Source organism: Lactobacillus leichmannii (assembly GCF_024701915.1).
Classification (GTDB): Bacteria; Bacillota; Bacilli; order Lactobacillales; family Lactobacillaceae; genus Lactobacillus; species Lactobacillus delbrueckii.
Genome location: NZ_QOCY01000057.1, coordinates 1 through 57,300 on the forward strand (window position 1 = coordinate 1; position 57,300 = coordinate 57,300).

Below are 57,300 nucleotides of genomic sequence, written 5' to 3' on the forward strand. Positions count from 1 at the left end.
GCAGGCTCTGCGCAACCAAGTTCGCAAGTGGGACAAGCCGGTTAAAGGCTCAAAAGGCAAGCTAGAAACAGTCTACAACTTTTAGGCCAAGCACTGGGTAGGCGCTCTCCGTGAAGCATGTGCCAACATAAAAAGCATGTGGTCGAATCTGGCTAACCGTTTGAAGAAGCTGATTCAAGGAAATGAAAATTTTTCTGCAGATCAGCGCCACCTTCTGTTCTTTATCTTGAAATTTAAAAGCGCATGGCAAGCCGTTCTTCTTCACAAGCCAATTGAGCTGCCAGAAGAATACACTGAAGCTTTGACTGAAATAGAAGCTAAACTGACGGATAAGCAAATCAAGCAAGCGCACAGCTACCTGCGCCGGATTACGTACCACTACCACTACCGGGCACGGAAGTCGGGCAAGCTTGGCTCTAGCATGAAGTGTGACTTGAATTGGGCATTTGAAGGAAATACTTTTTCATTCAGTTCAGACGTGCCTAGAAAGCAGTTTTCTGTGGAGATGACCAGCCCGTGGAGTTATCCACGCACCGGCGATATCACAGTGGTGCTTGACCGCATCAAGCAGCGCCTTGAAGTTCATAAGCTGATCTCTAGCAAGCGTTACAGCAATGATTCAAAGAAGGCAATCGGCATTGACAAGGGGCTTGCCACCCTGCTTTCCTGCAGCAGCGGCAATGAATATGGTGAAAACTTCAGTAAGCTTGCCAATGCCATCGTTCACAAATACGGCAAGCAAAACGCAAATCGCCAGCCATATATGAGTTTGCGCTGGCAGCTCAATCAGCAGCTTGAGCAACTGGAGAAGGCAAACCAACCTTTCTCTAAGACTGCTTTGAGGAAGAAAATAAAACTGCTTGGCAAGCTCAAGAATCTGGAGCAGAACAATATCGGCAGAAAGTCGTATGACAAGAGCTACCGGTCAGCGCAAGAAACTGTCAGAAGCTTTATCAACCATGCGATAAACAGAATGATCGAGACAGAGCATCCGGCGGTCATTGCCAAGGAAGACTTGACGTTCGTAAAAGAAAAAGGCGTCAAATCAGATAACAGCAGATTCGCAAGAAAGATGCGCAAACGCTTGAATTCATGGACTAAGGGCCAACTGGATGAGCGCATTGTATATCTTTCAAGCAAGAATTCGATTGAAACTCATGATGTCAATCCGGCATATACTTCTCAGTACTGTTCAATCTGCGGGCAGCATTTTGAGGAAAGATACGGCAGTCATCATGAACTGACTAGATGCAAGAAATGCGGCGAGATGAATGCGAACATCGCCGCAGCCAAAAACATATTGAGTAGATTAACTGACGAAGAAATCACGCTTTACACGCCTTACAAGCGAGTTAAGGAGATTCTTGCCAGTCGGATAAAAGAAGCATAAGCCAAGCAATACTACAAAGTTGAAGGCTCTAGCATGTAAGAGCAGTCAGCTTTAACGAGCTCAGTTCGGGGTATTAAAATCGCGGCTTGACTGCTTCGAGATGCATCACGATATGCTTGACTGCTTCGAGATGCATCACGATATGCTTGCCTGCTTTTTGCGGGCAAGATGCCTTTCCGACTGCCAGGCTAAAAGTTTCCAGTGGGGCAGATAAAAAGCTATTGGATAATGCCATTTGGCGTTATTTGACAGCCAACCGTACTCACTGACCTTAACTTCAAAAGGTTAAAAATCTGATTTCTTTTGCCAAGTTGAATCTACCCATAGATTTAACTAGAAAGGAATATCAGAAAAACTTACCAATACTGATGTGATTATCAAGATTTAGTAAGTTTTATGATTCGGAAGGAGAGACTAACAGGATACTTGCTTATCTTCTTTGGCCACACTAAAAGCCTGTCTCCAGCTGGAAACAGGCTTCTTTAATTCATAATTTAAGAGAGCAGGATAAGGCTTAAGCCACTTTTTCCTGCTTCCACTTCAGGCCGATGCCGGTAAAGCCGCTGAGGATAGAGAAGACAGGTGACAGGAGGCTGAACATGGTGAAAGGGAGGAAGTCCAGAACTGGTACGCCTAAGGCTGAAGCCACAAAGGAACCAGCCACCCCCCAAGGGATCAAGTAGTTGATGACGCTGCCCCCGTCTTCCAGGGCCCGGCTGAGGGCCAGGGGGTCAAGGCCGATCCGCTTGTAAGCAGGCTTAAAGGCGTTGGCCGGCAGGATAACAGACAGGTATTGTTCACCGACGAAGAGGTTGATCCCAATCCCGGCCATGATTGTCGTCAAGATCAGCCGGCCCGGCTTCTTAAGGCGTTCAACCAGAGGCTTCATGGCGCTGTCGATAATGCCCAGGTGCATCAAGATTCCGCCCAGGGCCAGGGTCATGATGATCAAGGAAACAGTCCCCATCATGCTGGAGATCCCGCCCCGGGTCAAGAGGGCGTCAACGGTCTTGTTGCCGGAATTTGAAACGTAGCCGGATTCAATCAGCGTTGCCAGCTTTTGCATCTTGAAGCCCGGATTTTGGACAAAAATCATGACAACGGACAAGAAGATGTTGGCAAAAAGCGTTTGAATGGCTGGCACCTTTTTCCAGGCGCAGGCGAACATCAAGATGATCGGCAAGGCTGCCCAGAAGGAAACTGAGAAGTGCTGGCGGAGGCTGCTTTCTACGGTCGCGATGCCAGCTAAGGAAGTTGCCTTATTGCTCTGGCCCAGGAAGAAGAAAAAGAGCAAAGAGCCGATAAAGGCGGGAATAGTTGACCACATCATATTCTTGATATGGTCAAAGAGGTCAGCTTCAGCTACCGCGGAGGCCAGGTTGGTTGAGTCAGACAGTGGAGACATCTTGTCGCCAAAGACGGCGCCGGAGATAATGGCCCCAGCCGTCAAAGCCGGGTTGATGCCTAAAGTGCTCCCCATCCCAAAGAGGGCGATCCCGACGGTGGACACGGTCGTAAAGCCGGACCCGATGGCCAGGCCGACCAAAGAGCAGACCAGGAAGACCGAGGGAACGAAGAAGTGGCTGCTGATCATATGAAAGCCCAGGACCATCAAGAATGGAATAATCCCGGCCTGGATCCAGACAGCAATCAAGGTCCCAATTAAAAGGAAGAGAAAGATCGGGACAATGGCCGTGGAAATCCCCTGGCTGATCCCCTTCATGACTTCTTCCCACTCAAAGCCGCGGATCTGCAGCCAGAAGATGAGCAAGGCGATGACAGTCAAGACCGGGATCTGCGGGGACATGCCAAAGCCGATGACGCCCCAGCCCAGCATGACCAGCATCAAAATAAGAATAGTTACTGCTTCTTTAAAACTGATTTGTTTGTTCATGTGTTTGTTCCTTAGTTAAATCTGTATTTGCTTTTGCCAGTTTAAACCAAGGTTTGATATCGCTTCATATTTCTCCTTTCTACAAACAAAAAGCCCCAGCCGAGTCGGTTGACTCAGGCTGGGGCGCTTATAGGCACGGTACCACCCAACTTTGCAGCATGCTGCACTTGCTTTAGCCGTAACGGGGCTGGACCGGCCGAGCTGCTTGATCCCGTAATTCGCTGCTCCAGGCCTGTCCGGTTCGCATCAACCACCGGTTTTCTGAGCGCTGAGCCTGGCTGCTACTAAAAGATCACTCGAATTTTTATGTTTCCTACTATAACATTATGAGCTTTGTTAAGCAACGCTTTTGCTAATTATTTTTTAAGCAGGCGGGAAGACAATAGCCAAAAACGATGAAAAGTGAGACCGGCTTTCAATTGATTTGCAGATATCGTCTGTTTTGGAGGAAAAAAGACGCAAAAAAGCGAAAAAGTAGAAAAAATCTCTCAAAAGGGTTTGACGGACCTGGAAAAGTTTGCTAATATTAATATACATGAATTGGAGTAGTACTCAAGTGGCTGAAGAGGCGCCCTTGCTAAGGGTGTAGGTCGGGAAACCGGCGCCAGAGTTCGAATCTCTGCTACTCCGTTATAACCACAAATATATAAGACAAGCGACTGATTTGACAGAATCAGCCGCTTTTTTTCATCTAATAAGTATTTTTCTTTTCTTAATTAAAACTGGTATTTTTTGAAAAAATGCAATTTTTGGGCCTCTTTTTGCGTTATTGTAATGCATTTTCAGTCATAGAGATAAAATTAACAAAAAGTTGAAAAAGGTTTCAAGAAAGTTCTTCACGTAAGCGCTTTTTATTGTATAATAGGAATGTACCGAAGTTTTTGAGGAGGAAATATCATGGTAGGAATTGTTTTAGCTAGCCATGGCGGTTTCGCGGACGGTATTGCCGAATCCGCGCAAATGCTCTTTGGCCCACAAGACAATTTTGCCCATGTCATTCTGAAGCCTTCTGAAGGCCCAGATGATATTAAGGGTAAGATGAATGAAGCGATTGCTTCTTTTGCAGACCAGGAAGAAGTTTTGTTCCTGGTTGACCTGTGGGGTGGCACGCCTTTCAACCAGGCAAACGGTTTGCTCGACGGTCACGACAAGTGGGCAATCGTTTCCGGTTTGAACTTGCCAATGGTAGTTGAAGCCTTGACTCAAAGAATGATCAATGACAAGGCTACCGCGCAAGACATCGCGACTGCGATCATTAAGCCGGCTAAGGATGGTATCAAGACCAAGCCTGAAAGCTTAATGCCTGCAGAGCAAAAGGCAGCTGCACCTGCAGCCGCAGCTGGCGCTCCTAAGGAAGCAATCCCAGAAGGGACTGTTTTGGGCGACGGTCACATTAAGATCGTTGGTGCCAGAATTGACTCACGTTTGTTGCACGGTCAAGTTGCAACTGGTTGGATTCCATCACTTCACCCAGACCGGGTTATCGTGGTTTCTGACAAGGTTGCCAAGGACGACCTTCGCAAGAGCATGATCCGTGAAGCTGCTCCAGCTGGTACGGTAGCACACACCGTTCCATTGGAGAAGATGAAGGAAATCTCTGAAGACCCGCGTTTTGGTAATACGCGCGCCTTCTTGTTGTTTGAAAACCCAGAAGATGCTTTGCAAACGATCAAGAACGGCGTAGACATCAAGACTTTGAACGTCGGCTCCATGTCATACAGCAAGGGCAAGGTTAACGCCAACAACGTTCTGTCCATGGATCAGACTGACGTCGACACTTTCCGTGAACTCGAAAAGATGGGCATCAAGTTCGACGTCCGCAAGGTTCCTTCAGACACCCCTGAAAACATGGATTCAATTCTGAAGAAGGCACAAAGCCTGCTCGATGAACAAAAGTAGTGGGAAAAGGAGTTAAAAATGGACTTAAATGCTATTCAAGTCATCCTGGTGATTGTGGTAGCTTTCCTGGCCGGGATGGAAGGTATCCTGGATGAATGGGAATTCCACCAACCATTGGTTGCATGTACTTTAATCGGTTTAGTTACTGGCAATCTTACCTTGGGTATTATGCTCGGTGGTTCTTTGCAAATGATCGCTTTGGGTTGGGCCAACATCGGTGCCGCTGTCGCACCTGACGCAGCTTTGGCCGCTGTTGCCTCAGCCATCATTTTGATCAAGGGTGGTCAAGGTACCAAGGGTATCGGGACTGCCACTGGCTTGGCCATCACTTTGGCCGTTGCCGGTCTATTCTTGACCATGTTGGTCCGGACTATTTCAACTGCCATCGTTCATATCATGGACAAGTACGCCGAAAAAGGTAACTGGCGCATGATCAACGTATGGCAATGGATCGCTGTCTGCTTGCAGGGTCTGCGCATTGCTATCCCAGCTGGCTTGTTGCTTGCTATTCCAACTGAAACTGTTAGAAGCGCACTGGCTGTTATGCCAGCCTGGCTGTCAGCTGGTATGACCATCGGTGGTGGTATGGTTGTTGCTGTAGGTTACGCTATGGTTATCAACATGATGGCCAGCCGTGAAGTATGGCCATTCTTCGCCATTGGTTTCGCTTTGGCCGGCGTTAAGGACTTGACTTTGATTGCCTTGGGTGCGATTGGTTTATCTATGGCCTTGATGTACCTCGCTTTGGAAGAAAAGGTAAGCAAGGGCTCTGGCGATGCTGCTGCAGCTGGTACTGGTGACCCGCTGGGCGACATCATTGATGACTATTAGAAATCAAGCCAGAAAGGAGAGATAAATCATGACTGAAAAGAAAGTAACTTTATCAAAGCGTGATCGTTGGGACGTTATGTGGCACTCACAATTTCTGCAAGGTTCATGGAACCACGAAAGAATGCAGAACGGTGGTTGGGCCTACAGTATGATCCCAGCTTTAAGAAAGCTGTACCCAAACAAGGAAGACATGGCTGCTGCTTTGCAACGTCACCTAGTCTTCTTTAACACTCACCCTTACTTGGCTTCACCAATCATTGGTGTTACCCTGGCTTTGGAAGAAGACAAGGCTAATGGCGTTGAAGTTGACGACGAAGCTATCCAAGGTGTTAAGGTTGGTATGATGGGGCCTTTGGCCGGTGTCGGTGACCCAGTCTTCTGGTACACTGTTCGTCCAATCCTCGGTGCCCTTGGTGCCTCAATGGCCATCAACGGTAACATCCTCGGGCCAATCCTCTTCTTCATTCTTTGGAACCTGATCCGTATCGCCTTCTTGTGGTACACTCAAGAATTGGGTTACAAGGCTGGTGCCGCTATCAGCTCCGACCTTTCAGGTGGTTTGCTGAAGAAGGTTACCCGTGGGGCTGCCATGATGGGTATGTTCGTCCTGGGTGCCTTGATCGAACGTTGGGTAAGCATCAACTTTACTCTGAAGGTTTCAGAAGTGCCAATCCAAAAGGGTGGTTACATCGACTGGACCAAGCTGCCAAGCGGTACTGCTGGTATCAAGGAAGCCTTGACCCAACAAGCTGCTGGTCTGTCCTTGACTAATACCAAGGTTACTACTCTGCAAGACAACTTGAACATGCTGGTTCCAGGTTTGGCAGGTCTGCTGCTTACCTTCCTTTGCATGTGGCTCTTGAAGAAGAAAGTTTCTCCAATCGTTATCATCTTGGGGATCTTCGTTGTTGGTATCCTCTTCCACGTATGGGGCTTGATGTAAGATTAACAAATGGCTCAATCAATGAATAAGACCGTTGATCTGGCTGTATCCGGAACTTGGTTCCGGGCCATGTCTACCTACGGCAAAGTTATGATCGGCGATGAAGCTTTTGAATTCTATAACGAGAAGAATGTTGAAGACTATATCCAGATTCCTTGGGATCAGATAACTTATGTAGTCGCGGACGTTTACTTCAAAGGGAAGTACATTCCCCGCTTTGAGATCCGGACTAAGAAGGATGGGAAGTTCATCTTTATTACCAAGGATCCGAAGAAGACTCTGCGGGCGATCCGTAAGTATGTCCCGGCCGACCACATGCGGCAGGCTTTGGGAGTTTGGGATACGATCAAGCTCTTCTTTACTCGCAAAAAGAAATAGAATGGAAATAAGCTCGGACCAAGTCCGGGCTTATTTTTGTGCGGTAATGTTAAAAATCTCCGTGTTATACTGAAAAGAGAGTTTTGCCAATGGAGGATCGACATGAAAGCAAAGCAGGCGTATAAGCTGGTGGACCAGCTCCGCAATCCAGGACCAAGAAATTACTACATCGATTGCTTTCCAAAAATGGAGCCGCCAGACAATTATGATGAGATATTTGAATACCTGAGGTCGCATACGATTGGCGAAGCCTACGCGGACAAAATGCTCCTGTTGCTGTTAATGCTGGTCAGCCAGTATGAGACACACATTTTTTGGATCATGATCTGGCTAAAGAAACTTATCCTGACTTGCTTGACCGGGATTTGACCGAGCTGCCTGTGGCTGATCTGCTGGAGATCAGCAAGAAGTTGATTGTGACAGATCACTACCTTGGGGTAAATGTCCTTTTTAAGGACAAGAAGCACTATTCCTTGCTCCGGATCGAAAGCGGCATTGATGCTGATCTGTATAAGCTTTCTAAGAAGTCGAAGAAGCTGGTTAATAAGCTGCTTAAGCGTAACGGCCTCTTCTTGGTGAAATACTAAAGTACATAAAAAAGCTGACCTTGCGGTCAGCTTTTGTTGTATCTCATTAATTATTTTGCTGCTTCTTTTTTCTTATTGAAGGCCTTGCTGAAACCATAGAGGACAGCGAAGGTAATCAAAGCCGTGATCATTGGGACCCGGTAGCTCTCAAGGAAGAGGAGCAGGATAACAATGGCACCGAAGAAGGCCAAGAGCAGGTAGTCAAGGTATGGGTAAGCTGGCAGTTGGAATTCATGTAGCTGGTCCTTTGGCGTAACCTGCCGGTAGCGCAGGTGGGTCAAGGTCATGATGATCCAGATCAGAAGGAACATGCTGGTTGCCATTGATGAGATGAAGCTGAAGGCTTCGTCCCCCATAATCATGGTGATCAAAGGCGCGCAGATGATGATTAAGGCTGAGAGGACCAGGCCTCTCATTGGCAATTGCCGGCGGTTGAGCTGGCCGAAGAACTTGCTCCACTTGCTTTCCCCGCCTAAAGTAACGGAGAAGAGCAGGCGGCCGGCACTGTAGAGGAAGCTGTTGGTTGCTGAAATAGCTGCCGTGATGACCACGAAGTTGATCAAGTTGCCGGCACCCTTAAAGCCTGCCCCCATCAAAGCTTGGACGAATGGTGAGCTGAAAGTTGAAACCTTGTTCCATGGCAGGATCACCAAAATCCCGATAATCGCCAAAACGTAGAAGAGAATGATTCGCAGTGGCAATTCATTGATCGCGCTCCGGATAGTCTTGTGCGGATCCTTGGCTTCAGCGGCCGTCAGCCCGATCAGTTCCACCCCGATGAAGGAAAAGATAACCATCTGGAAGCCTTGCAAGAAGCCGCCTGCCCCGTTGTTGAAAAAGCCGTTAGCGTACAGGTTGCTGAAGCTGGCCTGGCCGTACTTGGTTGAACCGGAGCTCAGCAGCATGAAGGCCGCAAAGATAACGAAGCCGACGATCATCAAAATCTTGATGATAGCGAAGGCAAACTCCAGGTTCCCGAAGAAGCGGGCAGAGATCAAGTTGATCAAGAGCAGGACCGCGACTGAGAGCACCCCGGGTAGCCAGGTCGGCAGGTTGGGCAGCCAGGACTTGAAGTAGATGCCTAAGGCCGTCGTTTCCGCCATGGCCAGGATCAGCCAGCTGAGCCAGTAAAGATAGCCAGTCACCTTGCCGATGTCCTTGCCGAGATATTTTTCAATAAACTCGATATAGGTGTGCTTCTTTAAGTCAGATAAGATCAGTTCACCCAGGGCCCGCATCAAGATAAAGAGGAAGAGGCCGACGATGATGTAGATCAAGATGACTGCCGGCCCTGCCTTCTGGATGCTGTTGCCGACCCCAAGAAAGAGGCCGGTCCCGATCGTCCCGCCTAGGGCAATCAGCTGAATGTGGGCATTGGTTAGTGTCCGTTTGTATGTACTTTGTGTTTTCTTTTCTTCCATAAGACCTCCATTGAGTTACATGAAACATTTTAACATAAGCTGTCAGAAAGTGAAATTAATTTAAGAAAATAGTCTATAAGGCAAAGGAATCTTAAGAAATAGGGAACGTTGCCCTCTTGCAAAAATGACTGGGATTATCTACGATTAGGATAAAGAAGGAAAAATAAGCGATTAAAGTTAGGAGGAAGGCAAATGTACGGCTTGATCAATCAACCAGCGGTCTTCATGACGGAAGACGACCTCAAATCCAGAAGCGATGAACTTTTATACGGCTGGGCTGTCAAGGCAACCGGGAAAAAGGAAGACTTTTGGTACGTAACCAGTCATTACGGCTATAAGGGCTACGTGCCAAAGGCCGCGGTAACTCCAGTTAGCCTGGAAGAAATCAAGGCGCGGGAGGTCAAACTCATCCGGCGGCCAGTCATTGACGTCCTGGCTGAATCCAAGGTTTCAGCCGACATTCTGTTGACGGTTTATAAGGGCAGCCTGCTTAACGTGACGGATGAGCTTGCGGACGGCTATTACAAGGTTAAGCTCTTGGACGGACGAAGCGGCTGGGTTTCCAAGACGGCCTTGGCAAAGCGGCTGGATGAAGATGACGTCTTGTGGTCAGCAGATCCGGAATACTTTTTGCTCCAAGCCAAGCCGGATGAAGAAAGCTTCAGAAAGCAGGTAACGGAGACCGCCAAGGAGTACTTGGGCTGCCAGTACCGGTGGGCGGGCAAGAGCCCCTTGGGGATCGACTGCTCGGGCCTGGTCTTCATGAGCTATATGCTAAACGGGGTCCTGCTCTGGCGGGATGCGGAAATCAAAGAAGCCTGGCCGGTGCATGAGATTGAGTTTGAAGACCTGCGGCCAGGGGACTTGATTTATTTCCCAGGACATATTGCCATGTACCTGGGCCACGGCAAGTACATCAACTCAACTGGCTATAAGGAGCACTTCGGGGTAGCCATCAGCAGCCTCCGTAAGGAAGACCCAGACTACCGGGCCGACCTCTTCCAGATGATCGAGAAGTGCGGCTCCCTGTTTTAAGAGGAATGAACTGGTCCCAATTGCTTATGCTATAATCGAGTAAATGAAGTACTTGGCCGGGATTGGGGCAGGCCTGGTCAGCATCAGTATTTTTGACTATTTAGCGCCAAAAAAGACTTAGCGTTGATGACAAATAAGCGCAAAAAAATAGTGGACCTTCCATCTGAGGAAGTTCCACTATTTTTCTTTGTCTTACTTGCTAAAGCCGTTAGGATGCTCTTGGTGCCAGTTCCAAGCGCTGGCGATGATGTCGTCGACATTTTCGTACTTCGGACTCCAGCCCAGCACCTTCCGGGCCTTGCTTGAGTCAGCAACGAGTGAGTCCGGGTCACCGCCGCGGCGTGGCCCGATAGTATAAGGAATGTCAACGCCGGTAACCTTGATGGCGGCCTTCAGGATTTCCAAGTTGGAGAAGCCGTTGGCCGTACCCAGGTTGAAGACGTCGCTTTGGTTAGTTTTCATCAAGTGCTTCAAAGCCAGGACGTGGGCGTCGATCAAGTCAACCACGTGCACGTAGTCGCGGACGTTAGTACCATCCTTGGTGTCGTAGTCGTCGCCAAAAATAGTAAAGTCACCGCCGCCAGCCAGGGCAGCCTTCATGATGTTAGGAATCAAGTGGGTTTCTGGATGGTGGTCTTCACCAATTGATCCGTCCAGGGAAGCACCCGCCACGTTGAAGTAACGCAGGGCGATAGACTTGATCCCGTTAGCCTTGTCAGCCCAGTGCATGATCTTTTCCATCATCATCTTGGTTTCCCCGTAAGGGTTGATTGGGTTAAGCGGAGTTTCTTCAGTGATTGGCAGCTTTTCAGGGATGCCGTAAGTCGCAGCGCTGGATGAGAAGACCAGGTACTTAACCCCGGTTTCTTCCATGGCTTCCAGCAGGCTGATCATGCCGGATACATTGTTCTTGTAGTACTTCAGCGGCTTCTTGACTGATTCGCCGACCAAAGAGTAAGCAGCAAAGTGCATTACGGCTTCGATCTTTTCCTTCTTCAAGACGTCAGTTACCGCATCCTTGTCCAAAAGGTCAACTTGGTAAAACTTGGCCTTTGGGTCAATAGCTTCCTTGTGACCAGTGAACAGTGAGTCCAAAACGACTACGTCATTGCCATCGGCAACCAGCCGTCTTACAGCGTGGGAGCCGATGTAGCCAGCACCACCTACAACTAAAATTTTCATGTTTACTCCTTTTTTATACTTTTTTGCAAAACCTAACTGATACCTAGTATAACAGAAAATGCTTTCCCCGGCTGAAGCAATTACAGGGCAATCGCCTTGTTGGCCTTGGCCAAAAGACTGGCCGGAATCGCCTGGTGCAGGTGCCATACAAAGGAAACCGGCCGCTCGCCTGCACTTGAAACATAATCCGCGTTGCCTAAGAAAGTGTAAGCTGCTGTATAATTTCCCTGCTTTTTAAACTCTCTGACAAAAAGAGAAATCAGATTGCCGGTCTCACCCTGGTGGATATAGCGCTGGATCTTCGGACTGGCTGGCCGGTCCTGGCTCTGGCTCTGCCAGTGGAAAAGCTGGGCATTGATGGCATAGTCCTCATACATGGTTGACGGGGAGAAGTCTTTTTCACTCTTGTTCAGATTAATAAGGAAGATATCCGTCTTTTTATCAGCGAAGTACTTGACCCCCTCCCGGAATTCCGGGGACTGGTCCTGGTTGAAGTAGTCAAAGGCCGCCATGATCTGGTTGACATTGTAGTGGCAGTGGACTTCCAAGGGACAGGTGAAGGGGTATTCGTTAGCTTCCGGCAAAACGGTCAACTGGCTCAGCCGGTAGCGGAGGACTTCCATTAATTCCTCTTTGACGAAGTCTTCTTTTAAAAAGTCCCTAATCCCTTCATGCAGGTCCTTAAAGCCCAGTTGGGCCGGCTTTTTCTTGTAGAAGCTGTAGTAGAGCATCCCCAGCATCAAGCGTTCAGTCTCATTACTTGTCTCTTTTGGCGTCTTTAGGTAAGCCAGCCAGTAGTCCAGGAGCCTTTTGGAATCGATGTGGAAAAAGCTGCTGAACTTCTGGTAGACCTTGTTTTCCACATCCCGGTCGTCAGTAATCAGTCCGGCCCATTTTTTCAAACGGAAAAGTGAACGTGACCCGCTGGCGTGGTAGAAGTCATAAAGACTCATGTCATAAGCCTTGAGGAAGTTGGCCAAGTTTAATTCCAGGCCCGTGTCTTCGCTAAAAGTCTTCACGCGCTGGGTCAAGCCATTTTTGTTAGCCGCGTTCTGGCCAAGGTTGGCCAGGATGTACTTTTTGGCAACGGGCTCAAGCTCCAGATAGCAGGCTGCCGGCAGGTGCGGGAAGCCATCTCTGATTTCATATGGCAGGGCATGGCCTGGTCCGGTCAGGGCCTTGAACTTGGCCTGGCCGATGAAGTCCAGGACTGTCAAGCAATCCTTGCCCGGGCTGAGGCGGAGGCCCCGGCCCAGTTGCTGGAGGAAGATGGTCGGGCTCTGGGTTGGCCGCAGGAAGAGGATGGTGTTGGCGGCTGGGATGTCGACCCCTTCGTTATAGAGGTCAACGACAAAAATAAACTTAAGCTTGCCGGAGGTCAAATCTTCTTTAGCCTGCTGGCGGTCAGCCTGGGTAGTCTGGCCAGACAAAGCAGCGGAAGGGATGCCGGCCTGATTGAAGGCAGCGGCCATGAACTCGGCGTGCTTGACGCTGACGCAGAAGCCTAAGCCCTTGATGTCTTCCAAATTGTTGCTGTACTTGTCCAGGCTGCGCAAAATCAACTTGGCCCGGGCGTCGTTAGCCGTATAGACATTTTCCAGTTCGCTGACCTCGTATTGGCCTCGGCTCCATTTCATGCCGGAGTAGTCAACATTGTCGGTGACCCCGAAATACTGGAAGGGGCAGAGGAGCTGGCGGTCGATAGCCTCGCCTAACAGCATTTCGGCGGCAATATTGCCGTCAAAGTACTGCAAGATATCCTGTCCGTCCATCCGGTCAGGGGTCGCGGTCAGGCCCAGAAGGATCTTGGGCTTGAAGTGGCTGAGCAGCTTTTGGTAGGACTTGGCCGCGGCGTGGTGGAATTCGTCGATGATGATGAAGTCGTAGTAGTCGCTGGGCAAGAGGTCAGCCATTTTTTCTGAGTTAAAGGACTGGATGGAGACGAAAAGCTGGCTGACATCATCAGTCTTGTACTGGCCGACCAGTAATTGCCCGAAGTTGAAGTCGTTGAGGACCTCGCGGAACTTCTGCAGGCTCTGCTCCAGGATTTCCTGCCGGTGGGCGACGAAGAGGAGGCGGGCATGGGGATGCTCTGCCAAGTAGCGCTTGAAGTCAAAGGCGGCGATAACGGTTTTCCCCACCCCGGTGGCGGCGACGAGGAGATTTTTATAATGGCCGTAAACTTCCCGCTCAGCCTGCAGCCGGTCCAGGATCTCCTGCTGGTAGTTGTAGGGGCGGATGCTGGTTTCCAAGTGGAAAGTATTTGCCTTATGCCGGTTCAGTTCTATCTGCAGTTTCTTCCGGCAGTCTTCTTGATCCGGGTCAAAAGTTTCAAAAGAGGGGTCGTTCCAGTAGCTTTCAAAGGAAACGGCAAATTTGTTGACGATGTCAAAAGACTCCTGCTCAGTGACCTTGACATTCCATTCCAGGCCCGTGGTCAAGGCAGCGCTGGAGAGGTTGGAGGAACCGATGTAGGCGGTGGAGAAGCCAGTCTCTCTTTTAAAAAGATAGGATTTGGCATGCAGGCGGGCGTGGTCGGTCTCGTAGTTGATCTTGACTGTAGTGTTGGGCAGCTGGCTCAAGGTCAGGATAGCCTTGTAGTCAGTTGACTGGGTATAGGTTGTCGCGATCACCCGCAGCTGGTGGCCGGCTTTTTGGCAAAAAGCTTCCAAATCTCCTAAAAGGGGGCGGATGGCTGACCACTTAATGAAGGAAACGAGCAAGTCGACCTGGTCGGAAGAGGCGATTTCCTTCTTGATTTCACTGAGCATGCTGGGCTCATTTTTACTGCCGGTAAAAAGGGCATTCTCCACTATGGAAGTCTGGGGCCGGATGGGGGTAATCTGCTGGGACTGGGTCAGCTTGTGGTAGATGGAGGTCAGGACTTCGCCTTGTTCCAGGATCTGCAGGTCCTCGTAGTCGGCTTCGCCGGTATGCTGGGCGACCTGGTCGACGATGGAGTTGACCAGGCGGATCTGGGCGATGAGGGCAGCCTTGTCTTCACCGGACTTGAAGCTGTCGCGGAGGTAGTGCAGGCCCGACCGGATGACCTGGGAGAGGTAGATGGTCAAGAGCTGTCGGGAGTCATCAGCGTTTAGCTGTTCCAGTTGATAATTCCTGGTTTTTGGGTCGATTTTTTCCAGCTGGTCCAGGATTTCTTGGTTAAGGATTTGTTCATAAATACCGTCTTTCAGCATGCTTTTCCTGCTTTCTGAAGTGTTTTGCCTTAATTGTATCAGGTTCGGGGAAATTTACTAAATCATGGCTTTTTATTACCATTCTCACAAAAAAGACTATAGTATGCTTATAGCAGGATTTTTTACTAAGGGGGAAAAATGATGAAGAATTACATGCAACATCTTAGAGAGCGGGCCATTAGCGCTTATCCGCCTAAGACCAGCCGGTGGTGGAGTATCTGTATTGCAGCCGCGGTCATCATTGGCCTGCTGCTGAGCCATTTTGGCCAGGCCAAGTTTGGTGCTTCGCTTGCTGATTTCGCCCTGCTTTGTGGGATTGACTTGTTAGGAGTGACTTTTGCCAAGCACGGGGTCAATATTTTTCTGGCCTACTTACTGGCGGCAGCCTTGTGTTTTGCGGTTTCTGTCTTATTGACTTTTTACATCATGTCATCCAACAATTTATAAGAAAGCAAAAGCAGCTGACTTCTAGTTAAGAAGCAGCTCCTTTCTTATTTAGTCGAATTGATCCAGTGAAAACCAGCCCCGATGAGCCAGATGGCGCCTCCTAAAATAAAGAGGACCCAGCTGGTGGACCAGCGGCCGGTCGCGATGCTGGCCAGCAGGTAGACAGCGATGACGATAGTCCAGTAGATGCTGTTGATCCTGCCCAGGCGCTTAGTGTTCGGCCGGTCCATCTCTTCGCCTGGTTCGTGCCCTTCTTGCTTGTCGTCTTTCAGCAGGTAGTCAGCTGACACGTCGTATAAAACCGCCAGTTTGGCGATGTATGATATGTCGGGCACGCTGTCGCCGTTTTCCCAGCTGGCCACCTTGGCTTGTGTGGTCATTAATTTTTCCGCTAATTCTTTTTGGCTTAAGCCATGCTTCTTGCGCAGGTCGCGCAGCTTGCTTGGAAGCATCATGTTTTTCCCCCTCATCAATCTCTCTTCGATAATATTATAGCCTTTAGCCAGCTTAAAAGCTCGCGGGGAAAGAAAAAGTTCCCGCGTCAGCAGGAACTTGAAAAGTCATTAATCTAATTCATCAGTCAGGTCGGTCAGCTTGGCAAATTCGCGCTGAACCAGGAAGGAGACGCAGAGGGCCAGGCCGGCCAGGATGATGAAGGCGGCCAAGGTCACGTAGTAGCTCTTCAAAACTTCGTGGGTGAAGGAGAGCAGGAGCGGGCCAACCATGCCGGCTGCCGCCCAGGCAGTCAAGATGGAGCCGTGGATGGCGCCGAGTTCTTTAGTGCCAAAGACGTCGCCCAGGTAAGCCGGAATAACTGAGAAGCCGGCTCCGTAGCAGGACATCAAAAGGCTGAGGGCTACAGCGAAGATGAATGGTGAGTGGGTGAAGATCAAGATCACGAACATGGCCATGTCAACGACAAAAATCAAGCTGTAGGTCAAAGGCCGGCCAATGTAGTCGGACAAGGTTGCCCAAACCAGCCGGCCAAAGCCGTTGAAGAGGCCGATGATGCCGACCATGACAGCGGCAGTAGCCGCGCTCATCCCAGTCAGTTCCTGGGCCATTGGTGAGGCAGCGGAGACCAGGGAGATACCGCAGGTGATGCTGATAAAGAACATGAACCAGAGCAGGTAGAAGGCCTTGGCCTTCAGTGCTTGGTTGGCCGTCATTTGCAGGCCGCCAGTCAAGGAAACAGCTTCCTTGTCTTCACTCTTGAAGTTGGCCAGGTCGTCAGCAGTTGGCCGCTTAATAAACTGGGCAGATACGATCATAATCAAGAAGTAGCCGGCACCCAAGATGTAGAAGGTATTGGACAAGCCAACGCTTGACATCAGGAATTGGGCGATCGGGCTGGTTAAAAGAGCGGCAAATCCGAAGCCCATGATGGCCAGGCCAGTAGCCAAACCCCGTCTATCCGGGAACCACTTGATGATGGTTGAGATCGGGGTGACGTAGCCGGCACCCAGGCCCAGACCAGCGATGACGCCGTATGAAGCGTACAAGAGCCAGAGCTGCTGGCTTTGAACAGCCAGGCCAGTCAAGGCGATCCCGCTCCCGTAAAGGATGGCGGAAACAGTCCCAGTCAAGGTCGGGCCGAATTTTTCAACCAGGCGGCCCATGAAAGCCGCGGACATCCCCAGGAAGAAGATGGCCAAACTAAATGCAAATGCAACTGATGATTCGCTCCAGCCGGTCTGTGCCGCGATTGGCTTAGTGTAGACGCTCCAAGCGTATACTGAGCCGATCATCAGATGCAGCATGACCCCCGCCAAAGCAACAATGTAACGATTAGTCTTCATTGTTCAGATATTCTCCTTATAAATCTTTGGACTTTATAACAATACACGAACAATATTCTTAAATAGGGTCAATATCATTCGATGTGTTAAGGATACCATGTCAGCAATGTAAGGGCAAGGCAAAAATTTTAAGATCTTGAGTTGGAACCGCTAACCATACTACTAGATCTAGGGTAATTTTTTGCAAAAGAGTTACCGGTAACATGACCGGAAGATGTGAAAGCGCTTAGGAAAACGGCTAAGATAGAAGGGTGAGAAAAAACGGCCACAGGCCAAGGAGGAAAAAATGGCTAGCGATACCAAGATTGACTTGCGCAAGCAAATGATTTACAGCATTTTTGTCAGAAACTATTCAAAAGAAGGAAACTTTGAAGGGGTTAGACGCGACCTGGACCGGATCAAGGACTTGGGGACGGACATCATCTGGCTTTTGCCGATCCAGCCGTCAGGCAAGGAGAACCGGAAGGGGAGCCTGGGTTCACCCTACGCGATTTCCGACTACCGGGCGATCAACCCGGAATACGGGACCATGGAAGATTTCAAGCGCCTGTGTGACGACATTCACGCCAAGGGGATGAAGATCATCATCGACTGCGTCTACAACCACACTTCACCAGACTCAGTCCTGGCTAAGGAACATCCGGAATGGTTCTACCACAAGAAAGACGGCAGCTTTGGCAACAAGGTAGGCGACTGGAGTGACGTCATCGACTTAGACTACAGTCACCAAGAGCTTTGGGACTACCAAATCGAGACCCTCTGCATGTGGGCCAAGTACGTCGACGGCTTCCGCTGCGACGTTGCCCCGATGGTGCCAGTAGCATTTTGGCAAAAAGCTCGAGAAGCCGTTGCCAAGGTGCGGCCAGGGGCTATTTGGCTGGCTGAGTCCGGGGCCCCGGACTTTATCCGCTTCTTGAGAAGCAAGGGGGCAGTCGGCGGGTCAGATTCTGAGCTCTACCAGGCTTTTGACATGACCTATGATTATGACATCTACCCAGATTTGCGGGCAGCGCTGCTGGGGCAAAAGGATCTGACTGACTACCTGGCTGGCCTGAACCGGCAAGAAGGGGTCTACCCGGAAAACTATGTCAAGGCGCACTTTTTGGAAAACCATGACGTGGTCCGGGCGCACGGGATGATCGATGCTCCGGCGGCCTTGCGGGCAATGACGGCCTTCATCTACTTCATGAAGGGGGCCATGCTGGTCTACAATGGGGAAGAAAAGGGGGATGCCCACCACGTGACCCTGTTTGACAAGGACCCGGTTGACTGGAACGGCGATATTGATTTGACGGACCTCTTAAAGAAGATGCATGAAATCAAGCAGCTGCCAATCATGGCTGAGGGCAGCTATGAGGCTAAAGAGGTCAGAAAGGGTGTCTTGGAAGCTGTCCACAGCCTGGGTGAAGGCGAAGAAGAAGAGCAGTTGATCGGCTTGTTTAATACGACCGGCAAGAAGCAGGCGATTCCGACCCAGCTGCCAGAGGGGATCTACAAGAACCTTTATGATGGCAGCAGCGTCCAGGTTTACGAAGGAGTCATGCGGATCGGCGAGATTACCATTATTGAGAAATAAGGGCTGAGAAAGCGGTCTGAGGGAGACAGATTTTTTGCGAAAATTGGCGAAAACTTTTTTGACAAAAGCAGATTGTTTGCTATAATGAAAGAGTTGATAAATTGCCAATTTAGCTCAGTTGGTAGAGCATCTCCCTCGTAAAGAGAAGGTCGTTGGTTCGATTCCAATAATTGGCACTCAGAGTATCAAAGAAGTCCGCTACAAGAACGCAGCGGACTTCTTTCACGCCAAAATTTGGCACGAAATGATTTTACCCTGGCATTTAGTGATGTTCTGATTTTTGCCCTTGTTGCTGGTTGATGACTGCTACTACTCAACTAATACTTGGCTGACCACCTGGCAGAATCTGCTAAAGGCGGGGCTTATGAGGAAACAGTCACCAAGGTTGCGGCAGGGATGCACAAGCAGTATAAATTCAAAGCTTGTGACCCGGGCAATTAGCAAGGCAGTAGATGCTTAAGCTAAATTGTCTCAGACCGGTGAAGCAAATGACAAGTTCCGTGCTCTGTCAGTCCTCGGCCTCGGCGTAATAGCCCTGACCGCCCTGCTTGGTCTCGCAATCGACAAGAAGCGCAAGAACTAGCCTCTTTCTTTAAAAAGCTAACCGCTTTTTAAGACATGATTCTTTTAACAAAGGATCATGTCTTTTTTTCGCCTTTTTCCTGTTTTTTCGCGGACTTTACACATTTAGGATTGACAAAAAGCCTTTAAAGCATAACTATGTAATTTAAGAAAGGGCAGGGTGATAAAAATGACCGACTACAACAATGAATACGACAACGACTACCTGGAAGATCTGGAGATTGACCCCAGTGAAATCCTGGACTATAGCATCTCTGAAAAACTTGCTGGCTTATGCGGGGAGGAAAAAGCTGCCTTCTGGCGCTCCTTCTACCAGCAGGCCCGGCAGCTGCACCGCCTCTTTATCACTAGTGCTGACCTCCGGGAAAACTTTGACGTCGATGTAATCTATAACCGCCGCAACCAAGACGCGGTCTACCAGGCCATCCCTGCTGGCTGTAAAAAAGAGGAAAGCAGCCTGCTTCTGCAAGGGGTGATCGATGACTACGCTTTCTCAGAAGACGACACCCTGGAAAGCCGCCAGTCCCTCTTTATCCCCGAGAACGAATCTACCTTCGTCTACGAGCTGAACACTGACGACGGCCTAATCAACCTCTTCGCCTTGACCTACCAGCAGAATAGCCACGCCCTGGATGCCCTCGGCTTTAACTTGAGGCACCGCCAGCAGATTCACCATGCCGGTGAACTTGATTACTAATTTATAGGAGGGAAAAATGCGTAAGGATCTAAAACTTTTCCAGCACGGCACCCTAGTCATGCTGGTCGCTGGCCTCTTTGACGGGACCATCGAAGCCTTATTCGGTGACGTCAAAACGCCCTTTGCCTGAGTCCACTTTGACCCAAAAAGTCCTGGCCAAAAGGTAAGCGGCTTCTCTTTGCCGGAACTTGAAGCCTATCTGAAAGGGCAGGGGATGGGGAATATTTTCTACGCCGTCAAACTCACCGGCCGCTTTGCCAAAATGAAGACCACTCCTACCACCCACGTGACCTCTATGAAAGCGACCCAGTCATGAAGAAGACGGTTGACGCCTTGATTGACGGGACGATTCCTGGCTGCGTCAGCGAAGGCCGGGCCTTGTACGACGACTTCCTGAAGGACAATGAAGAATTCCTGGTTCTGGCCGACTTTGAAGCCTACTTGAAGGCCCAGAAGCTGGTTGAAAAGGTTTGGGCAAACAAACGGCAATGGGCCCAGATGATCCTGGTCAACATCGCTCACTCTGAACGCTTTGACGCTGACAAGACCATTGAACGCTACGCCAGTGAAATCTGGCACCTGGACAAGGTGGAAGTGGACGCTGGAAAAGCGTAAGAGTGACTGATGAGAGCTATATTTAATTCTTGGGACACTAAATACAAGCAGCCCTTTGGCGCCACGCAGGCCAATACCAGCGTCAAGTGGGCGGTTGAAGTCGATGAAGAGATCCAGGAGATTACCCTCTGGCTGACTAAAAACAATGAGTCGCCGGTGGCTTACCCCATGACTTTCAACGATGAAAGCAAGATGTATGAGACCAGCGTCAAGATTAGCAGCTCCGGGCTCTACTATTACTACTTCAACATCAAGCAAAACGACCAGTTTTACTTCCTGGAAAGAAGCCAGGACGGTTTTGGCGACGGGGAGATCACCCAGGACGGCCGGGATATCCGGACCTTCCAGCTGACTTGCTATGACCGGGCGGTCCCGCAGGCTCCCTGGTACACCCAGGGGGTGGTCTACCAGATCTTCCCGGACCGCTTCAACAACGGCAACCCGCATGGGGAGATCCAGGGCCGCAAGAAGGACAGTTTCATCTACGCGACCAAGGAAGACAGTCCTTACTATATTAAGGATGGGCATGGCGATATAGCCCGCTGGGACTTTTTTGGCGGCAACCTCGAAGGTATCCGGCAAAAGATTCCCTATTTAAAGGATTTGGGAGTGACGGCCATCTACTTGAACCCGATCTTCCAGGCTTCCAGCAACCACCGCTATGACACCCAGGACTTCATGAAGATCGATCCCATGCTGGGGACCGAGGAGGACTTCAAGAACCTGATCAAGGACCTGCACAAAAACAGGATTGCCTTGATCTTAGACGGGGTCTTCAACCATGTCGGAGCCGACAGCAAGTACTTCTTGAGCGCGGTCACGGACAAGACGGGCTCTTACTACTCCTGGTTCAACTTCATCAACTATCCGACCAAGTACCAGTCCTGGTGGGGGGTAACCACGCTTCCTGAAGTCAACAAGAATAATGCTGACTACCAGAACTTCATCTGCGGGCCCGACGGCGTTTTAGCCAAGTGGACCCGGATGCATGTCGACGGCTGGCGCTTGGACGTGGCAGACGAACTCCCAATGCCGTTCTTGCGGGAAATCCGCGAGCGCCTGCAGAATGAAGACTGCCATGTCCTGATCGGGGAAGTATGGGAAGACGCCTCCCACAAGTTCGTCAACAGTGAATTCCGGACTTATATGGCCGGGGACAACTTAACCGGAACCATGAACTATCCGGTCCGCAACTTTATCGTTTCGCTCTTGCAGGCCAATAACGAAACGGAAGAAGTGGCCGCCATGAATGACCTGGAAAAGCTGGTTGAGAACTACCCTAAGGCCTTTCTGGAAAACTGCCTGAACAATATCGGCACCCACGATACGGCCAGAATCAAGACCGTCTTGGGGGGAGACGTGCAGCTGGTCGCTCTTGCCTTTGGCCTCTTGTTTTCTGTTCCCGGCGTTCCCTGCATCTATTATGGGGATGAAGCAGGCCTAGAAGGGGACAAGGACCCGGACAACCGCCGCTACTTCCCATGGGGCAAGGAAAGCGACTTTTTGGAAAAAGAAGTCAAGGAACTGGCCCACTAGCGGCGGGAAAACCGGGCACTAGTCGACGGGAAAGTTGGTTATGTCAAGATTGCTTATGGCATCAACGCCCTGGTCCGCTACAACCAAAGGGAACTGGTCATTTACTGCTACAACAAGACCGACCAGGATATGATCCTGGACGCGGGAAAATTTCAAACATATTGCCTGCCAGAGAAGATTGGAGAGCTGGTAAGTGATATACTGGATCAAGAAAGCGTAGCTCAGAAGGCTTATCTGTTGAAGACATTTAAGCTAGACAGGAATGAAAAAGAATAAAAAGGAATAAAAAGGAATATATCTAATATGGACGCAAAAGAAATTTTTGAACAATGGAAACAAGCTGCCCTGCCGGAAGACCTGGCTGAACAAATGGCTGAATTAGGCGGCGACGAAAAGTGGATCGAAGACGCCTTTGGCCAGGACATCAACTTTGGGACTGCCGGGATGCGGGGGCTCCTGGAACCAGGGACCAACCGGATCAACGTCTTCACGGTCGGCCGGGTAACTGAAGGTTTGGCCCGCTTGATCGACGAAAACGGCGAAGAAGCCAAGAAGCGGGGCGTGGTAATTTCCTTTGACTCTCGCTACAACTCACGCGAACTGGCTACTCATGCTGCCCGCGTTTTGGGGGCTCACGGCATTCACGTCTACCTCTTTGACGACCTACGTCCAACGCCGGAACTGTCCTTCGCTGTCCGCTACCTGCACACCTTTGCCGGGATCAACATCACTGCTTCCCACAACGCCAAGCAGTACAACGGCTACAAGGCTTACGGCGAAGACGGTGCCCAAATGGGGCCGGAAAACGCTGACCGCCTCTTTGTCTACGCGCAAAAGGTTGAAGATATCTTCAGCGTTAAGGCAGCTCCAGTCAAGAAGCTGCGCGCTGAAGGCACTTTGCAGCTGATCGGCGAAGATGTCGACGAAGCCTACCTGGCCAAGCTGGAAACGGTCAACGTCAACAAGGACATGATCAAGGAAAACGCCGACAAGCTGAAGATTGTTTACACTCCGCTGCACGGGACGGGTAAGATGCTTTACGACCGCGCCTTCAGACGGGGCGGCTTCAGCAACGTTGTTCCAGTGCCAAGCCAGGCGATTGTGGACCCAGAATTCCCGACTTGCAAGAAGCCTAACCCGGAATTCCGTGACGTCTTCAACCCAGGCGTGGAACTGGCCAACGAAATCGGCGCTGACATGATCGTGGCTACCGACCCGGACGCTGACCGGATGGGAGCCTGCGTAAGAACTGACAAGGGCGACTTCCAAGTTTTGACTGGGAACCAAATCGCTACTTTGATGTCTTACTACCTCCTGCAAAATTTGAAGGACTCAGGCAAGCTGACTCCGGACTACGAAATCGTTACTTCAATCGTATCCAGTGCCTTGCCATTCAAGATTGCCAAGGACTTCGGCATCAAGACCAAGTCAGTTCTGACTGGCTTCAAGTACATCGGTGAAGAAGTCGACCGGATGAACAGGGAAGGGGACGGCAAGTTCCTTATGGGGTTTGAAGAAAGCTACGGCTACCTCTTCCAAGCCTTCGCCCGCGACAAGGACGCCATGCAAGGGGCCTTGATGTTCGCCGAAGTTGCCAGCTACTACGCTTCCAAGGGCATGACTGTCTTTGACGGCCTGCAAGAAATCTGGAAGAAGTACGGCGTTGCCTACGAAATCACCCGGGCTATCGAAATGCCAGGGATCGGCGGGCAAAAGAAGATGGCTGAATTGATGAGCAAGCTGAGAGAAGAACACCTCAGTGAAATCAACGGGGCCAAGGTCTTGAAGATCGAAGACTACCAAGAACAAGTTACTGTCGAAAACGGCGAAGAAACTCCATTGACTGGCTTCCCGAAGTCAAACGTCTTGAAGTACTTCCTGGATGACGAAACTTGGGTAGCCCTGCGGCCATCTGGTACTGAACCAGTAATCAAGGCTTATGTCGGCGTTAACAAGGCTGACATCGCAACTGCTGAAAAGGCCGCTGAAAGCTACCAAGACGCTATCAGCGAATTGCTGAAGTAATTTTAAAACAACAAAGAAAGAAGCACCGCGAACGCGATGCTTCTTTTTTGTGCTTGTGTGCTGTTAAGAATTATAGGCTCTTACTTGTCCCCGAAGGTGACGCCCATGAGGCGGGCGTTGCTTACGGCCTTGCCGTTCGGGTCAACGTACTTGAGCTTGCCGGCCGTGTCTTCCAGGGCGATAGAGTCGACTTCACTGTGCTTCAAGACAACCAGGCGGCCGAAGGACCGGTTCATGATCAGGCGGGCGCCTTCAATCCCGAAGCGGGTTGAGATTTGCCGGTCGTAGGCATCTGGCCGGCCGCCCCGTTGAGCGTGGCCGATGACCGCCGTTCTGATTTCAGCGTCTGGCAAAACTTCCTGCAATTGGGCAGCGATTTCGTTAACCACGCTGGCCCCGTTTCTAGCGGCAACCTTAGCCTTGTACTTCTTCTTGGACAGGGTGGCGTCTTCCTTGGAAATTGCCCCTTCAGCGGCGGCAATGACCGTGAAGCCCTTGCCAGACTTTTGTCTTTTCTTGACCTTCTTGGCCACGACATTGATGTCGTAAGGAATTTCCGGCAAAAGGATAATGTCGCTGCCGGCAGCCAGGCCAGCGGCCAGGGTGATGTGGCCAACCTTGTGGCCCATGACTTCGACGACGAAGACCCGGGAGTGGCTTCGAGCAGTAGTGTGGATTTCATCCAGGTATCTGGTGGCAATATCAACGGCGCTTTGGAAACCGAAGGTGTAGTCAGTTCCCCAAGTGTCGTTGTCGATGGTCTTTGGCAGGCCGATCACGTTCAAGCCTTCTTGGGCCAGCATGTTGGCTGACTTAAGTGACCCGTTGCCGCCCAAAACAGCCAAAGCGTCCAGGTTGAGCTTCTTGTAGGTCTTCTTCATGGCAGCTACCTTGTCAAAGCCGTCAACGATGACCCGCATTTCCTTGAATGGCTGGCGGGAAGTGCCCAGAATCGTCCCGCCTTCGTTGATGATGCCGGAGAAGTCCCGCGGCTTCATCTTGACGTAGTCTTCATGCATCAAGCCGTAGTAGCCCCGCTTGAAACCGATGATTTCCACGTCATCGACACAGTTGTAAAGGGTCTTGGCCAATCCCCGCATGGTCGCGTTGAGCGCCTGGCAGTCGCCGCCGCTCGTCAAAATACCAACTCGTAAAGTCATGCTTAAATTCCTCCCCGTGCTAAACAGTTCTCTAAAATTCGTCTTAATTTAAATCTTAGTCGTGTACCTGCCAAGATGCAAGCAGATTTTTAAATCTAATTGAAAAAAACATGAATATATTGTCAAATGAAAATTAGTAAAGGAAAAGCAGCCCGGGCAGGGCTGCTTCATGGTAGTAGTTTTGATTAGTAAGCAGTTAAAGCAATCAAGTTGTCGCCGTGCTTGACGTCAGTTGCTTCAACCCGGGCCACTTCATTGTATGAAGGGGTGTTGGTGATGACAACCATGACAGTGGTATCGTAGCCGGCAGCCTTGACGGCATCCAGGTCGACTTCGCCGATCTTGTCGCCCTTTTCAATGTGCTGGCCTTGAGTGACCAGGGACTTGAAGTGCTGGCCGTTCAAGTTGACCGTGTCCAGACCGATGTGGATCAGGACTTCGGCACCGTCGTCAGACTTAAGCCCGTAAGCGTGGCCAGTCTTGTAAGCAACGGAAACAGTACCGGTAACTGGAGCGTAGACATTGCCGTCACTAGGAATGATGGCTGCCCCGTTACCCATGAGTTTTTGGGAGAAGACTTCGTCATTTACGGCTGATAGGTCTTCAGAAATGCCGTCTACAGGTGCCAGAACTACTTCGTCTTCCAAACCAGCAGTCTTGGCAGCTTCAACTTGTTGTTCATCTTCAACTTCAGTTGAAGCGCTGAAGCCAGTTTCGCCTTCAACGCTGGCAACTTCTTCCTTCAAGTGGCCCTTGCCCCAGAAGAAAGTCAAGGCGAAGGCAATAGCGAAGGAAACAAGTTCACAGACAACGTACATTGGGATGGTCTTCGGGTAGATGGACAGGAAGCCCAGGAAACCGGCAGAACCAAGGGATGCGGCTTCAACGTGCAGGAGACCTGCAAGGGCTGAAGCAACACCGGACCCGATCAGGGCGCAGAAGAATGGGAAGCGGTACTTCAAGTTAACCCCGAAGAGAGCTGGTTCGGTGATCCCCAGGAGGGCAGAAACACCGGCTGATGAAGACAGACCCTTCATCTTTTCGTTCTTAGTCAAGAACCAGATAGCGAAGGTTGCGGCACCTTGAGCAACGTTGGCCATGGAAGCAACAACGAAGATAAAGTCGCCCGCACCCTTGCCGGCAGCGAAGGCAGCCAGCAATTGGGTTTCGATGGCCGGGAAGCTTTGGTGCAAACCAGTCATAACGATGGCTGAGTAGCAAAGACCGAACAGACCCATGCCGATGAAGCCAGCAGTGTCGTACAGCCATACGAAGCCGTTGGTGATCCAGTTAGAAACGGTCTGCATCACTGGCCCGACGATGGCGAAAGTCAGGAAGCCAGTGATCATGATTGACAGAAGCGGGGTGAAAGTAAAGTCAACCGCGCTTGGCAGGGCCTTGTGCAGCTTCTTTTCCAAGAAGGCTAAGATCCAGATAGCTGCCAGGACTGCAATAACTTGGTATTGGTAGTTGGTTTGCGCTACGTGCAAGCCGAAGATGTTCCAGTAGTGAGTTGCACCAGCCAGCTGCGGGGTGGTCATGATCAAGCCCATTGCAGCCCCGAGGAATTGGTTGGCGCCGAACCGCTTAGCGGCGGAAATACCGACCAGAACCGGCAGGAACATGAATGGGGCAGCTGACATCAGTTGGATCATGTCAGACAGGCCCTTGATGGCTGGGTTGATTTGGACCAGGGACTTAGGCCCGAACAGGCCAGGACTGGTAAAGAAGTTGTTCAAGGCCATCAGCAAACCACCCGCAACCAGGGCTGGGATGATTGGCACGAAGATGTCACTCAAAAGCTTGATGAAGGCCATGACAGGGTTAACCTTCTTGCCGCTGGCGGCGATCTTCTTCAAGTCGTCGGTAGAAACTTCGGACAGGCCGGTTTGCTTGATCAATTCGTTGTAGACGTTGTCAACGTCACCAGGCCCGATGATAACTTGGTATTGGCCGTCAGTCTTGAAGGTACCCTTAACGTCGGGATCCTTGTCCAAGGCTGCTTGGTCGATCTTGGTATCGTCTTTTAAGACTAAACGCAGACGAGTCGCACAGTGGGCAGCGGCTACCAGGTTGTCTTCACCTACGGCAGCGATCACCCGCTTGGCAACTGCATTGTAATTCATTGCCACGAGAAACACTCTCCTTATTTTCTGAAAACGCTTTTCTTTAATTCACTTAACAATAATATCGGTTTCTGGCAAATGTGTCAATCGTTTTACAGAGAATATTTTATAAAAGTTCTGTTAACTCAAAAAGAGCCTGTTAACCGTTTGACATGTTAGCGCTTCAACCCTAAAATAGAAGATGATAAAAGCTTAATTATCCAGATGTTTTTTTGCCTGGGAACAATCTGGCAAATAAAGATAAAAGGTTACTAAAGAAGAGATTAGTGATTAAGCGGAGGTTGCTTAATATGGAATGGACAAGAGAAAAAAGATATCTTCCTTATGAGAAATGGGATGTCAAGACTTTGCTTGAGCTGCAGAGCCAGGCAGCCCGGTCAGACTACCAATTGCACTACCACATCCGGCCAACTTCTGGTTTATTGAACGACCCTAACGGCTTTTCCTACTATAATGGCCGCTGGCAGGTCTTCTACCAGGCTTACCCATTTGGGGCAGTGCATGGTTTGAAGTCCTGGGTGCACTTGACCAGTTCCGACCTGGTTCACTGGGAAAACCTGGGCGAAGCTGTTTATCCTGACACCCCGCTGGACAGCCATGGGGCCTATTCCGGTTCAGCCAAGGCAATTGGCGACAAGCTTTTTCTGATGTACACGGGCAATGTCCGCGACGAAAACTGGGTTCGCCATTCTTACCAGGTTGGGGCCTGGATGGACGAAGAGGGAAAGGTGACTAAGCTGGAGACGCCTCTGATCAACTCACCAGAGCATGTGACTGAGCACTTCCGTGACCCGCAGATTTTAGAGCACGATGGCAAGTACTACGCTATTCTGGGTGCCCAGGACAAGGAGACCAAGGCCGGCAAGATCAGCCTTTACAAGGCAGATGCTGTAACGGGTCCATGGCAGGACCTGGGCTATGTTGACCTGCCAGACATGGGCTACATGGTTGAATGCCCGAACCTGGTCTTTGTTGACGGCAAGCCGGTCTTCATCTTCTGCCCGCAGGGTTTGGACAAGAACGTGACCGACTACCAGAATGTCTACCCGAACATGTACTGGGTTGGGGAAAGCTTTGACTTTGAAACCGGCCACTTCGAGACCAAGCAGAAGGCCCCGATCAACCTGGACGGGGGCTTTGACGTCTACGCTACTCAGGCCTTCAACGCGCCAGATGGCTATGCTTACGCCATCAGCTGGGTTGGCCTGCCGGATATGACTTACCCAAGTGATAAGGAAGGCTGGGCTAACTGCTTGAGCCAGGTCAAGCGCTTGTCTTTAAAGCACGGCCGCTTGCTTCAAAAGCCGGTCAAGGCCATGAAGAGCCTGAGAGGAGTCGAAGAAGACTTCACAGGTGACCTGGCCTTTGATGTTGGCGCGCAAAGCGAACTGAAGCTGACTATTAAGCAGGGGCAGAAGGGCAAGCTGCTTTTGGCGGCAGACAGTGAAGGTAAGAACTGCATCAAGCTCAGCTTCAAGACCGGCAAGCACGCCCGCTTAATGGTTGACCGGGGTGAATGCGGCCAGGCCGTGAACCCGGACTACGGGACTAGCCGGACGGTGAAATTGCCAGCCGGGGAAGACCTGGACCTGCGGATCTTTGTGGACCACTCCCTCTTTGAAATTTTTGTTAATGGCGGCGAAGAAGTCATTACGGGGAGATTCTTCCCTCAAAATGGACAAACGTTTGTTAAGATGGATAGCGGTGTTGACTACCAGGCCAAGACTTGGCGGTTAAAGGATATGTAGGAGAGCAGAAGAGGGGATGACGATGAGGCCAAAATTAACTGATGTAGCGGAGAAGGCTGGCTGCTCGCCGACGACTGTCTCGCGGGTGATCAACAACTACGGCTACATCAGCCAGAAGACCAGGGACCGGGTGTACGCGGCCATGCGGGAGCTGAACTACCAGCCCAACACCCTGGCCCGGTCTTTGCAGGGCAAGCAGACCAAGATGATTGGGGTGATCATGCCCAGCATCACCAATCCCTTCTTCGCGGAACTGGTCGCGGCAATTGAAGACAAGCTGGAAGCGGACGGCTACAAGATGCTGCTCTGCGACGTCGGCCAGGACAGCAATAAAGAGCGACGCTATCTGCGGATGCTGGAGGCCAACCAGGTCGACGGGATCATCGCAGGTTCGCACAACCTGGGGATTGAAGAATACCAGCGCCATGGCCTGCCGATCGTTTCCTTTGACCGGGACCTGTCTGACCAGGTGCCGATCGTGACCAGTGACAACTACCAGGGCGGCTGCCTGGCTACCCAAGCCTTGGTTGACGCGGGATGCGGGCATGTCTACTTTGTCGGCAATCTGGTTAAAACCGGCAACCCGACCTCCCGCCGCTTTGACGGCTACGCGGACACGGTGGCCGCGGCGGGATTGACGGTACACACGGCCCGGTCAGCCTTTTACGAGTCTCCGGCGGCTAAGGCGCGAGAACTCCGGGAGCTCTTGACCAGCGGGCGGAAGATCGACGGGGTCTTTTGCTCAGACGATCTGACGGCCATCCTGCTCTTAAAAGAAGCCAGGAAGCTGGGGATCAGGGTGCCGGAGGACTTGAAAATCGTTGGCTTTGACGGGACCCAGCTGGTCCAGAACTACGTGCCGGAATTAGCGACGGTAGTCCAGCCGGTTCCAGACCTGGCCGGGACCTTGGTCAAGCTGCTCTATGAGCGGATCGCGGACCCGGAAAAGAAGCTGGCCCAAAACAGCTACCTGCTCCCGGTCAAGCTGCTGAGAAACCAGACTGTTTAAGCATCTCCTGCGGGGGGTGCTTTTCCTGTCTTTGCCAGGATAATCTGTATTTTTCCCGAAAAGCGCTTATAATAGAATTAGGAAGCAATTTTTAGTTAAAAGAAAGCTAAGGTGACAAGCATGGAGAAGAAGAAAAGCGCTTGGCTGTTCATTCTGGCTTTTAGCCTGATCGGCCTCCTGGTCTACGGGGCGGAAATTGCCTATGCTTTTATGAAGGACCGCAACAAGAAGATGGAATACAGCTTCGATGAAGAAGAGGCGGAAGATCCGCAGGAAATGGAAGCTGACTACAAGAATCAAGAATAGTGCTAACTGCTGAATAAAGCGGAAGAAATTGGGCCTGGCTTTGCCGGGCCAATTTTGTCCTGGGTCTTCATGGCTTTGGTCATGCTGATGTGGTTTATCCCGGACCAGCGGGCCAAGGAGTGGCGGGAAAAAATAAGAATCAAGAACAGAAAAAAGAGTAAAGAAAAAAACCACAAGCCAGGCTTGTGGATTTTTGTTGTTATAAGGCTAATTCAAGCAGGTCGACCTTGCAGTCTCCGATGTCGTCGTAGTAGACAGTTTCCTGGCTGACAAAGCGCCAGCCGTTCTTTTCATAGAGGCGGCGGGCAGGAACGTTGCCATCCATGCTGTCTAAGCGGATGGATTTACAGCCGAGCTTTTTGGCCTGGTCCTTGATAAAGGTCAAAAGGACAGAGGACAGGCCCTGCCGGCGGAAGGATGGGTGGACCCCGTAGAGGTGGAGGACGGCGATTTCGTTATCTTCAGCTGGGGTTGGCCAGGTAAATTTGCTGTAAAGAGGGTCATTACCCACAGTCAAGATGCCGGCTGAGGCGATCTTGCCGTCCTTGATGCCAACCACGGCCCGCTTTTGTGCAATTGCTTCCGCGATGTCTTTTTCGCTTGGGTAGATCCCCCAGTGCCAGTCGGCCCCGAACTGGTCGTCTTTTTGGTGGGCGCAGATGTCCTGGTAGAACTGGCAGAGGGCAGCCAAGTCAGCTTCCGTTGCCAAGCGGCAGTTTAATTCAGTCATGCTTTTTTTACCTTAAATTGTTTTTTGTTTTTTGCTTATCACTCTGAGAATATTCTAGCAAAAAAAGCTGGCGAAGAACAAAAAAGGAACTGGGTAAACCAGTTCCTTTCGCTTGGTGCGGACGAGAAGACTTGAACTTCCACGACCAAAAGCGGTCACAAGATCCTTAGTCTTGCGCGTCTGCCAATTCCGCCACGCCCGCAAGCACATCTATTAGTATAGCAAAGGCAGGGAAAAGTGCAAGTGCTTTTTGCAAATAAAAATAATAAGTTTTTTGCCCTAATCCCTTGCTTTTTCTTCTGGATCGGGTATACTAGTAGTCGTGCCTTGCAAAAAGGCTAAGCAAAATAAATGGCCCGTTGGTCAAGTGGTTAAGACACCGCCCTTTCACGGCGGTAACATGGGTTCAAATCCCGTACGGGTCATATGGAGGATTAGCTCAGCTGGGAGAGCATCTGCCTTACAAGCAGAGGGTCACAGGTTCGAGCCCTGTATCCTCCATTTTTTATTTTGAATTTCTTTTTATTTTCAATTACGTGGCAAAAGCAGCTCAGGAGTAAATCCTCAGCTGCTTTTTTCTTTATCTATTCTCTTTTTTAGCAAAAATCAGTCCAGATCTAGCTGCCGCTTGACTTCGTCTGCCATGTTATCAGCCGGGATGACGATTTCCCGGGAGCTGTGGCCTAAGAAGGCCTCCATGGCTTTTGGGGCGGGGCCAGTTAAGTCAGTCAGTTCCTTAAGGGCTGGCAGGCCTTTTTCTTTAACATTTTGCCCGCTGATGGCGTGGTAGACGGTTTCCGGGAACTTGTAAGGGCTGGCAGTAGAGAGGACGACAGTTGGTTTATCGTCTTCTTCCTTAAAGCGCTTGGCAGCTAAAGAAGCAACAGCCGTGTGCGGGTCGATGACATAGCCGCTCTCTTCGTAAACCCGCTTGATTTCGCCTTCGATTTCTTCTGGAGTGGCGTAGTCGGCCCAGAAGCTGGAAAGCTTCTTTTGCATGTCTTCTGGCAATTGGTATTCGCCCTTTGTATTCAGCTGCTCCATCAAAGACTTGACTGTGGCCGGGTCCTGGCAGAGGTCAAAGAGCAGGCGCTCCAGGTTGCTGGAGACCAGGATGTCCATGGATGGGGAGTTGGTCACGTAGAAGTCCCGCTTCTTGTCATACTTGCCCGTCTTGAAAAAGTCGGTCAAGACATTGTTCTTGTTGGAAGCGCAGATCAGGCGGCCGACTGGCAGGCCCAGTTTTTGAGCATAATAGCCGGCCAGAATGTCGCCGAAATTGCCAGTTGGCACGGAGAAATTGACGGGATCGCCGAAGGCAATGGCTTCTTGGTCCAGCAGCTGCTTGTAGGCAGCGAAGTAGTAGACGACCTGGGGCAAGAGGCGGCCAACATTCATGGAGTTGGCGCTGGAGAAGGTCAAATCGTGGTCAGCCAGCAAACTGTTCATGTCCGAGTCGTTAAAAATCTGCTTGACCCTGGTCTGGGCCTGGTCAAAGTTGCCCTCAACCGCTACAGCCACGGTGTTGTCGCTGTTTTCGCTCAGCATCTGCTTGAGCTGGATCGGGGCCACCCCTTGGTAAGGGTAAAAGACGATGACCCGGGTTTTGGCTAAGGACTGGAAGCCCCGCATGGCGGCGGTCCCGGTGTCCCCGGAAGTCGCGGTCAAAATCACGATCCCCCTGTGGTCGTCTGAGTTTTCCAAGGCTGTCTTCATCAAGCGGGGCAGGCACTGCAAGGCCACGTCCTTAAAGGCCAGGGTTGGCCCGTGGAAGAGCTCAAGGTAGTAATTGCCGGCCTTCTTATCAGTCAGCGGGGCGATCCGGTCGTCATCCCATTGCTGGCCGTAGGCGCCTTTAACAATCTCTGCCAGCTGCTCTGCACTGTAGTCAGTCAAGAAGAGGGCCAGGATCTTTTTAGCCATATCCTGGTAAGGCAGGGCAAAAATTTCTTTTAAGGCAGCGGCTGAAAATGGAGCCGGAAATTCTTTAGGCACGAAAAGGCCGCCATCTGGGGACAGGCCTTGGACGATTGCCTGGGCAACGGTAACTTCCTGCCCCTGGCTGCGGGTACTGCGGTAAATCATAAATCCTCCCTAAAAGTCAGATGCGTGATCTGTAAACTAGTAACGATGGTTGAAAAAAGATTTTTTCCTTTATGGCTAATTATAACGGGGAAATCATTTTTCTAAAAGGGAAAACATGATAAAATGATTAAAAAACTAGCGATTGCCAATTATTGAGGTGAAATAGCGTGAAAATCAAAGTTCCAGCATCCAGCGCCAACCTGGGCCCGGGTTTCGACTCCATCGGGGTGGCCATTTCCTTGTACCTAACCATTGAAGTAATCGGGGAGAGCGACCACTGGCAGGTAGACCATAACTTAGGGGACCTGCCAAGCGGGAAAGACAATATGATCGTCCAGGCGGCTTTAAGCGTCAAGCCGGATTTAACCCCCCAGCACCTGCGGGTGGAATCAGACATCCCCCTGGCTCATGGCCTGGGCTCTAGTTCCAGCGCCATCGTGGGCGGGATTGAACTGGCCGACCAATTGGGGCAACTCAACCTGGCTCCCCATGAAAAAATCGAAATCGCGGCCCAACTGGAAGGGCACCCGGACAATGTAGCCCCGACCATTCTGGGCAGCCTGGTTGTCGGCTGCAAGGTCAACGGCCACTTTACAGCCGTCAAAGCCCCGGTACCGCCTTTTGCCATGATCGCCTACATCCCGGCCTATAACTTAAAGACCAGCGATGCCCGGGCCGTTTTGCCCAAGCAGCTTTCCTTTAAAGAGGCGGTTCAGGCCAGTGCCGTGGCCAACACGGCGGTAGCGGCCCTTTTTGCCCAGGATTATGAAAAGGCCGGGGAGTTAATGGAGGCTGACCTCTTCCATGAGCGCTACAGAAGCAAATTGGTGCCGGAACTGGAGATCATCCGCAATGTCGGCCATGAGCATGGGGCGGTAGCGACCTACCTGTCAGGAGCCGGCCCGACCATTATGAGCCTGGTTGACCCCCAGCATATCAGCGACTTTGTCGACGCGGTCAGAGAGGCGGGCTTAAAGGATGAAATCCGCCGGCTGGAAGTTGCCCCGCGGGGTGCTTTTTGGCAGAAATAAGGAAGAAAAGGGCGGGCTGGACAGGAAAAGGAAGTTTTTGAGCAAAAATCTTGCCAAAAGGCTTGCATTCCTGTCGCATTTCTGTATAATAAATAAATGTCGGTTGACGAAAGTCAGCCGCAGCCCACTTGGGTCGTTAGCTCAGCTGGCAGAGCACCGGACTCTTAATCCGGGTGTCCAGGGTTCGATCCCCTGACGACCCATCGCGCTTCGGCGCTAGTTAAATAAACCCAATTTGGGTCGTTAGCTCAGCTGGCAGAGCACCGGACTCTTAATCCGGGTGTCCAGGGTTCGATCCCCTGACGCCCCATCGCGCTTCGGCGTCAATTAAATAACCCCATTTGGGTCGTTAGCTCAGCTGGCAGAGCACCGGACTCTTAATCCGGGTGTCCAGGGTTCGATCCCCTGACGACCCATCGCGCTTCGGCGTCAATTAAATAAACCCATTTGGGTCGTTAGCTCAGCTGGCAGAGCACCGGACTCTTAATCCGGGTGTCCAGGGTTCGATCCCCTGACGACCCATCGCGAGACATCATGCGTGTGCATGATGTCTTTTTTGCTTTTAGGCAAATATTTCAAGGCAGTTAAGGGCGGGTGAAATATTACAAATGTTACAAAAAATGTCTTCCCTGTAATCTCTTCTTAACTGGACCGTTACTTTTTTGCTATGGTTTTGAAATTTGGCCCTGTTAACATATAGACTGTCAAATGACATAAGAGTAGCAAGAAGGAATTTGCCAAAGGAGAAGTAACTTGGCAGATGAGAGCTTGCGACAAGAAAAGGAGAATTTTTTTGAACATCAAATCTAACGTACTTAAATCAGTATTTGCTGCAGGCTTGGCTTTGACTGGCGTGGCAGCGATCGGCTTAGGCACGAACGGTCAAGCAGACGCGGCAACCATCGGTGACAGCGTAACGGTTGACTACATTGATGGACAATCAATTGCAACTTGGTCAAATTACTACACTGCTACGGTTACCGGTTCCGTTAAGGACGGCAGCTCATGGAAGGTAGTTAAGACTGCCCGCGACGCTTCAGGTGAAAAGTGGTACAAGATCGGCAACCGCCAATGGATCATGGCCAAGTACACCACTGAAGCAGCAACTGCTTCAAACAGCACTTACAACGCGAATACTACCAGCACTAACACTGCTACCAGCACGACCAGTTCAACTACTGGCTACACTACGAGCTACAGCTCATCAGCAAATAACTACGGCTACGGCTCAAACTATAACTACAGCTACAGCGCGAATACTGGCTCAGCCAACACTTCCAGCTACAGCGCAAGCACGACCAGTTCAAGCACTTCTGCTTCAACTTCAACTGCTTCCGCAAGCACTTCCAGCTCAACTTCAACTTCTTCATCATCATCTGAAGAAGCAGCTAAGGCTTGGATCGCAAGCAAGGAAAGCGGCGGCTCATACACTGCCTCAAACGGTAACTACTACGGCAAGTACCAATTGAGCTTGAGCTACTTGAATGGTGACACTTCTGCCGCCAACCAGGAAAAGGTTGCCAACAGCTACGTTCAAAGCCGGTATGGTTCATGGACTGCAGCTAAGGCCTTCTGGCAAGCTAATGGCTGGTACTAATCAGCTGCTGGTCAAAGATGGTTCCTTTCGGGGAACCGTCTTTTTCTTTGCCTTTTTGTGGAGAAAAGAGCTGCTAAACAAGGTATAATAAAAGAGATGGGATAGGATTTGAATTGAGAAACAGAGGTTCAAAGATGAAGAAATTTTTCGTAAGCGCGGCAGCCGTTTTGGCAATCGGGACGGCTTTCGCGGCTAGCCAGGTAAGACCAGTTGCAGCCAGCAGCCGGCAGGCGGTTTTTACCCTGCCTAAGGGCTATACTAAGGCCAACTTGAAGAAGGCCTACTGGTACTCCAACTTGCCTAAGAGCCAGCAGAAGAAGTGGCTGAAAAACAAGAAGAACGCGGCTTGGCTGAAGAAGTGGCGGAAGATCAACGTTAAGGGGATGCAGGCCAATACTTTTGACCAAAGTTCCTGGTCAGAGTCCAGCAAGGACAACAAGACCATTGTTAAATTGACCAATGGCCACTTGAATACCAGTCAGTCCAAGACTCTGGCAACCTACTCCCTCCGCTTGATCAACCAGGCCCGGGCCAAGCTGGGCCTGAAGAAGTGGAAGTACAGCAAGGGGACCCAGAAGCTGGCCTTGGAAATTTCCAAGGAATACGTGGCAAACAAGAAGACCATCGCCACTGGCCACTATGTGCCAGGGATCGTCCGGGCCACTAACCGGGTTGGCTTGAAATTGCCAGGCAACTACAACTATGTCGAAGACATGGCCGGCTTTAAGGACGGCAGTCAGGTGACCATGACGGCTATGAAGAAGGACATCTACTTTGGCTTGAAGACCATGATGTTTGGCTACCGCTATGCTAACCAGAGCAAGGTCAAGCAGCTGAGCCAGTACACGGAATGGGAGCACGCCGGGGACCTCATGAATACCCAGGGCGGCAAGTATGACGGCGACTGGGACTACTACGGCTTTAACGTTTCCTACACTAACGGCACTTACTCCCTGCACTATATCGGAGTGCCAGCCCACCTTAAGTGGGCCTACGGCGGCGCCTACTGGGGCAGCTTTAAGGCTTAGGGAAGAATAGACAAAAGAATAATGTGTAAAGAGGCTAAGCAATCAGCCTCTTTTTTCGTGCTGTTTTATTGGAGCATGATCTGTTTTATATCTTTTGGCCAATAACTGGTCTAAGTTTTTCAGCTTTGCATGTTAAATTTTCTCCTCAAAAGAAGTTAATAATCTAATTTTTGTAAGCCTTTTCTAAAAAGACGGCAAAGAAAAGGGGGAATGGTCTTAACATTGGTCTAATTTTCAACTATAGTATTGGCCATAGAAAGAAATCAAAAAAAGAAGTAAAAAAACGAGGCAAAAACAGATGAAAGCAGCAAGCAGATTAGAAGCAGATTCAATTGGCAGTCTTGAAGTCCCGACAGCCGCCTACTACGGGGTCCAGGCTGAACGGGCCAGACGGAATTTTGAAATTACGCACTTAAAGATGAGTCCAGTTTTTCTGAGCAACCTGGCCTTGATCAAAAAGGCAGCTGCCAGCGTAAACTTTGAAATTGGTCTACTCACTAAGCCGCAGGCTGACGCGATTAAAACTGCTTGCGATGAAGTGATTGCCGGCAAATTCGCGGAAGATTTCATCGTCGACCCAATCCAAGGCGGGGCCGGGACTAGCGCTAACATGAACATGAACGAGGTTATTGCTAACCGGGCAAACGAGCTTTTAGGCGGCAAGCGGGGGACTTACGACCTGGTTCACCCTAACGACCAGGTCAACATGGCCCAGTCTACCAACGACACCATTCCAACGGCTGGCAAGATGACCACCATCCTGCTCAGTGAAAAGCTGGTCGCCAGCCTGGACAAGTTGGAAGCTTCTCTGCGGATCAAGGCAGATGAATTCTCTGACGTGATCAAGATGGGGCGAACCCAGCTGCAAGACGCGGTGCCGATGACCTTAGGTGACAGCTTTGCCGGCTACGCTTCAATGGTCAGCCGCTTAAAGAAGCGGCTGGAAAAAGCCGTCATGGAAATGCACGAGATCAACCTAGGGGCAACGGCGATCGGGACCGGGATCAACGCTTCCCAATACTACAAAGACCACATCGCCGGGCAGTTGAGCAAGCTCTTTGGCTTTGAACTCAAGCAGGCCGACGACCTCTTTGACGCTACGGAAAACCTGGACTCCTTCGTGGAAGTGTCTGGTGCCCTTAAGGCCTGCGCCATCAGCCTGTCCAAGATGTCCAACGACCTCCGTCTTTTGTCTTCCGGACCGCGTTGCGGTTTCGCTGAAATCAACCTGCCGGCCAAGCAAAACGGGTCTTCCATCATGCCGGGCAAGGTCAACCCGGTTATCCCGGAAGTCGTCAGCCAGGTGGCCTTTCTGGTCTGCGGCCACGACACCACCATCACCATGGCGGCAGAAGCCGGGCAACTGGAACTGAACGCTTTTGAGCCAGTTGTCTTCTACCAGCTTTTCGAATCTTTTACGGCTTTGACTGGGGCAGTCGATACTTTGGTAGAAAACTGCATTACGGGCATCACCGCCAACAAGGGCCGCTGCAAGCAGCTCAAGGAAGGCAGCGTCGGCATCGCCACTGTTCTTTGCCCATACCTGGGCTACCAGCTCTCAGCCAAGATCGCCAAGCGGGCCCTTAAGGAAAAGCGCAGCGTCCGGGAACTGGTCCTGGAAAGTCACTTGATGAGTGAAGAAAAGCTGGACGGTTTATTAGGATAGTTTTTTTAAAGTGATCATGCTAGTCAATTTAGGCTGAGAAAGAGTCTGGGGACAGTACAGGTTTCCTCTGTACCGGCTTTTTTTGTGTGAGTTTCTGCTAAAAATAAGCGTTATGGATCCGTTAAAAAGACCCTGGCAGATGTTAAATTGTGTTTTAAAGCGAACACAGTTAAGTATGGAAAAGCAAGAAAGAGATGGCTGACCAAAGTGCTAAAAAGAGAACGGCTTGACCAAGTCATGAATATGGTTACTGAGCAATATTACATAGCAGTCGCGGATTTAGCCAAGAGCCTGCAGGTTTCAGAAATGACGATCCACCGCGACTTCTACAAGTTTTACAGTTTGTATGACATCGATGAACTGGTCACCAATTCCCAAGTTTCCGCAGATGTCCTGAAATATTACCAGCAATATAATTCGGTGCGGACAAATATTGAAGCATAAAAAAGGCGTTGACAGAAAAATCTGTCAACGCTTTTTAGCTTGTTTAACTTTAATTGCTTAAACTCGGATGGGCACTTCAATGCTTTTCGCTGAGCCAGCACCAGCCCCCAAAGAGAAGGGCCCAGCTGGCGGCCAGACTTGCCCCGAAGACATCAGCCGGAATAAAGAAGAGGCTGAAGAAGATGACCAGGAAGAAGGCGATGGTCAAAGGACTGGAGAGCTTGTAAAAAGGCATCTTGAAGCCGGCAGCTATGAAATCGCTGGATTCCCGGTACTTGCGGTGGGCCAGCAGGGCCAGAACATAAACCAGGATGTACATGTCACTCGTTGCCCCGGCCACCGTGCCAAAAACTTCAATAGCCGTGCTGGAGAAGCTCATGATTGGCGCGATCAGCATTAAGGCAACGGAGATCACGATCCCCGCGGCTGGCACGCCATTTGCTGAAATCTTGGCGAAGTGCTTTTTCAAAAAGGAATCCTTAGGCGCTTCTTCAGCCAACTGGAAGAAGTGGCGGCCAGCTGAAAAGATCCCGGAGTTAAGAGAAGAAGCCGCAGCGGTCAATACGACGAAGTTGAAGACTGAAGCAACAGCATTAAAGCCGGCGATCTTGAAGACCTGGACGAAAGGACTTGTCCCGCTGGTAATTTTTCCCCAAGGGATGACGCACATGATTACGGCTAAAGTAGCGATGTAGAAAAGAAGGATCCGGAGCAGGGTTTCGTTGACGGCCTTCTTGATGACCTTCTTCGGGTTCTTGGCCTCGCCAATGGTAATCGTCACGAATTCAATCCCGGCAAAAGAGAAGAAGACCATCGGGAAAGCGGTGAAGAAGGCATACTTGCCTTTTGGCAAAAGGGAGAAGCTGCCGGTGAAGTTGCTGAGGCTGGCGTGACCAACCGGAGTTTTAGCATTCGCGGCAACCATGATGATCCCGGTTACGACCAAGGAGATGATGGCGATGATCTTGATCATGGCAAACCAGAATTCAGTTTCGCCAAAAAGCTTGGCCGCCGTCAAGTTGAGCAGGGTCAAGAGGCCTAAGACGCTAACTTCAATCAGCCAGGCGGGCAGGCCGGGCAGCCAGTACTGGACATAGGTTGAAACGGCCGTCAGCTCCGCCATGCAGGCAAAGAGGATGCCGATCCAGTAGGTCCAGCCGGCAAAGCGGCCAGCCGCCTCACCCAGGTATCTGGTGATGAAGGAGACGAAGGTGTGGCTGTTGGAGTCAAAATATAACATCTCTCCTAAGGCCCGCAAGAGGAAGAAGAAAAAGAGGCCCATGATGGCGTAGATAAAAATAACTGAGGGACCAGTGGCGGAAATCGTGGTCCCGGCCCCCAAGAATAGGCCAGTACCGATCGTGCCGCCAATGGCAATCATCTGCACGTGCCGGTTGGACAAGGAGCGGATAGTCCCGTCCGTGTTTTCAATGCTGCGGTCTTCCATAAAGCAAGTCCTTCCTACTAAAGCAACTAGAAAAAACAAAAGTAAAATTAAAATAAAATAAGAATTTATGGTTTTATAATATAGGATTCAGTCTTTTTTGTAAAGATAAAAGCCTTTAAGAAAGGGCAAAAAAAGCAGGTTGTCAAAATAAAATTAATTTGACAACCTGCTAAAGCTAAAAATGTTTTGTTTTGACCGGGTTAGACTAAAGAAAATTAAGTCACCCTGAGTAATTACCTTTTTGGCTTTTTCTTATAGCTCTTCGTCCTTGGTCAATTCGTAGATGGCTTCAGCGTAGATAGCGATGGACAGGATCAAATCGTCCAGCATCATGAATTCGTTGGCGGCGTGCATAACCATTGGGCCGTTTTCCGGCTGGGCCCCGAAGGCAACCCCGCGCTCAAAGAGGCGGCCGTAAGTCCCGCCGCCGATTACGACTTCGTGGCCCGGCTTGCCGGTTTGCTTTTCGTAAACCTTGAGCAAAGTCTGCACCATTGGGTCGCTGCCTGGCACGTAGTGCGGTTCTTCAAAGCCGTTGTAAGTGACATCCAGGATGCCGCTGAACTTGTCCATAACCTGCTTGATCATGGTGTCCGGGTCAGTCCCTTGCGGGTAGCGGACATTGTTCAAGAGGCTGGCCTTGCCGGCGTGTTCGTAGTCGAACATGGACGGGCTGCTGGCCAGATCGCCCATCAGATCATCGTGGTGGAAGATGCCCAGCTTCTTGCCATAGAAGTCTTCGTGTTCCACTTCAGCCAGGAAGTGGAGGAAGTTCTTGTCCCGGCCGGCAAAAGCGTATTGGTCCAGGAAGAGGGCCAGGAAGGTTGCTGAGTTCTTGCCGACTTGCGGAGCTGAAGCGTGGGCCCCTTGGCCGATCAAGACGATATCGGCGCTTTCGTCATTAATTTCAAATGATCCGTCCAATTCCTTGTCTGCCAAAAAGCTTTCGTAAGCCAATTTAACAGCTTCCAGGTCAGGTCCAGAGATAGTAGCCCGGGTAACCTGCGGAGTCACGTTAGTGGCAATCCCGGCCTTGAACTTGTCTAAAACATAGTCGCCCTTAGTATCATCGTTCTTGAAGCTGAATTCCAGGGTGAAGATCCCTTGTTCACCATTGATGATCGGGTATTCAGCGTCTGGTGAGAAGACGATGTCTGGAGTCGGTTCGTGCTTCAAGTAGTAGTCGATCCCGACCCAGTTGGTTTCTTCGTTGGTCCCTAAGACGAAGTCGATCTTCTTCTTTGGCTTAAAGCCAGCTTCCTTGAGCAAAAGCATTCCGTAGTAGGCAGCTAAGCTTGGCCCCTTGTCGTCAGCGCTGCCCCGGCCGTAGATCCGGCCTTCGTCATCAATTTCCATCTTGAAGGGGTCCCGGGTCCAGCCTTCACCAGCTGGCACTACGTCCATGTGGCCGATGATGCCCAGGCGCTTGTCGCCTGCACCGAAGTTGACCCGGCCGGCGTAGTTGGCGAAGTTTTCAGTGTCAAAGCCGTCCCGCTTGGCAAAGCTGAGGAACTTGGTCATGGCGTCAACCGGACCCTTGCCAACTGGGTATTCTTCCGTGGCGTTTTCCAGGTCTTCGGAAGAGTCAATGGCGATCAATTCGCTCAAGTCCTTTAAGATCGCGTCCTTCTTGGCTTCCGCCAGTTCTTTAAAGTTTAAGTCCATCTTTTTCTCCTAATGTTTATTTTCAATGCCTGCTGTTTTTTGAAATTAGTTACAAAAAGTAACTAACCACCTAAATAAAATTCTATCAATCTTCGCCAGCCCTGGCAAACAAGACGCCAAGCAAAAAAGCCGCCTTCCGGCAGCTTTAGCGGCGGTATTTAGTTGCCGCGATATCAATCACTCTTTCAGTAAAGACCACCGGGATCGACTGGGGGTCGACTGGCAGGCCCTGGGCCAGGTTCTTGCCCGGCAGGACGATGACCTTCTTAAAGTACTTCTTCAAAGGCGTGTCCGGGTTCATGGTGACCAGGTAGCTGTGCTTGAAGTGGGAAATCGACTTGGGCAAGGGCGATGAGCCAAAAAGTTTGGAGATCCCTGAAACTGAATAAAAGACCGCTGTGGAGTTCTCATCGCTTAGCGGGAAGAGGTGCTCGCCAGCCGCCAGGTTGTCCCCAAAGTAGGTCGACTTGCCCAGATCCCGCATCCCCATGCTAAGCAGCCTGGCCGGCAGTTCAGAATAGTAGATCCCGAAAATAAAGTTGGTCGAGCTGGTCGCCAGGACTTCCGCCAATTCTTCCGCGTCCTTTTCATTTGCTGTCCAGACCCGGTTGATAGCGTCATGGTAGTCATCCAGGTATTCGCTGCTTGAAACCGCCGCCTCCTGGCTCTCTTGCTTCTTGATGTAGGTCAGCAGCTGGAACTTGAATTCTTTAAAGCCGGAATAGCCCATCTTCTGGCAGAAGCGCTGAACGGAAGCCAGGGAAGTTCCCGCTTCTTCAGCCAGGTGGTTGATGGTCAGCGACTCAACATTGGTCAAGTCGGAGGTCATTCTCTTCATGATTTTCCGGTCAGATTTGGAGAGCTCAGAAGTCTCAACCGTGAAAAAATTGGTAATGTCCATTTATATCCCTACTTTTGATAAATTTGCTTTAATTTTATCACAATAGTGATAAAAATAGCTAGCCGTCCAAAAAGAATATACTTTATTTCCCAGTCAAGTCCTGGTAGGCCAGTTTCCCGACCGCGTTCTGGGCCAAAAGGATCTGCTCGCGCTCTTCCAGGCCCGTGTAATGGCTCATGAAGCAGATGTCATAGTAACTGTCTCCGGCAAAAATCCGGGCCGCGTCATGCTCCGTGTCTTCCAGTTCCCCGGTCTTGCTGTAAGAGCAGCCCTCGGGCAGGTCCTGGAGGAGCTTGTTAACGGACTCCTGGTAAAAGAGGGCCTTCTGGCAGACCTGGCCAAAAGGAGACGGGTCAGCTAAGAGCCGCTCTAAGAGCTCCAGGGCAGTTTCAGCGGAAAGGTAGTTTTCCCGGTCAGTCACTTCCATCAAGTACCGGCCCAGGTGAAGATGGGCAAATTCCGCTTCAAACCAGGCGGCCATCTTGGCAAAGCCGATAAAATCGATCAAAAAGTTAGTGGCCGTGTTGTCTGAGTCCGACAGCATCAAGTCCAGAATGTCCCGCAGCAGCCAGTCCCTTTGGGCCAGGTGGCAGAGCATCCCGCCTTCAACGATCTTGTCTTCCGGGACATGGACCATCTGGCTTAAGTCCTGCGGGTGGGCCTGGTAGTAGCAGGCTACGGCCAGCTTGATTAGGCTGGCTGACTTGAATTCTTCCCCGGCTAAGGGGCTGGCGTAGAGGACACCGGTCTTGTCTTTGATTAAAAGGGCAGTTTTGCCTGGCAGGGGAGCCAGGATGTCAGCAATCTTCTTAAAATCCAGCATTTTATCTCACCACGATATTGTCGCCAACGCATTCGGCGTAACTATTCAAATCCGGGTCCTGGTCGACCATGAAGATGGCATCTAGGTCGGCAAAAATCGTATTCGGGTTGGCCCGGTAGAAGGCGCAGGCTGCCGCCAAAGACTCAATTGACTCAATCATGCTGCCGACCATGGTTGGCACCCCCCGGCTTTCGGCTAAGTCATTGATCTTCTGGGCTTCAGACAAGCCGCCCGTCTTCATCAGCTTGATGTTGATGTAGTCGCAGGCTCCTTTTTCTAAAACTCTTTGGGCATCCTCGTAGCTTTCCACGGATTCATCCGCCATGATCGGGTAAGGGGAGTGGCGGGTCAAGTAAGCCATGGTGTCCAGGTCCCAGGCCGGGACTGGCTGCTCGATAAAGTCGATCAAAAGGCCCTGCTTGTGCCAGTATTCTGCTGCCTGCATGGTCTGCCGGACATCCCAGGCCTGGTTCATGTCTAAGCGCAGGTGAACCATGGGCCCCGCCGCGTAGGCCAGGTCTTCGACCAGCTTGATATTCCGCTTTAAGTGGCCGGCCCCCAATTTCAGTTTAAGGGTCTTGAAGCCCTGGTCGACCATTTTCTGGGCGTCAGCGATCATCTGCTCGGCCTTGCCAATGCTGATGGTGTAGTCGGTCTCCACGCTGCCGTCCTTGCCGCCTAAGAGCTGGGAGAGGGTGAGGCCAAAAAGCTTGGCCCGGCTATTGTAGAGGGCGATTTCGACCGCGGCCTTGGCCGGGGCATTGTGGACGATGGAAGTCTTGACCGTGTTTAAAAGTTCCTTCCAGTCGGTCAGGTTCTTGCCCAAGACGAGAGGCTTGATCGTTTCTTCAATAACGGCCCGGGCGCTGGACAAGCTGTCCCCGGTCACTTTTTCATTAGGGGTGCAGGTACCGACACCCGTTACTCCGTTAGCCAGTCGGACCGTCACCCGGACGGCGTTGACGGCGTCAACCCGGTGCAGGGCCGTGACGAAGGGCTGCTTTAAGGGAATCTGCTTAATGTCGACCTGCAGGTCTGCAATTGCCAATTGTTCAGCCATTTTTTCCTCCTTGTTTATTTTCCTGTTTCTTTATTTTTCTTTTTTCTCTTTATATTTTTCCTACTTGTCAAAAAGCAGTTCATAGGCCCACCGCTCCGGGTCGACCGAGTCGCTGGTCACCGTAATGATGCCCCGGTAGACAAAGCCCAATTTGTCAGCCAGGTGCTGGACGGCCTGGTTCTGCTTGCCCGTATCCAGGCGGAAGCTCTTAATTCCATTTTCTTGGCCAAAAGCAATTACTTTTTTCAGCAAAAGCTGGCTGAGCCCCTGTCCGCGGAAATCCTTCTTAATGGCGAAGCGGTGCAGAGCCCAGTAGGGAGAACTTCCCGCCCAAATCGGGACTTCATAGTTGGGGTCAAAGTCGGTCGCGGCCATATATGCGGCGACTTGCCCATCTTTAAGTAAAACCCAGCCCTGGCGGTTGTCCAGGTCTTCTTCAATGCTGGCTCGGTTAGGGTAGCCTTCTTGCCACTGGCTGGAGTTTTGCGCCTTCAAAAGGGCTTTGGCGTCTTTGATGATGTCGACAATGTCCTCTAGGTCCCGGCTTTCTGCCTTTCTGACTAAGGTTTCTTCAGTCATCTTAAGCCTCGTTGATGTGGTCTCTTAAGTAGCTGTATTGCATGGCGTCTTCCAGCTGGCTGGTGTCCACGCCTAAAACTTGGGCCAGGGCATAGGCAAAAGCCCAGGAAGTGGCCGGCCCCCGGCTGGTGACCAGCTTGTGGTCCTCGTCAATGACAGCTGGGGTGTCGACGTAGGTGCTGGCCGGGTTTTCACTGGCAACTTGTTCTTTAAAGTCCGGGTGGCTGGTCCACTTGGCTTCTTTTAAAAAGCCGTACTTAGACAAGGCGATCGGGGAGGCGCACATGGCGGCGTTCCACTTGCCGGCCGCGAAGCGCTGCTTCATCAGCCCGGCCAGCTTCTCGCTTGCTCTTAGGTGCTTGGCGTTTGGGGCACCGCCCGGGAAGGCGACCAAGTCGTAGTCAAGTAGGGATTCGTCCACTAACTTGTCGCAGGTAAAGCGGATGTCGTGTCCGCCAGTGATGGTCAAGTTGTCCAGAGCCACCATATCGCAAGGGATGCCCAGCCGGCGCAGGACGTCGACCTGGCTTAAGCCTTCGATTTCTTCACATCCATCTGAAAAAACAATTGCTGCAGTTGGCATAGTTTTCTTCTCCTTTTTTCTAAAAATCACTTGCTCGTGCTTTTAATTTTTTGTTAATGATTTGCTACCTCCTATTGTACAAAATTGCGGTCAGCTTGTCGCTGAAAGCGGGCTATTTTCAGCAATTTGCAATTGCCGGCTGTGATCGTTTAAAATGGATACGGCTTTTTCCTTTGGAAAAATAAGCAAATCAGTGAAAAAACAGAAAAGAGCAAACAATGCAGTTCGTTTATCTCATTATCTTAGGCGTCCTGGCCGGCATCGTGGCGGCGGTGGCCAGCATGGCGTCGCTTGTCTCTTACCCGGGCCTGCTCCTCTTCGGCCTCAGCCCGGTCAGCGCCAATATGACCAATACGGCGGCCCTGGTGACGACCGGCTTTGGCTCCTTGTCCTCCTGCTTAAAGGAGATGCGGGGGCACTGGGGGGAGCTTTGGCGCTATGCCTTCTTCCAATTGACCGGGGCCTTAATTGGGGGCTGGCTTTTAGTCCAGTTCCCGGGAAAAATCTTTCAAAAATTAGTGCCCTTTTTTGTCCTTTTTTCAGCTGGCCTGCTCCTCTACAGCGGCCGGCAAAAGCATCCAAAGCAGGCGACCAAGCTGGGAAGAATCGGGGCTTATTTTGGCTTGTTCGTGGCCGGGATCTATGCCGGCTACTTTGGCGCGGCGTCGGGCGTTTTGACCTTGATCTTTTTGACGGCTTTAAGTGACTCTTCTTTTGTCGTCATCAACGCCATTAAGAGTGTGATCGGTTCTTTAGCCAACCTGGTGGCTCTGGCGCTATTTGCCTTTAAGGGCGGGGTCAACTGGCCAGTAGCTTTTCCTTTGGCGATTGGCCTCTTTATTGGTGGCTATTTCGGGCAAAAAATGATTAAATATCTAAAGCCTGCCTGGGTCAGATGGATCACGGCTTGCTTCTCGGTCCTTTTGGCCATTTACCTGGGCTGGCGGGCCTGGGGTTAACTACCCAAGCCAGGCAAAGTAAGTTAGAATAGTTATTGATTGATTTAAGGAGGACGGGCATGAAAACTGAAATTTATCTGGTCAGACATGGGGAAACGCTTTTTAACCGCCTGAACAAGGTACAGGGTTGGTGCGATACCCCCTTGACCATCAAAGGAATTGACGATTTAAAGAAGACGGCTGACGCCCTCTCTCAAATTCATTTTGACAACATGTACTCGTCAGACTTGAAGCGGGCGATTGACACCGTCCACTTGATGAAGGACGTCAACCAGGTGTCTAACATTGGCAAGATCAAAAAGCTGCCGGAATTCAGAGAAGTTTTTTACGGTTCTTTTGAAGGCGGCAGCATCGATGATATCTGGCTCGGTGTTTCTAAAGCCGCGGGTATTCCAGCAACCACTGACGTAAAGAAGATTATCGATACCATCGGCATCTACAAGTTCCGGGAAGTCACTAAAAAGGCTGACCCCCTCCATTTGGCCGAAAGCACGGAAGAACTGGAAACCAGAATGTGCCGGGCCATCAAGGTCTTGAGAAAAGAGACCAGCGGCGAAGGCCGGGTCTTGCTGGTTTCCCACGGGGACTTTATCAAGACCCTGGGGATCAAGTACTGGAAGGAAAGCGACGGCCTGCATGACATCACCTTCCCGGACAACGGCAGCGTCAGCCGGGGGATTTTGGACGAAGAAGGCAATTTTGAAATTGTCGACTACAACTGCAAGGCTGAAGATTTATGAACAAGGAGACAGACTAGAAGATGAAGTGGGATACGCACACTTTTACGCTCGTTTTGCTGGTGATCGTGGGCCTGTGGGAATTTGCCCGGGGCTATAACATCCAGCGGATGGGGAAGAAGGACAGCCTGCCAGCCAAGTCCTACTACCTGACCGGGGCCGGCATCCTGGCCGTGGCCATTTATTACGCGGTAAAGTTGTGGGGCTAATATGAACGTTCATTCCTGGTGGGTTCCTTATGCCATCTTGCTTTTCGGCATCTGGGATTTAATTACCGGCATCACGCGCCTGCGCCGGCAGAAGCAGGGCGTCAAGCAGAAGGGGCTGGGGGGCAAGGCTTTTGTCCTCTTAGGCATCCTCTTCATCATTACTGGAATCTGGGCTTTTTGGCTCTAGAAGGCAAAAAATTATGGCAAAGTTGGCACTGCTGAGGCATGGGGAAAGCCAGGCCAATGCGGCAAACGTATATACAGGCTGGAATGACGTCCCCTTAACGGATAAGGGCCGGCGGCAGGCCTGGGCAGCAGGGGAGAAATTAAAAGAAGTCGGGGACTTTCACCCGACTATGATTCACACCTCCCTTTTGTCGAGGGCAATTGAGACGGCGAACATCGCGGCCGAAGCCGCGGGCTTTTTATACCTGCCGATTGCAAAGACCTGGCGGCTGAATGAACGCCACTACGGGGCCCTGCGGGGCCTGGACAAGGACGTGTCCAGGAAGATTTTCGGTAAAGAGCAGGTTTTAGAGTGGCGGCGGGGCTTTGACGCGGTTCCGCCAGCGCAAGGGTCACCAACTATCGACCGTCGCTATTGGGGAGTGGACCCTCAGCTTTTGCCAAGAGCGGAGAGCCTGCACCAGAGCCAGCTCCGCCTGTTGCCTTACTATGAAGACGAGGTGGCCAGCCGCTTAGTGGCTGGGGAAGACCAGCTGATCGTGGCCCATGGCTCCAGCCTGCGGGCGCTGATCAAATATTTAGAAGACATCAACAATGTGGATATCCTCAAGCTGGAGGTGCCTAACGCCCAGGCCATTGTCTATGACTTTGACCAGGAGCTGAACATTGTGGATAAGATGATCACCAACTGATTACAAAAACAGGCTGAGGCCTGTTTTTTATTTTGCCTTTTTTCTTCTTTTTTTACTCGGAAAAAATCAGCGGTTATTGAAAAACTTGACATCGTTTTTGGGAGTGTTACACTTAGTCACAAGTTATTAGAAAACTTGTGAAAAGATTTTATAAACGGAAAGTGTGATAAGATGCCAGTAATGACAGCCCAAGAAGTGATGGATTTGATTCCCAACCGCTACCCGATCTGCTATATCGACAGGGTGGAGGAACTGGAAGCCGACAAAAGGATCAAGGCTGTGAAGAACGTGACGATCAACGAACCCTTTTTCCAGGGGCATTTCCCGGGAAATCCGGTGATGCCCGGGGTCTTGATCATTGAAACTTTGGCCCAGGCGGCCTCGATTTTGATCTTGAAGTCACCGGCCTTTTACAAGAAGACTGCTTATCTTGGGGCGATCCACCAGGCCAAGTTCAGAAGGATGGTCCGGCCGGGGGATGTTTTGGAAATGGAAGTGAAGATGCTCAAGGTCCGGGCTAAGACGGGGAGCGTGGCAGCAGTGGCTAAAGTGAACGGGGACCTGGTCTGCCAGACGGAACTGGTCTTTATCGTGGGTGACCGGGACGGCAAGGACATGCAGGCGAAAAATTAGAAAAAGCAAAAATTTATGGCGACTTTTGCCAGACTGCTAAATGTCGGGGGCAATCTATGGTAAAATCTATTTTGATATATTCAAAATAGATTTTTTAAAATGGAGCTAAATATGCGCAAATTATTTCTTTTGAGAGGCGCGCCCGGCTCTGGCAAGTCTTCATTTATCGCCCGGCACCACTTATTGCCGTACGCGATCAGCGGGGATGCGATCCGCCTGCTTTTGGCGAACCTGACCGTTTACTATGACCAGAAGACTGACGTTCTGCACCAGGTTATTCCGCGGCATGTCACGGAACAGACCAAGCGGATGAAGGACAACTTGGTTGAGCACAAGATGTCCTATGGGGAAACCGTCATCGTGGACGGGACCCACATTGTCGCCAGCGAGATCGATCACTACAAGAAGTGGTGCGAGAAGTACCATTACGAGTGCTATGTGGTTGATTTGATGCAGAACCAGACCCTGGAAGGTTTGTTGAAGAGAAACCAGATCCGGATGCAATACGACTGGGTGAAGCCGGAAGTCATCACGATGATGTACAATTCTTACAAGGCGCACCCGGAGCTGCCCAAGTGGGTTAAGGGGATCAAGCCCAACCAGATGGAGCAGGCCCTGCAGCAGAGAGAGAACAATCTGGACCATTATTCACATGTGATTGCCATACCTGACGAGGTGGCGGAAGAAGATTTTCCACATGTGCACATTTCCAACTTCTACTTCTCTTTCAACGACAAGTTCAGTGAAAAGTACGGGACTTACCGGAATGTGGTGACGATCGGCAAGACCAAGGAAGAGGTGGTCGACGAGTTCCGTCTGCCATACTTTGCCTTTAAGTTCCACCACAAGCACTTTTTGATTTCGGCCTACCCGATCAGAAACGAGATGCTGGACCCGGTCAAGAAGGTCAAGGGGACCTGGTCTTACACGACCGGCCTTTACAACGTGGCTGACTTTATCAGAGAATTTCCGAAAAACGATAAATCACACGTTCACCAGTTTAATTTGAGCAATCTGGACCGGACCAGACTTTTGTACATTTGGTAAAAGACAGAGAAAAAGCTTTTCCCCAGGATTGCGGGGAAAAGCTTTTTTTCGTGCGTAATATTATCGCCAAGTTAAGGGAATTTGCCCGTGAGTCATCCGGACGGGGTCAGGCAGGGTGAAATCTGCCGGTTCCAAGGTAACCTTGTCGATAACTTGTGGAATAACGGGTTCGTTGACCTCGACTCCGTCATAAGGGAAGTCAGTCACGGGCCGGGTTGGGACTTGCCCTAAGCGCTCTATTTCGGCAAAGCCGGAGACAACCTTGGCAAAGACGGGGTAGGTCCCGGTCAGTTGGGGCTGGTCGGTCAAGGGAAAGAAGACTTCGCAGCCGGCCAGGCCCAATTCGTCGTAGCCGCCCATGCAGGCAGTTCCGGCAGTGACAGGCAGGGGAGTGAGGTCGGGATTGAGGTTAAATTCATTGGGCAGGAGGTACTTGGCCTCTTTTTTGCCAAAGGCATTGTAGCTTAAATCAACCCATTTGCCGGGAACAATCCGCTGGATCGCATGGCCATCATAGATGTGGTGTTTGACAGCCCAGACGAAGCTAGCACAGGTATTAGGGGCGGCGTCTGGCAGAAGGTCTAAGACGATCTTGGCCCCGTTTTTCATCCAAAAAACTGCTTTAGCCATATGTCCTCCTTACTTGAAGTAAGCCCGGGTGTAGTCGGCGGTCCCGGTAGTGTTCCAGAGGACTCCGCGGAGGTTAGAGTTGACCAGGTGGTCTTCAACTTCGGTGCAGAGCGGGATGACCGGGTTGTCCTTACTCAGCTGCTTCTGGGCGTTCAAGAGGTTCTTGAAGTAGGCCTTTTGGGAAGTAGCGTTCTTGGACTTGGCCAGGCTGAGCTGCTTGTTGAAGTTCTTGCTGGTGTACTTGCCGAAGTTGTGGGAGTTGTTCAGCTCCTGGGTTTCCAGTTCGCTCATTGGGTCAGCGTAGTCGTTGAGCCAGTAGCTCAGTTGGAGGTCAAATTCGCCTTTAACTGCCAGGTTGTAGGCAGACAAGAAAGGCAGGGACTTGACTTCAATTTTGACGCCGGAGAGCTTGCTTTTGATTTGTGATTGCAGAAATTCAGCCTGGTTCTTATCAGTAGAAGTGTCGTAGCCGACCAAAGTCAAGCTTACGCTGGACTTGCCCAGTTCTTTCAGGCCTTCCTTCCAGAGCTTTTTCGCCTTGGCAACGTTATAGGTTTCCTTTGGCTTAGCGACAGTAGCGAAGTCCTTATTGGTGCCAGGGTATTTGGCAGCGCCTGGTGAAGAGTAAGTGTAGGAAGGCTTAGAGCCGTTAGCCATGACTTTTTCAGCCAGCTGCTTTCTGTTGATGACTAAGTAGAGGGCCTGGCGGAGCTTGTCATTGCTTAAGGCGCGGCCTTTAGCCTGGTTGGTGCGGATGAAGTAGTTGCCGGAGCGGTCGACTTGCTTTAAGTGCTTGTCATTTTGCAGGCCTTGAGCAGTTGTGCCGCTGGTTAAGGCGTCATCCAGGCTGCCCTGCTGGAAAAGCTGGTGGGCGGTGTTGGCTTCTTTAACGACTTGATACTTGATCTTGGATAATTTAACTTCAGATTTAGCGTAGTAGTTAGGGTTCTTGACCAAAGTCCAGGTGTTTGAGCCGGCCTTCCAGCTGCCAAGTTTGAAGGCACCGTTTGAGACGAAGGTCTTCATGCTGGTTCCGTACTTTTTACCATATTTCTTGACCAGTTTGGTGTTTTGCGGCAAAAAGCTGGTCATGGTCAGCTTCTTGGTGAAGGTTGGGATCGGGTATTCCAGGTCAACGACCAGTTTATGCTTACCCACGGCTTTGACGCCTAAAGTTTCGGGCTTCTTTTTGCCATTTTGGATGGCGGTGGCATTCTTGATGCCCTGGTAGATGTAGCTGTAGCCAGACTGGGCAGTTGGGGACACGCCTTTTCTCCAGGCAGTGACGAAGTCCTGGGCGGTCACGTCATCACCGTTAGACCATTTGGCAGACTTGAGGTAGAAGGTGTAGCGCTTGCCGCCATTGGACTTGACCGTCTTTTTGGCCAGGGCCGGGACAGGATTGTTGTTCTTGTCTGAGCGGAAGAGGCCATCGTCCATCTGGTTTAAGACGTCCCAGATCGGCACCGTGGTACTGGCGGATTGGTCAAAAGTGGCGATCGTGTCGCTCTCCATCAAGTTGAGCGTGGTCTTGGCCGTGGATGTGGTAGATGATTTGCCGCAGGCACTGAGCAGGAGCCCAGCCGCTAAAGCTGTGGCAAGCGGTAGCTTTTTCCCCATGTTGATCTCCTCTGTTACACAATTTTAGTGGGTCAATAGATTAAAATAACATTAAGAACTTTATAATTATAATTTAACAGCTGGCCGCGGAATTGTCAATTGGAAAATGGTTATGAAATCAGATGGATAAGAAAATCAATGTATGCTGGATGTCATTGTCTGTTAAAATTAACTTGTACTATTGTGTTTAAAATGTGGTAGCTATTTTGGCTGATCTTAAAGACGGAGGAGCTAAAAATGTCCGATAATTTAAAAAATGCTGTTAGTACTTTTATGGATCTGCGGCATTTAAATTGGGAAGAAGTAAGGGAAAATCTAGACGGGGTAAAATCTTTCTTAAAAATTGGAGCACAGCGGGATCTTTCGGATATCGAAGTTAACAATCTGATTGATGAGATGGAGAACGAAGACCTTACGAGCAAGGAAAATGTCATCTCTTTATCAAGCAATTATGATAACGGACTCAAGGTTGACAATTACAAGTACTCCGCTTGGACTTTGTACGAGAAGCTGCTTGAAAGCAGAGGTTGGTCTAAGCAATCGATTGACAATACCCGCTCATCAGCTGAGGATATCTTGTGTAAGTTGCGCCGGGACAACAAAGATGCAGGTAAAGGCCTGGTTGTTGGTGAAATTCAGTCAGGTAAAACTGCAAACATGGCGGCTTTGATTGCGCAAGCGGCTGACAATGGCTTCAATTACTTTATTATTTTGAGCGGCGTAATTGACTCTCTGAGAAAGCAAACTGGTCAAAGAATAAGACAAGACCTTACTTCTAATGGTGAGTCTAACCTCCACTGGAAGGTTGTTGATAATCCATCTCTGAAAAACAAAGACCTGTTAGTTGAGACTTTGGACTTTAGAGAAGAGTCACATGACCGCTTTATCACGGTTTGCTTGAAAAATTACAAGAGACTGGAGAACCTGTATAACTGGTTGTCAGCAAACAAGTCCCAACAGAAGAAAATGAAGGTTTTGCTGATTGACGATGAAGCGGATCAAGCAAGCATCAATACCAAAGATATTGATTCTGACGAGAGAACACAGATCAACCAAAGAATCTTGGATATAGTTAATGACCGAGATTTTGGCGCGATGAACTATATTGCGTATACTGCGACACCTTTTGCAAATGTTTTGAACGAAGCCGGGGAAGGTACTTTATATCCAAAGGACTTTATTGAACTCTTGACTCCTTCAGAAAACTATATTGGTGCTATGCAAATCTTTGGAACCGCGGTTCCGGAAAATAGCCCAGGTCTTCCAATCATTAATGAAATTCCAGAGAGGGATGCAAGATCCCTTAAAAATATTTCTAAGCAGCATTTTAATTTGGCACCAGGCAGCTTGCAAGATGCGATTAATTGGTTCTTGCTGGCAGTTGCCGCTATGCGCAGTTACGGCTACCAGAAACCAATTTCAATGATGATCCATACCAGCTTTAAAGTAGCTGACCACGCGCAAATGGCAAAAATCGTCGAAGGCTATTTGCTGGATTTGAAGGAAAATTATGAATCTCGTTTAGCAGATTTGGCGGAATTTTACGCAAAGATCCAAGAAGAATTGCCATTAAGACGATTTTTAGCGGTAATGGATAATTACACCCGCAAGGATGAAGTTAAGGACTATCCAACTTGGAATGATGTTGAGCGGGAATTAAAAGAAATGTTCGCTTTGCCTAATGATGATTTCTTGACAAGCATTAAGTCAGATGAAAAAGGGATTTTCCATTACGGCAACGGCATTCATATGTGTATCGACAACAGCAAGTCCAAAAATTCTGATGACCATGCTACCCGCTTAATTTACCCAGATAAGGTTGACGAAACTAAGAAGGCGCCGGCCTTTATCGTGATCGGTGGTAACACTCTTTCTAGAGGCTTAACGATCGAGGGGCTAGTATCAACGTATTTCTTAAGAAGTACCAATCAAGCAGATACGTTAATGCAGATGGCAAGATGGTTCGGTTACAGACAAGGCTATGAATTATTCCCGAGAGTATGGCTAGATGAAAATGCGCAAAAGCGCTACCTCTTCTTAAGCCAAATGAACGAAAGCATGCGGGAAACTATGTCCGCGTATGCCACTAATGGTTTAACACCAATGCAGTATTTGCCGACAATTCAAGAGTGCCCTGAGTACCAGCTTGTTACGATCACTTCAAACAATAAGATGCAAGGCGCTGTAGCTAAGAACTTTAACTTTACTGGTGTTAGTCCTCAAACGACCGTGTTTAATAACAATAAAGAAGTTTTGGAAGAGAACTTACAAAAAACTGCGAAATTTTTGGCTAGCTTGCCAAAGTACCAATTGACACGTAAAAACTATCTTTTATGGAAAGATGTTTCCACCGAAAAAGTTGTTAAATATTTAGAAGCATATAAGACTGTTGAACGGGACCGGCAGATAACCAGTGTTCCAAACGTGATCAAATGGCTGAATCAGCGACTTGAAAACTTTGACTATGTCCAATCAAATGATTCGGGAAACTGGGACAAGTGGAATGTTGTGTTGATCAATAACAATTCTGCCAAGAAACACTGGGACGTTGCAGGAGCAAAAGTAGGTATGGTATCTCGTAGCAGAAAGAAGCTGTCTGTCGATACTGATGGTGTAATTGACATTGGTGTCTTGAGAAGTCCAGAAGATCAGCTTAGCGATATTACTGATAAGGAACTGACTAGAGAAGAGAGAGACAGAGCTAAAAGTCCTGCTCAAATGCGAAAAATCAGAGGTGACCATAATTTAGGGAACACACCGCAATTACTGATTTACTGCATTGACAAAGATTCAACTACTACAAGAAAAGACCGTAAAGACTTAAATGCTGAGGCTGATATCATTGGCTTGAGCATAATGATCCCTGGCTATGTTGATCGTAAGCAAAACCGGGTAGATTCTATTCAAATCGACATCAGCCGCTTTATCGATCCAGATGAAATTGGCGGCGAAGTTAATGAAGAGGAATTTGAAGAAGAGAACTAGAAAGCATAGGAAATGGGAATGAAAATTAAGATTGCCGCGGATGATTCACAAAGCATGGCCCAGTCAGGTGATTCAATCCTGCGCTCGCTGCAAAATACTGATCTGTCATACGCGGATGTTGTTGTCAGAGAAAGTCTGCAAAATTCGCTAGATGCAACTTTGCCAGATGCTGACAGAACGATTGTTAATTTCGATCTGAAAGAATTTGACAGTGAAGAATTAAGTGCCTACTTTGAGGGGATTCAAGATGAATTGCTAAAAAATCACGCCGGCCGGCAAAAGTACTTAGCGATTAGTGACAAGCATACTTACGGCTTGACGGGTGATTATCTTTCCAATGATTCTAAGGTGCTTGACAGCAGTAATTTTCAAAAGCTGGTCTTCAGTATTGGGAAAAATCAAGACCATGACGGTGCTGGCGGCAGCTGGGGCATGGGGAAAACCAGTTTCTTCAGAATTGGCGTGGGTATTGTTCTGTACTACACCAGAATTAAACTTGAGTCTGGTGAGTATGAAGAGAGACTGGTCGCTTCTTTAATTGAAGACCCTAAGAAAGAAGACAGATTGTTAAAAGCAAGCAGTCGTGGCATTGCTTGGTGGGGCCGGTATGAAGACGGCAATGACAAACTGTTGCCAATAACTGACCATGAAGAGATAAAAAATATCTTGCAGATTTTTGGATTGCAGAATTATCAAAACGATGATACCGGGACAGTTATTCTTATTCCATATTTAAGAGAAGGCTTGGCAAGAGCGGATGAAAACGGATCTGAGCGCCAAGTCCCATGGAACAGATCGTTTGCTGATGCAATCCAAATGGCAGCCCAGCGGTGGTACGCTCCAAGAATTTGCAATCCAATTTATTCAGAAGTAACGGGAAACTCGGCCTTACTTTGCCATGTTAATGGAGAAAATATTTTCCAGTTAGACTATACTTTCCAGATCATGCAGGACTTGTATAACGCGGCTGCAACTGGAAAAGCAGATAAAGGGTCAAGAATCGTAATTAAGGAAATCCGCTTGGCAAAGAGGGCATTTTCTAAAAATGATGCTTTAGCAGGCCGGGTCGCATTTGTGCAGCCTACAGATGAAGAGCTTGGCATTGCAGGCCAAAACCGCTTTGCTCCATATTCATACATTACTTCTGAATTAGCTGATGAAGCCAGTCCTAAACGTATCTTGGCTTATACCAGAAAGCCGGGTATGATCATCCGCTATGACATTGATGGCAAGTGGACATACGGCGTGAAATGTGATGGCAATTTGCTGGCCTTCTTCGTGCCAAAGTCCGACCAAAAGATGACCCGCCCCTTGCAAGAGCAAGGCTACGACAACTTGGAACAGTACCTTCGCAATTCCGAAAAGGCTGACCACGCGGAATGGTTTGATGTTGCCAACAAATCTGTGGTAAAAAGAATTACTGCTAAAACGGCTGAAGCGATTAGAGATTCACTTAGAAACAAGAACGAAGATACCAACGTTCATATGTCTGACCGCTTAGCCAGAAGATTTGGTTCATTGGTGCCAAAGGCCCGCGGAGAAGCAGCCAGCGTTCCAAGAAAAAACAGCAGTGGTAAGAA

Annotated in this window: 47 protein-coding genes, 9 tRNA genes and 3 pseudogenes (1 of these 59 only partly in view); 39 read left to right on the forward strand and 20 right to left on the reverse strand. The window is 50.1% G+C overall.

The features are described 5' to 3' along the window. Positions 1-1,390, forward strand: a pseudogene (locus DS743_RS08810) (RNA-guided endonuclease TnpB family protein); the annotation flags it as partial. A 514-nt stretch (positions 1,391-1,904) separates the two neighbouring features. On the opposite strand, the gene nhaC reads toward DS743_RS08810, so the two are convergent. Then, on the reverse strand, positions 1,905-3,284 hold the full coding sequence (gene nhaC, locus DS743_RS08815) for a Na+/H+ antiporter NhaC (protein ID WP_035185686.1): 1,380 nt from the start codon (positions 3,282-3,284) through the stop codon (positions 1,905-1,907). A gap of 542 nt (positions 3,285-3,826) precedes the next feature. Here nhaC and DS743_RS08820 point away from each other — a divergent pair. From DS743_RS08820 to DS743_RS08850, 7 genes are all read left to right on the forward strand, one after another. Further along, positions 3,827-3,914 (forward strand) — tRNA-Ser (locus DS743_RS08820). Between the two features lie 267 nt (positions 3,915-4,181). Next, on the forward strand, positions 4,182-5,183 hold the full coding sequence (locus DS743_RS08825) for a PTS sugar transporter subunit IIB (RefSeq protein WP_035185684.1): 1,002 nt from the start codon (positions 4,182-4,184) through the stop codon (positions 5,181-5,183). 18 nt (positions 5,184-5,201) lie between these two features. Beyond that, positions 5,202-6,014, forward strand: a complete 813-nt coding sequence (locus DS743_RS08830) for a PTS mannose/fructose/sorbose transporter subunit IIC (protein WP_050952830.1) — start codon at positions 5,202-5,204, stop codon at positions 6,012-6,014. A gap of 28 nt (positions 6,015-6,042) precedes the next feature. Continuing rightward, on the forward strand, positions 6,043-6,957 hold the full coding sequence (locus DS743_RS08835; RefSeq protein ID WP_141372503.1) for a PTS system mannose/fructose/sorbose family transporter subunit IID: 915 nt from the start codon (positions 6,043-6,045) through the stop codon (positions 6,955-6,957). A 9-nt stretch (positions 6,958-6,966) separates the two neighbouring features. Then, positions 6,967-7,335, forward strand: coding sequence for a DUF956 family protein (locus tag DS743_RS08840; RefSeq protein ID WP_003612214.1), 369 nt, complete (start codon positions 6,967-6,969; stop codon positions 7,333-7,335). Between the two features lie 102 nt (positions 7,336-7,437). Then, complete coding sequence (locus DS743_RS08845) at positions 7,438-7,704, forward strand: hypothetical protein (RefSeq protein WP_072544304.1); 267 nt, start codon at positions 7,438-7,440, stop codon at positions 7,702-7,704. Beyond that, on the forward strand, positions 7,650-7,922 hold the full coding sequence (locus DS743_RS08850) for a hypothetical protein (protein ID WP_231128265.1): 273 nt from the start codon (positions 7,650-7,652) through the stop codon (positions 7,920-7,922). The genes DS743_RS08845 and DS743_RS08850 overlap by 55 nt, the downstream gene beginning before the upstream one ends. A gap of 50 nt (positions 7,923-7,972) precedes the next feature. Here DS743_RS08850 and DS743_RS08855 read toward each other — a convergent pair whose 3' ends face one another. Further along, on the reverse strand, positions 7,973-9,343 hold the full coding sequence (locus tag DS743_RS08855; protein ID WP_035185679.1) for an amino acid permease: 1,371 nt from the start codon (positions 9,341-9,343) through the stop codon (positions 7,973-7,975). Positions 9,344-9,535: 192 nt separating this feature from the next. On the opposite strand from DS743_RS08855, the gene DS743_RS08860 reads away from it, so the two are divergent. Next, positions 9,536-10,378 (forward strand): C40 family peptidase, encoded by an 843-nt coding sequence (locus DS743_RS08860; protein WP_035185678.1) that lies wholly within the window; start codon positions 9,536-9,538, stop codon positions 10,376-10,378. A 192-nt stretch (positions 10,379-10,570) separates the two neighbouring features. Here DS743_RS08860 and galE read toward each other — a convergent pair whose 3' ends face one another. Together galE and DS743_RS08870 are read right to left on the reverse strand one after the other, a co-directional pair. Next, entirely contained in the window at positions 10,571-11,560 is a 990-nt protein-coding gene (gene galE, locus DS743_RS08865) for a UDP-glucose 4-epimerase GalE (RefSeq protein ID WP_035185677.1), read from the reverse strand. Positions 11,561-11,640: 80 nt separating this feature from the next. After that, positions 11,641-14,757, reverse strand: a complete 3,117-nt coding sequence (locus DS743_RS08870) for a DUF3427 domain-containing protein (RefSeq protein ID WP_072544306.1) — start codon at positions 14,755-14,757, stop codon at positions 11,641-11,643. Positions 14,758-14,895: 138 nt separating this feature from the next. On the opposite strand from DS743_RS08870, the gene DS743_RS08875 reads away from it, so the two are divergent. Continuing rightward, a complete protein-coding gene (locus tag DS743_RS08875) occupies positions 14,896-15,204 on the forward strand; it encodes a hypothetical protein (RefSeq protein ID WP_035185674.1) in 309 nt (102 codons plus the stop codon). A 44-nt stretch (positions 15,205-15,248) separates the two neighbouring features. On the opposite strand, the gene DS743_RS08880 is transcribed toward DS743_RS08875, so the two are convergent. Further along, positions 15,249-15,659: a helix-turn-helix domain-containing protein gene (locus tag DS743_RS08880; protein WP_035185672.1), complete on the reverse strand. Its 411-nt coding sequence runs from the start codon at positions 15,657-15,659 to the stop codon at positions 15,249-15,251. Between the two features lie 108 nt (positions 15,660-15,767). Then, positions 15,768-17,003: an L-lactate MFS transporter gene (locus DS743_RS08885; protein ID WP_035185670.1), complete on the reverse strand. Its 1,236-nt coding sequence runs from the start codon at positions 17,001-17,003 to the stop codon at positions 15,768-15,770. Between the two features lie 286 nt (positions 17,004-17,289). On the opposite strand from DS743_RS08885, the gene DS743_RS08890 reads away from it, so the two are divergent. The 6 genes and pseudogenes from DS743_RS08890 (at position 17,290) to DS743_RS08915 (ending at position 24,034) form a co-directional block, all read left to right on the forward strand. After that, positions 17,290-18,579 (forward strand): alpha-amylase family glycosyl hydrolase, encoded by a 1,290-nt coding sequence (locus DS743_RS08890; RefSeq protein ID WP_035185668.1) that lies wholly within the window; start codon positions 17,290-17,292, stop codon positions 18,577-18,579. A 103-nt stretch (positions 18,580-18,682) separates the two neighbouring features. After that, a tRNA-Thr gene (locus tag DS743_RS08895) sits at positions 18,683-18,755 on the forward strand. 575 nt (positions 18,756-19,330) lie between these two features. Next, positions 19,331-19,858 (forward strand): hypothetical protein, encoded by a 528-nt coding sequence (locus tag DS743_RS08900; RefSeq protein WP_003615919.1) that lies wholly within the window; start codon positions 19,331-19,333, stop codon positions 19,856-19,858. 258 nt (positions 19,859-20,116) lie between these two features. Continuing rightward, positions 20,117-20,473, forward strand: a pseudogene (locus tag DS743_RS08905) (glycogen/starch/alpha-glucan phosphorylase); the annotation flags it as partial. 9 nt (positions 20,474-20,482) lie between these two features. Further along, positions 20,483-22,285 (forward strand): annotated as a pseudogene (locus DS743_RS08910) (glycoside hydrolase family 13 protein). A 27-nt stretch (positions 22,286-22,312) separates the two neighbouring features. Beyond that, positions 22,313-24,034, forward strand: coding sequence for a phospho-sugar mutase (locus tag DS743_RS08915; RefSeq protein ID WP_035185665.1), 1,722 nt, complete (start codon positions 22,313-22,315; stop codon positions 24,032-24,034). An 80-nt stretch (positions 24,035-24,114) separates the two neighbouring features. On the opposite strand, the gene DS743_RS08920 is transcribed toward DS743_RS08915, so the two are convergent. Both DS743_RS08920 and DS743_RS08925 read right to left on the reverse strand, forming a co-directional pair. After that, positions 24,115-25,194 (reverse strand): 6-phosphofructokinase, encoded by a 1,080-nt coding sequence (locus DS743_RS08920; protein ID WP_035185663.1) that lies wholly within the window; start codon positions 25,192-25,194, stop codon positions 24,115-24,117. 185 nt (positions 25,195-25,379) lie between these two features. Beyond that, positions 25,380-27,320 (reverse strand): sucrose-specific PTS transporter subunit IIBC, encoded by a 1,941-nt coding sequence (locus DS743_RS08925; RefSeq protein WP_072544307.1) that lies wholly within the window; start codon positions 27,318-27,320, stop codon positions 25,380-25,382. Positions 27,321-27,610: 290 nt separating this feature from the next. On the opposite strand from DS743_RS08925, the gene DS743_RS08930 reads away from it, so the two are divergent. The 3 genes from DS743_RS08930 to DS743_RS08940 all read left to right on the forward strand — a co-directional run bounded on the left by DS743_RS08930 (position 27,611) and on the right by DS743_RS08940 (position 30,383). Next, on the forward strand, positions 27,611-29,068 hold the full coding sequence (locus tag DS743_RS08930; protein ID WP_035185659.1) for a sucrose-6-phosphate hydrolase: 1,458 nt from the start codon (positions 27,611-27,613) through the stop codon (positions 29,066-29,068). 22 nt (positions 29,069-29,090) lie between these two features. Further along, the gene (locus DS743_RS08935) at positions 29,091-30,077 is read left to right on the forward strand and encodes a LacI family DNA-binding transcriptional regulator (protein WP_035185658.1); all 987 of its coding nucleotides are present in this window, start codon (positions 29,091-29,093) and stop codon (positions 30,075-30,077) included. Positions 30,078-30,197: 120 nt separating this feature from the next. Then, positions 30,198-30,383 (forward strand): hypothetical protein, encoded by a 186-nt coding sequence (locus DS743_RS08940; RefSeq protein ID WP_035185657.1) that lies wholly within the window; start codon positions 30,198-30,200, stop codon positions 30,381-30,383. A 199-nt stretch (positions 30,384-30,582) separates the two neighbouring features. On the opposite strand, the gene DS743_RS08945 is transcribed toward DS743_RS08940, so the two are convergent. Further along, the gene (locus tag DS743_RS08945; RefSeq protein ID WP_035185655.1) at positions 30,583-31,113 is read right to left on the reverse strand and encodes a GNAT family N-acetyltransferase; all 531 of its coding nucleotides are present in this window, start codon (positions 31,111-31,113) and stop codon (positions 30,583-30,585) included. Positions 31,114-31,226: 113 nt separating this feature from the next. Then, positions 31,227-31,315: transfer RNA gene (locus DS743_RS08950), tRNA-Leu, on the reverse strand. Positions 31,316-31,466: 151 nt separating this feature from the next. Here DS743_RS08950 and DS743_RS08955 point away from each other — a divergent pair. Both DS743_RS08955 and DS743_RS08960 read left to right on the forward strand, forming a co-directional pair. Then, positions 31,467-31,538, forward strand: a tRNA-Glu gene (locus DS743_RS08955). A gap of 3 nt (positions 31,539-31,541) precedes the next feature. Beyond that, positions 31,542-31,614: transfer RNA gene (locus DS743_RS08960), tRNA-Val, on the forward strand. A 105-nt stretch (positions 31,615-31,719) separates the two neighbouring features. Here DS743_RS08960 and thrC read toward each other — a convergent pair. Next, on the reverse strand, positions 31,720-33,198 hold the full coding sequence (gene thrC, locus DS743_RS08965; protein WP_035185652.1) for a threonine synthase: 1,479 nt from the start codon (positions 33,196-33,198) through the stop codon (positions 31,720-31,722). Between the two features lie 167 nt (positions 33,199-33,365). On the opposite strand from thrC, the gene thrB reads away from it, so the two are divergent. The 9 genes from thrB (at position 33,366) to DS743_RS09010 (ending at position 38,964) form a co-directional block, all read left to right on the forward strand. Next, positions 33,366-34,229, forward strand: a complete 864-nt coding sequence (gene thrB / locus DS743_RS08970; protein ID WP_035185649.1) for a homoserine kinase — start codon at positions 33,366-33,368, stop codon at positions 34,227-34,229. 130 nt (positions 34,230-34,359) lie between these two features. Further along, positions 34,360-34,432 (forward strand) — tRNA-Lys (locus DS743_RS08975). 34 nt (positions 34,433-34,466) lie between these two features. Continuing rightward, a tRNA-Lys gene (locus DS743_RS08980) sits at positions 34,467-34,539 on the forward strand. 33 nt (positions 34,540-34,572) lie between these two features. Further along, a tRNA-Lys gene (locus DS743_RS08985) sits at positions 34,573-34,645 on the forward strand. Between the two features lie 33 nt (positions 34,646-34,678). Next, positions 34,679-34,751, forward strand: a tRNA-Lys gene (locus DS743_RS08990). Positions 34,752-35,022: 271 nt separating this feature from the next. After that, positions 35,023-35,826, forward strand: a complete 804-nt coding sequence (gene apf / locus DS743_RS08995; protein WP_035185648.1) for an aggregation-promoting factor — start codon at positions 35,023-35,025, stop codon at positions 35,824-35,826. 134 nt (positions 35,827-35,960) lie between these two features. Further along, entirely contained in the window at positions 35,961-36,854 is an 894-nt protein-coding gene (locus DS743_RS09000) for an SEC10/PgrA surface exclusion domain-containing protein (protein WP_035185646.1), read from the forward strand. Positions 36,855-37,152: 298 nt separating this feature from the next. Continuing rightward, entirely contained in the window at positions 37,153-38,520 is a 1,368-nt protein-coding gene (locus DS743_RS09005; RefSeq protein WP_035185644.1) for an aspartate ammonia-lyase, read from the forward strand. A gap of 207 nt (positions 38,521-38,727) precedes the next feature. Beyond that, positions 38,728-38,964, forward strand: a complete 237-nt coding sequence (locus DS743_RS09010; protein ID WP_231520476.1) for a DeoR family transcriptional regulator — start codon at positions 38,728-38,730, stop codon at positions 38,962-38,964. A gap of 76 nt (positions 38,965-39,040) precedes the next feature. On the opposite strand, the gene DS743_RS09015 is transcribed toward DS743_RS09010, so the two are convergent. The 7 genes from DS743_RS09015 to DS743_RS09045 all read right to left on the reverse strand — a co-directional run bounded on the left by DS743_RS09015 (position 39,041) and on the right by DS743_RS09045 (position 46,022). Next, a complete protein-coding gene (locus tag DS743_RS09015; RefSeq protein ID WP_035185642.1) occupies positions 39,041-40,411 on the reverse strand; it encodes an amino acid permease in 1,371 nt (456 codons plus the stop codon). Between the two features lie 252 nt (positions 40,412-40,663). Then, entirely contained in the window at positions 40,664-42,076 is a 1,413-nt protein-coding gene (pepV, locus tag DS743_RS09020) for a dipeptidase PepV (protein WP_035185640.1), read from the reverse strand. Positions 42,077-42,221: 145 nt separating this feature from the next. Continuing rightward, complete coding sequence (locus tag DS743_RS09025; protein WP_003612513.1) at positions 42,222-42,977, reverse strand: MurR/RpiR family transcriptional regulator; 756 nt, start codon at positions 42,975-42,977, stop codon at positions 42,222-42,224. Between the two features lie 82 nt (positions 42,978-43,059). After that, complete coding sequence (locus tag DS743_RS09030; RefSeq protein ID WP_035185639.1) at positions 43,060-43,800, reverse strand: serine hydrolase; 741 nt, start codon at positions 43,798-43,800, stop codon at positions 43,060-43,062. Between the two features lies 1 nt (position 43,801). Then, positions 43,802-44,860 (reverse strand): dipeptide epimerase, encoded by a 1,059-nt coding sequence (locus tag DS743_RS09035; protein ID WP_035185638.1) that lies wholly within the window; start codon positions 44,858-44,860, stop codon positions 43,802-43,804. Positions 44,861-44,920: 60 nt separating this feature from the next. Beyond that, positions 44,921-45,439, reverse strand: coding sequence for a GNAT family N-acetyltransferase (locus DS743_RS09040; RefSeq protein ID WP_035185636.1), 519 nt, complete (start codon positions 45,437-45,439; stop codon positions 44,921-44,923). A gap of 1 nt (position 45,440) precedes the next feature. Continuing rightward, positions 45,441-46,022 (reverse strand): DJ-1/PfpI family protein, encoded by a 582-nt coding sequence (locus tag DS743_RS09045; RefSeq protein ID WP_002879748.1) that lies wholly within the window; start codon positions 46,020-46,022, stop codon positions 45,441-45,443. 218 nt (positions 46,023-46,240) lie between these two features. On the opposite strand from DS743_RS09045, the gene DS743_RS09050 reads away from it, so the two are divergent. The 7 genes from DS743_RS09050 to DS743_RS09080 all read left to right on the forward strand — a co-directional run bounded on the left by DS743_RS09050 (position 46,241) and on the right by DS743_RS09080 (position 50,485). Beyond that, positions 46,241-46,981: a sulfite exporter TauE/SafE family protein gene (locus tag DS743_RS09050; protein WP_035185635.1), complete on the forward strand. Its 741-nt coding sequence runs from the start codon at positions 46,241-46,243 to the stop codon at positions 46,979-46,981. A gap of 59 nt (positions 46,982-47,040) precedes the next feature. Further along, positions 47,041-47,721, forward strand: a complete 681-nt coding sequence (locus DS743_RS09055; RefSeq protein ID WP_035185633.1) for a histidine phosphatase family protein — start codon at positions 47,041-47,043, stop codon at positions 47,719-47,721. A 20-nt stretch (positions 47,722-47,741) separates the two neighbouring features. Further along, positions 47,742-47,927 carry a hypothetical protein gene (locus DS743_RS09060; RefSeq protein ID WP_003612506.1) on the forward strand — a complete coding sequence of 62 codons (186 nt, stop codon included), beginning with the start codon at positions 47,742-47,744 and terminating at the stop codon, positions 47,925-47,927. A gap of 1 nt (position 47,928) precedes the next feature. Further along, a complete protein-coding gene (locus DS743_RS09065; protein ID WP_002879755.1) occupies positions 47,929-48,114 on the forward strand; it encodes a hypothetical protein in 186 nt (61 codons plus the stop codon). Between the two features lie 13 nt (positions 48,115-48,127). Beyond that, complete coding sequence (locus tag DS743_RS09070; protein WP_035185631.1) at positions 48,128-48,805, forward strand: 2,3-bisphosphoglycerate-dependent phosphoglycerate mutase; 678 nt, start codon at positions 48,128-48,130, stop codon at positions 48,803-48,805. Between the two features lie 171 nt (positions 48,806-48,976). Beyond that, positions 48,977-49,438, forward strand: a complete 462-nt coding sequence (gene fabZ / locus DS743_RS09075) for a 3-hydroxyacyl-ACP dehydratase FabZ (protein WP_002879757.1) — start codon at positions 48,977-48,979, stop codon at positions 49,436-49,438. A gap of 111 nt (positions 49,439-49,549) precedes the next feature. Beyond that, positions 49,550-50,485, forward strand: a complete 936-nt coding sequence (locus DS743_RS09080) for an AAA family ATPase (protein WP_035185629.1) — start codon at positions 49,550-49,552, stop codon at positions 50,483-50,485. 60 nt (positions 50,486-50,545) lie between these two features. Here DS743_RS09080 and DS743_RS09085 read toward each other — a convergent pair whose 3' ends face one another. Together DS743_RS09085 and DS743_RS09090 are read right to left on the reverse strand one after the other, a co-directional pair. Beyond that, positions 50,546-51,115: a peptidylprolyl isomerase gene (locus DS743_RS09085; RefSeq protein ID WP_035185627.1), complete on the reverse strand. Its 570-nt coding sequence runs from the start codon at positions 51,113-51,115 to the stop codon at positions 50,546-50,548. 9 nt (positions 51,116-51,124) lie between these two features. Beyond that, positions 51,125-52,735 (reverse strand): peptide ABC transporter substrate-binding protein, encoded by a 1,611-nt coding sequence (locus tag DS743_RS09090; protein ID WP_035185625.1) that lies wholly within the window; start codon positions 52,733-52,735, stop codon positions 51,125-51,127. Positions 52,736-52,972: 237 nt separating this feature from the next. Between DS743_RS09090 and DS743_RS09095 the strand changes: the two genes are divergently transcribed. After that, positions 52,973-55,720 (forward strand): Z1 domain-containing protein, encoded by a 2,748-nt coding sequence (locus DS743_RS09095; RefSeq protein ID WP_051977337.1) that lies wholly within the window; start codon positions 52,973-52,975, stop codon positions 55,718-55,720. An 18-nt stretch (positions 55,721-55,738) separates the two neighbouring features. Further along, positions 55,739-57,300 carry the 5' portion of a hypothetical protein gene (locus DS743_RS09100; protein WP_035185623.1) on the forward strand. Its footprint extends 352 nt past the window's final position, so only the first 1,562 of its 1,914 coding nucleotides appear in the window; it begins with the start codon at positions 55,739-55,741; the stop codon falls past the right edge of the window.

Bases quoted from the DNA above. Each gene is read 5' to 3' on its own strand.
- DS743_RS09040 (WP_035185636.1), bottom strand. From the start codon at position 45,439: ATGACTGAAGAAACCTTAGTCAGAAAGGCAGAAAGCCGGGACCTAGAG.
- DS743_RS09090 (WP_035185625.1), bottom strand. From the start codon at position 52,735: ATGGGGAAAAAGCTACCGCTTGCCACAGCTTTAGCGGCTGGGCTCCTG.
- DS743_RS08835 (WP_141372503.1), top strand. From the start codon at position 6,043: ATGACTGAAAAGAAAGTAACTTTATCAAAGCGTGATCGTTGGGACGTT.
- DS743_RS09085 (WP_035185627.1), bottom strand. From the start codon at position 51,115: ATGGCTAAAGCAGTTTTTTGGATGAAAAACGGGGCCAAGATCGTCTTA.
- DS743_RS09045 (WP_002879748.1), bottom strand. From the start codon at position 46,022: ATGCCAACTGCAGCAATTGTTTTTTCAGATGGATGTGAAGAAATCGAA.
- DS743_RS08825 (WP_035185684.1), top strand. From the start codon at position 4,182: ATGGTAGGAATTGTTTTAGCTAGCCATGGCGGTTTCGCGGACGGTATT.
- thrC (WP_035185652.1), bottom strand. From the start codon at position 33,198: ATGATTTACCGCAGTACCCGCAGCCAGGGGCAGGAAGTTACCGTTGCC.
- nhaC (WP_035185686.1), bottom strand. From the start codon at position 3,284: ATGAACAAACAAATCAGTTTTAAAGAAGCAGTAACTATTCTTATTTTG.
- DS743_RS09005 (WP_035185644.1), top strand. From the start codon at position 37,153: ATGAAAGCAGCAAGCAGATTAGAAGCAGATTCAATTGGCAGTCTTGAA.
- DS743_RS09050 (WP_035185635.1), top strand. From the start codon at position 46,241: ATGCAGTTCGTTTATCTCATTATCTTAGGCGTCCTGGCCGGCATCGTG.
- DS743_RS08845 (WP_072544304.1), top strand. From the start codon at position 7,438: ATGAAAGCAAAGCAGGCGTATAAGCTGGTGGACCAGCTCCGCAATCCA.
- DS743_RS08885 (WP_035185670.1), bottom strand. From the start codon at position 17,003: ATGAAGACTAATCGTTACATTGTTGCTTTGGCGGGGGTCATGCTGCAT.
- DS743_RS09065 (WP_002879755.1), top strand. From the start codon at position 47,929: ATGAACGTTCATTCCTGGTGGGTTCCTTATGCCATCTTGCTTTTCGGC.
- DS743_RS09070 (WP_035185631.1), top strand. From the start codon at position 48,128: ATGGCAAAGTTGGCACTGCTGAGGCATGGGGAAAGCCAGGCCAATGCG.
- DS743_RS08925 (WP_072544307.1), bottom strand. From the start codon at position 27,320: ATGAATTACAATGCAGTTGCCAAGCGGGTGATCGCTGCCGTAGGTGAA.
- DS743_RS09080 (WP_035185629.1), top strand. From the start codon at position 49,550: ATGCGCAAATTATTTCTTTTGAGAGGCGCGCCCGGCTCTGGCAAGTCT.
- DS743_RS08900 (WP_003615919.1), top strand. From the start codon at position 19,331: ATGACCGACTACAACAATGAATACGACAACGACTACCTGGAAGATCTG.
- DS743_RS08840 (WP_003612214.1), top strand. From the start codon at position 6,967: ATGGCTCAATCAATGAATAAGACCGTTGATCTGGCTGTATCCGGAACT.
- DS743_RS08915 (WP_035185665.1), top strand. From the start codon at position 22,313: ATGGACGCAAAAGAAATTTTTGAACAATGGAAACAAGCTGCCCTGCCG.
- DS743_RS09095 (WP_051977337.1), top strand. From the start codon at position 52,973: ATGTCCGATAATTTAAAAAATGCTGTTAGTACTTTTATGGATCTGCGG.
- DS743_RS08880 (WP_035185672.1), bottom strand. From the start codon at position 15,659: ATGATGCTTCCAAGCAAGCTGCGCGACCTGCGCAAGAAGCATGGCTTA.
- DS743_RS08945 (WP_035185655.1), bottom strand. From the start codon at position 31,113: ATGACTGAATTAAACTGCCGCTTGGCAACGGAAGCTGACTTGGCTGCC.
- galE (WP_035185677.1), bottom strand. From the start codon at position 11,560: ATGAAAATTTTAGTTGTAGGTGGTGCTGGCTACATCGGCTCCCACGCT.
- DS743_RS08870 (WP_072544306.1), bottom strand. From the start codon at position 14,757: ATGCTGAAAGACGGTATTTATGAACAAATCCTTAACCAAGAAATCCTG.
- DS743_RS08875 (WP_035185674.1), top strand. From the start codon at position 14,896: ATGATGAAGAATTACATGCAACATCTTAGAGAGCGGGCCATTAGCGCT.
- DS743_RS09030 (WP_035185639.1), bottom strand. From the start codon at position 43,800: ATGCTGGATTTTAAGAAGATTGCTGACATCCTGGCTCCCCTGCCAGGC.
- DS743_RS08920 (WP_035185663.1), bottom strand. From the start codon at position 25,194: ATGACTTTACGAGTTGGTATTTTGACGAGCGGCGGCGACTGCCAGGCG.
- DS743_RS08860 (WP_035185678.1), top strand. From the start codon at position 9,536: ATGTACGGCTTGATCAATCAACCAGCGGTCTTCATGACGGAAGACGAC.
- DS743_RS09015 (WP_035185642.1), bottom strand. From the start codon at position 40,411: ATGGAAGACCGCAGCATTGAAAACACGGACGGGACTATCCGCTCCTTG.
- DS743_RS08890 (WP_035185668.1), top strand. From the start codon at position 17,290: ATGGCTAGCGATACCAAGATTGACTTGCGCAAGCAAATGATTTACAGC.
- DS743_RS08940 (WP_035185657.1), top strand. From the start codon at position 30,198: ATGGAGAAGAAGAAAAGCGCTTGGCTGTTCATTCTGGCTTTTAGCCTG.
- DS743_RS08855 (WP_035185679.1), bottom strand. From the start codon at position 9,343: ATGGAAGAAAAGAAAACACAAAGTACATACAAACGGACACTAACCAAT.
- pepV (WP_035185640.1), bottom strand. From the start codon at position 42,076: ATGGACTTAAACTTTAAAGAACTGGCGGAAGCCAAGAAGGACGCGATC.
- DS743_RS08830 (WP_050952830.1), top strand. From the start codon at position 5,202: ATGGACTTAAATGCTATTCAAGTCATCCTGGTGATTGTGGTAGCTTTC.
- DS743_RS09060 (WP_003612506.1), top strand. From the start codon at position 47,742: ATGAAGTGGGATACGCACACTTTTACGCTCGTTTTGCTGGTGATCGTG.
- DS743_RS09035 (WP_035185638.1), bottom strand. From the start codon at position 44,860: ATGGCTGAACAATTGGCAATTGCAGACCTGCAGGTCGACATTAAGCAG.
- DS743_RS09000 (WP_035185646.1), top strand. From the start codon at position 35,961: ATGAAGAAATTTTTCGTAAGCGCGGCAGCCGTTTTGGCAATCGGGACG.
- DS743_RS09055 (WP_035185633.1), top strand. From the start codon at position 47,041: ATGAAAACTGAAATTTATCTGGTCAGACATGGGGAAACGCTTTTTAAC.
- fabZ (WP_002879757.1), top strand. From the start codon at position 48,977: ATGCCAGTAATGACAGCCCAAGAAGTGATGGATTTGATTCCCAACCGC.
- DS743_RS08930 (WP_035185659.1), top strand. From the start codon at position 27,611: ATGGAATGGACAAGAGAAAAAAGATATCTTCCTTATGAGAAATGGGAT.
- DS743_RS08935 (WP_035185658.1), top strand. From the start codon at position 29,091: ATGAGGCCAAAATTAACTGATGTAGCGGAGAAGGCTGGCTGCTCGCCG.
- DS743_RS09025 (WP_003612513.1), bottom strand. From the start codon at position 42,977: ATGGACATTACCAATTTTTTCACGGTTGAGACTTCTGAGCTCTCCAAA.